Raw genomic sequence first — 57,402 nt, 5'->3', positions numbered from 1 at the left:
CCTTAACTAGGGAATCGCGTGAACAGCCGCACCATCTCTGTCTGCTTCGTGCATGCCATGCTGGAACATTTTGATTCGCCTGACTGCAGCCGTGAAGCCTTGCTGCAGTTGGCAGGCATAAGTCCGGCTATTCTCGATCAGGACAAAGCGCGAATCTCACCCGCCCAGTTCGCGCAACTCAGCCGCCAGGCAATGAAGCTGTCCGCCGACGAAGCGGTGGGTCATTTTTCTCGCCCTCTGCCGCTGGGCACCTACCGGGTGATGGCGGAGTACGCCAGCGAAGGCGTCGACCTGCGCGGCGCGGTAAAACGCCAGATACGCTTTAACAGCCTGTTTGAAACCGGGTATTCGCTCCAACTGATCTGCGACGGCCAGCTCGCGCGCTATCAGATGCACGCCAGCGCCCCCCTGGCGCCGTGGGTGGTTGAGCAACACCTGATGCTCACACACCGTTTTATGAGCTGGCTGGTGGGCACGCCGCTGCCACTGCAGGCCGTACATTGCCAACACCCAGCACCGCGCTATCGCGACGAATACCACTACCTCTTTTTCAGTCCGACCCGGTTTGAGCAACCATTGACGGAACTGATCTTCGAAGAACGCCTGCTCAACCTGCCATTGATAAAAAACCGCGAAGAACTGGAGGCCCTGCTGCGCCAGCTGCCCTACAACCTGTTGTTTATGCCGACCCACCAGAAAAGTTATACCGAGCGTATTCGCCGCTATATTCGCAACAGCCTGCCTCATGCCCCCAGTTACGACCAGATAGCCCACTCGCTTGGCCTGACGCCTCAGACCCTGCGCCGCCGACTGCGCGAGGAAGGCTGTGATTTCAGGCAGATTCGCAACGAATTACTGCGCGACACCGCCATTGACCTGCTCGAACAGTCGGATCGCAGCGTGCAGGAAATTTCCTATGAGCTGGGTTTTTCGGAACCAAGCGCCTTTATCCGGTCATTCAAAAGCTGGACCGGCATGCCGCCCAATAGCTACCGGCGCCAGAGGGAAACCTGAGCGCCATCAGGGTTTGCGCCTGACCAGGACCGTCAGCGGCCAGTTCACTGCTCGCTCGCCATCCTGCCAGGCGGCCCGCAGGGCGGGCTCCACCAAAGCCACAGGATCTTTGGCGTAGCGACTCTGATATTGTTTAACCCCGGACCAGGTTCGCAGGTAACCCAAGAGATGATCCACGCTCCACTGCGCCTGAAGACTGTGCCCCGCGCCAGCACCCGGAATCGGCTTATAGGGGAGCGGTATAGTACGGTAGGCCTCTTCAACGTGGCGGCGCTCGGCATCCCAGCATCCCTCCAACAGACCGTAATAAAGTTCGTGCACCAGAGCATCAATTTCCGGCGTAATGGTGAGCAGATTATAAGTCACCGCAGCAAACACGCCGCCGCGGCGCAGCACCCGCTCTACCTCGGCAAAAAATGCCTGAAAATCAAACCAGTGCAAAGCCTGGGCAACCAGAATCAGATCAACACTTTCAGCCCCCAAGGGCGGCTGCTCAGCCCGCGCCGCAGCGTAGCGAACCCTGTTGTGGGCAGGAGCCTCGACGACCTGAGCAAGGCTCAAGTCCGTCGCCAGCACCCGCTGAAAATACTGCGCCAGGGCGAGACTCGCCTGACCGCTGCCACAACCGCAATCCCAAGCCTGCTCATGCCGCTCAGCCAGCCCGGCTAGTTCATTAAATAGCGAGAAGGAGTAGCGGGGGCGATATCGCAGGTAGTCATCGGACGCATGGGAAAATCTATCTTTGCTCATGGCAGCTCCGGGTCAGGCCTTGAACCTTGAGATTACGGCAGTAATTGACGGCCTGCTATCAGATGCAGTGATAGTGAATATTTGAACAAGCGCGGGGTTGCAGCACAAAAGAACCCCGCTTGCGCGGGGTGTCCCATAATCGGGGGAGCCTGGATGGCAGCCTTTCAGCTTTGGCGTGAAAGGGAAAGAATTTCGCCAGTCTTGGTGTTCAGCTCGCAGATGGCATTGAAAGAGTCACCGTTCTGAGGAAACACCTGCAGGCGAACAGTTTTGGCAGAACGCGGGCCTGATACGCCTTTGAATTTCACGCGGGCGGGTTCAGATTTGTTGAATTGATCCAGCGCACCGGCTTTGCAGATACTCGCCATGTCATTGACGGAAGTACCGGCAAAAGTCGGGCTACTCAACAGCATTACAGTGGAAAGCGTAGCGGTCAGTTTTGTCAGTGTGTTCATGTCCCAGTCCTCATCATCTTTGTTTGGATGGCGCTTGTGTTTGCCACGGTGACCACGTTACTATCTGCACTCATACACAGGAATAGCCGTTTTGGCAGAACAGGTGTGCGTACATGCAGAACCTAGATTGGAACGATATTCAGTATTGCCTGGCCGTTGTTCGGGAGGGCTCGGTGACCGCAGCGGCCCGCGCGCTGGACGTCAATCACACAACGGTCTCGCGGCGTATTACCGCACTCGAGAAACAGCTCAACGTCCGCTTGTTCGACCGTTCAACCGCAGGCTGGTTGATAACCCCAGTCGGCGAGCAGGTGCTGAAATCAGCGGAAGCCATTGCGGATGAGGTAAATACCATTCAACGACAGGTACTGGCTGACAGTCAGGAGCTCAGCGGCACCCTGAAAGTCACCGCAGTAGATCTGACCATTCAGCGGGTGTTGCAGCCGGCGTTGAAGGCCTTTTGCGAAAAGTATCCGGACATCACCATTGAGCTGATCTCATCAGAAGACCCCTTCAACCTGTCAGTGCATGAGGCGGACATTGCGTTTCGGGTCACCAATGATCCACCGCCCAATGTGCTGGGTAAGAAGATTGCCGATTTCGCCTACGGGATTTACGGCACTCGGGAATTGGCTGAAAGTTTGAGTAAGGGTGATCGCAGCGTCGGCGCGATAATGTGGCTGTCGGATCAACGCCGCCCTTTGCCCCAGTGGAAAGAAAAAGGCTTTCCCGATCTGCCGGTACGCTATCGCGTCAATTCTCTCAACGTGACCCACGATCTGGTGCGCCACGGCCACGGTATCGCACAACTGCCAACCGGCCTGGGTGAAATGGATCCCTTGCTGAGGCGTATTCCCTGCGAACATGTGGATGAGCCCATGGGTTTCTGGGTGCTGTCGCATATCGATTTGCGCACCACCGCCCGCATCCGTATATTTCGGGACTTTATGCTGGAAGCTATTGAGCCACGCATTCCCGCTCTGGAAGGTCGGGTTTCGGCGCATGAACTGGAAGAAAATATCGACGCCTACGGAGAGTACGTTCTTAAATAAGGCGCTCTAAATAAACGACAACAGCACATAATAATAAGGGAAACCCTATGCCCTTGGGATACCAGTGCCAGGACTGCAGTTACCAGGGTCGCAAGTTCAAGCAGGGGCGCTGCCCCGCCTGCGGTTCTGCGAGGATTACGAGTCAGGGCGATAGCGAAGATGAGCAAAAGCGCGGCCCGCTCGGGCTGATCGTATGTATTGCTCTGTGGGCTTATCTGGCCTTTGAAATCAGCAAGCGCTTTCTGCTCTGACTCAAATTAAGCGGTGTTTTTCATTCGGTCGCGAAATTGTTCACGCAGATCTTTTTTCAGTATCTTGCCGGTGGGGTTGCGCGGCAGCGCCTCCACATAGGCCAGCTGACGCGGTATTTTATAACCTGCGAGTTTGTCACGACAGAATTCCACTAAGTCTTCCGCCGTCAGTTCCTGTTGCCCTGCGCTGACCAAGACGGCAAAGGGCACCTCTCCCCACTGTTCGTCAGAAACACCAATCACTGCCGCATCCTGTATCGCAGGGTGCGACATCAAGACATTTTCCAATTCGGCAGGATAAATATTTTCTCCGCCGGAAATGATCATGTCTTTCACTCGATCCTGGATGTAGACATATCCCTCGTCGTCCATCCGGCCAGCGTCGCCAGTATGCAGCCAGCCATCGACGATTGTTTTGGCCGTGGCGTCATCGCGCTTCCAATACCCCTTCATCAACTGCGGGCCGCTAGCCACAATTTCACCAATCTCGCCCGTGGGCAGGGTGTGGCCATGCTCGTCCACAATACGAATCTCAGTGCCGAAGACCGCGCGTCCGCAGGAGCGCAGCAGCTGCGGTTTATCATTGAGCGCCGCGCGATGATCGTCAGCGGTCAGGAATGTAAGCGCCAGCGTTGCCTCAGTCTGGCCGTAACCCTGTATAAAATCGCACTTGAAGATGTCCATACACTGCCGGAGCAAGTCTTCAGCGATAGGCGAGGCACCATAGTTGATGGTGTGCAGGTTTGAGAAATCCCGCTCGGCGATATCCGGCACGCAGATAATAGAAAACTGCAACATGACAGGAATCACCGCCGTGGTATTGATCTGCTCCTTCTCGAGCGTATCGATCATACCCACCGGATCGTAGTCGCGTTGGATAATCATGGTGCCGCCGTAAATCACCCCCATCAGCGCACCCACCAGCCCCACCGCGTGAAACAAGGGCGCGACCACCAACCCCTTCTCGCCAACACGGTGGCCCTTGCCCGTCGTCATCGGGCCCTGATAAGTGACCAACAATACATTGCGATGGGTAATCAACACCCCTTTCGGCAGACCGGTGGTGCCGCTGGTATACATCTGGAAAAGAACATCGTCGCCACCAGCACGTGAGTCGATGACTGGCTCACCCTGCTCTATCCATTTATCGAAATTCGGAGTGCGGTCGGCACCGTCATAGCACACACCCGGTTGTGCGCGAAGGTAGTCGCCGCGTAAACCGTCAAACTCTGCGTCGAAAAACAGATGTTTGATTTCCGCATCGCTGGCAATGAATTCCACTTCCGGCTGAGTCAGGCGATAGTTCAACCCTACCGCAACGACCCCCAGTCGGGCGCAAGCAAGAAAGGTACACAGGTTATCGACTGAATTTTTAGCCAGAATGCCCACCCGATCGCCGGCACCAAGACCTGAGGCTTCCATCGCGCCGGCAATGCGATCAACCCGACGCTTGGCTTCAGCGAAGTTCAGCGATTTCTTATCGTCGCTTGCCAGCAGAGTATCGCCACGAACCTGGGCGTGAAAATCCAGATGATCGGTCAAACTGTAAAATAACGACATATTCCCGTCCTCTTATTGTTGTGGGGTGCTCGCCGCCATGTGGATCTAAGCGGCGTAATTAAGCTCGCAATAGCGACGCCTGTGCACCAGCGCATCGCCAAAGGACGCATCAATCATCATAAGCCGCTTGAGATAATGTCCTATATTCATTTCATGAGTCACGCCCATACCGCCGTGCAGCTGAACAGCCTCCTCGGCGACCTGACGCCCATATTTGCCAACCATCGTTTTCAGGGCAGCAATTGATTGCGTTTTGTCCGGGCTGTTATCCGACACCGCACACAGCGCCGCAATCAGCATTGAACGGCACTGCTCTGTGTGCATAAACATATCTACCAGCCGATGTTGCAGAGCCTGAAACTTGCCGATGGGCTGGCCAAACTGCTTGCGCGTCTTGCTGTATTCAACCGTCGCTTTATATAAATAATCCATGGCGCCCACCGCTTCCGCACACAGTGCCACCGTGGCCTCATCCACCACCTGCTCAAGCAGCGACAAACCATTTTCACTCAAGCAATGATCCTGCGCCACAGGGCATTCACTCAACGACACATGCAGCGCCTCGCGACCGTCCATCAAGCGCAGACGCTGCAATTCCACACCTGGTGACGTGGAAGGGACAGCAAACAGGCCGATTTGATCACCTAGCCGGGCGGAAACAATAAGCAGATCTGCAGCCGCATTGCTCACCAGCGCCTTCTTGCCATTGAGCACAAAGCCTCCATCCCGCGCAGTAGCGGCGGTCTCGCAATGGGCCAGACTGCAGCCACTTTGTCGCTCCTGCCAGGCGAGCGCACCCTGCAGTTCGCCACTCATCAGCGGTGTTAGGTAACGCTCGACCAGATCAGACTGACCACTGCGCGCCAGCAGTTGGCCGCAGAGCAGGACTGTATCGACATAGGGCTCCAACACCAAACCATTGCCGAAGGCTTCCATGACAACAGCCGACTCGACAATGCCCCCGCCAAACCCGCCGACTTCCTCGCTGAAGGGAATGGTCAACCAGCCGAGTTCGGCGAAGGTTTGCCAGTGCTCGGCGCTGAAAGCTCCATCGCCGTGAAGCAGGTGTTCGCGCTGGCTCGGGCTGTATTCGCTGGCGACAAATTTTTCGACGCTGTCTTTCAGCATCTGCTGTTCGTTAGTCAATGAAAAATCCATGTTGCCTCCTACAGACCCAGACCGAATTTAGCGATGATATTGCGCTGCACTTCGTTGCTGCCGCCATAAATGGTAGTTGCGCGGCCAAACATGTACTCGCGGCGTGCCCGGTCACCAAACTCGTGGCCACTGATATCTTTGTGATCTTCTCCCGGTAACACGCCACCATAGGCTGACGCCAGATTCCAGAACAGGGTCTGCACCGCCTGCTGACAATCCGACCCCATCAGTTTTAACAGAGAGGATTCCATGCCCGGCGCACCGCCCTTGTCGACGTCGTTGAGAACCCGAAGCTCCAGATACTCAAGCGATGTAACCTGCATTTCCACATCCGCCAGTCGGGCCTGAAAATCCGGATCATCGATCAAACGCCGGTCACCGCAATACTCTTTGGCGGCAAACTCACGGATGCGCTGCAAAGTGCGTTTGCAGTAGCCCACTCCCGATAGCGCAGTGCGCTCGTAGGTCAACAGCGCCTTGGCATAAGTCCAGCCTTCGTTTTCCTCGCCGATACGATTGGCAACGGGCACTCGTACATCGCTGAAGCTCACCTCGTTGAGATGGTGTTCATCATCAATCGAGATAATCGGTGACACGGTAATACCCGGCGAATTCATCTCAATCAAAAGAAAACTGATACCCGCCTGCGGCTTGTCTTCAGTACTGGTGCGCACCAGACAGAACATCCAGTCTGCATACTGAGCGTAGGTGGTCCAGATCTTAGTACCGTTGATTATGTAGTCGTTGCCATCGCGAACCGCTCGCGTCTGCAGGGCCGCAAGATCCGACCCCGCCCCCGGCTCCGAATAGCCCTGACACCACCAGATGTCGCTGGATTTGGTCGGTGGCAGAAAGCGCGCCTTCTGCTCTTCAGTGCCAAAGGTATACAACACCGGCCCCACCATTTTGATACCCATCGGCACCACATCTGGCGCGCCCGCCAGGGCCATTTCATTGCTGTAAATACTGCGTTGGGTTGCGCTCCAGCCGCAGCCGCCATGCTCCACCGGCCAACCATTGGCAGCCCAACCTCGGGCGTCGAGCTTTTTCTGCCATTCGATAGTGGCTTCGCGCAGCGTGTCGGGATGGCGGATTCGGGCGGCCAGCTCCGGCGTAAACTCCGCCTGCATGAACTCGCGAACTTCCGCCTGAAAGGAAAGTTCTTCGGGGGTAAATTTGGCGTGCATCGCCTGTCCTCCGCTGGGTAAGCAAAACACCAGCTTCGCGCGACGCAGAGAGGCGGACAATGACCCCGTGTGACATCCAGTTGACAGTTTGTTACAGGATTTTGATAAGTCGCGCCACGGCGAGACAGAATTAATTCGATTGATTTAATACTGGCGATTACCTAATCTAAGGGCCTCGGCCAAACCCGATAAGACGACTGCTATAGTGGGTATAGCACCGAGTAAAAACGCCAAAACACATCGACAGGTGTCCCATGCCTTTAAAAACTCCGGCGCTAACCGCACTGCTCACTCTGTTTGCCATGCCTCTGGCGGCAGCCCCCTGCGCTGACTACACGCCAGACAAACGGCCCCTGTTCGGTGATCTGCATGTTCACACCAGCTACTCCTTTGATTCCTATATTTCCAGTCAGCGCAACGACCCCTGGGTCGCCTATCGCTACGGTAAAGGCGAGGCGATTACGCTACCCGACGCCGATGGTGAACAGACCGTCAGCGCCCGTTTGCAGCGACCACTGGATTTCATGGCGGTCACCGATCACGCGGAATTTCTCGGCCCTATCAATATCTGCACACAGGACTCGAGTAAGCTCGGCTATTGGTTTCCGGCCTGCATTGCCACCCGCAGCTCCAATTTTATCCTGCAACTGCTGGCCGCCGATTATTGGGTCAAGCTGGGGGTAGCGGGTCGTGAAGCCGAAAAAAAACGCAGTTTTGCCTGCACCCTGTCGGATTGCGAAGCTGCCGAGAAAAGCGCCTGGCAGAACATCCAGCAGGCTACGGCTGAGCACTATGAGGACTGCGAATTCACCACCTTTGTCGGCTACGAATACACCGATGCGCCCGAGTTTAAAAACCTGCATCGCAATGTCATATTTCGCAATGAACAGGTTACTGACCTGCCGATTTCAGCTTACGACACTGGCTCCTATAACTTTCCGAAACTCTGGACTCTCTTGCGAGAGCAGTGCCTCGAAGGCAAACCCGGTTGCGATGTGATGTCGATTCCGCACAACCCGAATCTGTCGGGCGGCCTGATGTTTCCCGATCCGAAAACACCCCAGGAGGCAGCTGACCGCCTTCACTTTGAGCCTGTCATCGAATTGATACAGCACAAAGGCGCGTCCGAATGCCGCTTTGACCGGCTCGCGGGCCGGGGCGTAGCCACCGCCGACGAGGCCTGTGATTTCGAACAGATCAAAACTGACAGTCTGGCCATGCTGGGGAGTGTGGCCGGCGAAGTGCGCACCCTCGACGCCGCGCCGGTAGCGGTTGACGACTTCGGGCGGCGCAATATGATCCGCAATGTGCTGAAAGACGGCACTCGGCTCCAACAGGAGAGCGGCGTTAACCCCTTTAAAATGGGTTTTATCGGCTCAACTGATACCCATAGCGCGACACCAGGGGCAGCCGAAGAAGACAACTACCCCGGCCACCTGGGACGGCGCGACGCGGGCTATCGCAATATTCAGGATCACTTTGCATCCAACGCCGGCGGCCTCGCCGTGGTATGGGCTGAGCAGAATACCCGCGACGCAGTTTTCGACGGCATTCGCCGCAAGGAAACCTACGCCACCAGCGGCACCCGCCCCACCCTTCGTTTCTTTGGCGGCTGGGACCTGCCGGAAAGCCTTTGCGATAATCCGCAAATGATCAGCGAAGCCTACCAACGCGGCGTGCCGATGGGCGGTGATTTGCCGACAAGCACAAACAGCGCACCGCGCTTTCTGGTGGCGGCCAGTAAAGACCCCGGCGTGCCCGGCAAGCCCGGCACCGATCTGCAGCGCGCACAGATCATCAAAGGCTGGACTGATCAAAACGGGCAGACACACGAACAAGTCTACGATGTAGCAGGCTCCGACACCCAGGCACGGGTTAATCCGCAAAACTGTGCTCCGGAAGGGCCGGGGCACACCGCCCTGTGCACCGTCTGGCAGGATCCGGCTTTCAACCCCGAGCAGAATGCCTTTTACTATGTGCGAGTGCTGGAGAACCCCACCTGTCGCTGGTCGACACTGCAATGCAAAGCAGCCGGCGTCGACCCCTTCAGCAAAGACTGCAAGCAGCAAGCGGAAGTCGCCACCCAGGCGGCTTTCGACGACGGCGCCTGGGGCGATGATGTGTACGGAAAGTGCTGCTTGGACCCGGAACAGGAACCGTTCTACTCTCCCACCATTCAGGAGCGGGCCTGGAGTTCACCGATCTGGTACTCCGCCTCACAGGCTAAACCACAAACCCCGCTCCCGTAATCAAGGGAAGGTCGGCGTAAGTGCGGATTCCGGCAGGGGCCGCACACAGTGCCGGAATCGCGTTGATGGCGGGCAAGGCCGTGGTCATCAGATTGGACTGCATGGCCTCTATGGCATTGCGCGGCTTTTCGTCTTCGGGCAAAGAGTGCTTGAGCGTGAAGTTCACATTGGGTCGCCCGGTCACATTGACCACATAGCCCTCGTGCAGGGGGTAATCCGGCTCCACCTGTTTACCCATCTTCCAGCGGTATTTCAGTTCAACGACTGGACGGCCCCGGTAGATACCTTGCCAGGCTGCGTTTACGCCCGCCACACAGCCCTTATCGATCTTCATAAAACCAAAGTCGCAGTCTTCCACCGCGGCGGAGAAATCCGCGTGAAATTGGATATCATCGAAGGGAATCTGCAGCGCTATACCGGCAACGCGAACGCCTTCTGAAAATACTTTTGAGCCTTCGCGAAGCGTATCGCTCAAGCCCGGCGTAGTAACGGGAAGGCCAAATCCGCAGCTTTCCCAGGTTTCCTTGGAGGCGTAGCCGGTGGCATCGACCGACTCCAAGACAGACACCGACTCGATGCGGTCACACAGGCCCGCAGCTACCAGCCCGATCAGGCTGCTGAAGCCCGGATGAATACCGCTGCCAAAGATGGAACTGTTGCCCTTCTCACAAGCATCCAGAATCCGCTGACGCTGCTCTTCGCCCAGAGCGTGGCCGGTAATAAAGGCTGAGGTCGTCACGACATTGATGCCGCGCTCGAGTATGCGACAGAAATCATCCACATTGGCCCACAGGCCGTTGTAACTCACGCAATCCGGCGCAAGGTCTAGAAGTGCTTCAGCGTCCTGTGTAGCCACAATACCAATCGGCTCAATACCAGCCAGCGCCCCCGCGTCCTGTCCGGCTTTTTCTTCTGCGCGAACGAAGCAGCCTACCAGCTCCAGATTCGGATTACGGTGAATGGCAATAATGGCACGACGCCCAACATTACCAATATTCCATTGAACCACTCGATAAGCCATGTAAGCTCTCCTTATTATTGTTTCTCTACTGTAGAAGCAGAAAGCGGTCTATACCAACCCGAATAATAATCGAGGAGTAGCAGCCAGGGCTCGTACTAACACCTCTTTGGTGGCAATGGATGAATACCTGGCAGCCCCTTAACCGATAACACTGTGCCAACCCCACTCGGAGCTCGACATGAATACCAACAGTTCAGTATCAAGCTATACTGAAGCGCCCAATAACAAAAAACTCGGCCACATACCCGGTGAAAAAGGCTGGCCCGTTGTCGGTTGCCTGCCGCGTTTGCGCACCGACCCTTTCGGCCTGGCCAAGCATCACTGGGACAAATACGGTCCGGTGTCGCGCATCAATATGGGCCCACAACCCGGCGTTATGGCACTGGGCCCGGACATGGCGCAAACCCTCTTGCTCGACAGCGAACGCAATTTCTCAACCCGCATGGGTTATGACTACGCACTGCGTACCTTCTATGGTGACAACCTGCTGTGCCTGGATTTTGACGAACACAAGTTCCAGCGCCGCATCATGCAAACCAGCTTCAAAACCCCTGCCATGCGCAGTTATGTCGACACCATGAACCCCATTCTTGACAAGGGCATGGAGCAGTGGGTATTCGACAAAAAGTTTCGTTTTTACGACAACATCAAGGAATTGCTACTGCGCATGACCTGCAAGGTGTTCTATGGCGTCGAAGCTGAAGACGAAGGCTCGGCAGAACTCGCACAGGCCTTTATCGATATATTGGACGCGCAGATGGGCATCGTCCGGCTCGATATGCCGGGCACAAAATTCCATGTCGGCAAAAACGGGCAGCGTTTTTTACGCAAATACATCACGCGCCTTATCCCGCTGCGGCGCGCGGGGGATGGCACTGATATGCTCAGTCATATGTGCAAGGAAACCAAACCCGATGGCAGCTATTTCACGGATGAGGAAATCGTTGATCACGCCAGCTTCCTGCTGTTTGCCGCCCACGACACCACTACCAGCACCTTGACCCACATGATGTACTATCTGGCGATAGAGCCTAAATGGCAGGAGCGCCTGAGGGCCGAGGGCGAGCGCATTGGTAACGACTATCTGGAATATGAAGATCTGGCTGCCGTTACAGAACTGGATGCCTGTTTTCAGGAAGCCCAGCGTCTGCACCCTTCGGTCAGCGTAATGGCCCGTCGCAGTATCCGGGATTGCGAGCTGGGCGGTCATCATATCCCGGCCCACACCCTGATTTTTCAGTACCCCATCTTTACCAACCGGATGGAGCAGTACTGGAGCAAGCCCCACAGTTTCGACCCCGAGCGATTTTTCCCCGAGCGCAATGAACACAAGGGCCACGCATTCTGTCATATGCCCTTCGGCGGCGGCGCCCACAAGTGCATTGGCATGCACTTCGGCGCGATGCAGGCCAAACTGTTTACCCACCAGTTTCTGCGTAAATTTGAATTCAGCCTGCCAAGCGGGTACCAGGCCGGCTTTACCTATCTGCCCATGCCAAAGGAAAAAAACGGCCTGCCTCTGGTGGTAAAACCTCGTTAAGCTTTCCTCCATCTGATTTCAGCGGACCAAAAAAAGGGCGCCAAAGGCGCCCTGAAGGATGCGATCTCATAAGAGATCAGTCGAGGTTCAAACTTCTTCTTCCTCTTCTGCCTTGGCGGCCTCACCGTTTTCTACGGGCTTGGCAGAGGGGAGTAACTGTTCGCGGATAGCCGTTTCAATTTCGTTGGCAATTTCCGGGTTTTCGGTCAGGTAGTTGGCGGCATTGGCCTTGCCCTGCCCGATTTTATCGCCCTTATAGGCGTACCAGGCACCGGATTTGTCTATCAGGCCCTGCTGCACACCCAGGTCGATGACTTCACCCATACGGTAGATACCCTTGCCGTACATGATCTGGAACTCGGCCTGTTTGAAAGGCGGTGCAACTTTGTTCTTCACCACTTTTACGCGGGTTTCGTTGCCCACCACTTCGTCACCCTGCTTCACCGCGCCGATGCGGCGAATGTCGAGACGAACCGAGGAGTAGAACTTCAGCGCGTTACCACCGGTAGTGGTTTCGGGATTGCCGAACATGACACCGATTTTCATGCGGATCTGGTTGATAAAGATCACAGTACAGTTTGACTTGTTGATGGTGCCCGTCAGTTTTCGCAGGGCCTGACTCATCAGACGGGCTTGCAGACCGACGTGGCTATCGCCCATTTCACCTTCAATTTCCGCTTTCGGCGTCAGGGCAGCCACCGAGTCGATAACCACCAGATCCACCGCGCTGGAACGCACCAGGGTTTCGGCAATTTCCAGCGCCTGCTCACCGGTATCCGGCTGGGACATCAGCAGATTGTCCAGATCGACGCCCAATTTTTCGGCATAGCCCGGATCAAAGGCATGTTCGGCATCGATAAAGGCACAGACACCGCCTTTTTTCTGGCTCTCGGCAATGGCGTGCAGAGTCATGGTGGTTTTACCACTGGATTCCGGGCCATAAATTTCGATAATCTTGCGGCGAGGCAGGCCGCCCACACCCAGTGCGATATCCAGTGCCAGCGATCCGGTACTGATAACCGGCACCACAACACGCTCCTGCTCGCCCATGCGCATGATCGAGCCTTTGCCGAACTGACGTTCGATTTGCGACAGCGCTGCACTCAGCGCCTTCTGCTTGTTATCATCCATAGCTGACCCCGTTGATTTCGCATACAGTAAATTAACTGTATATATAATCAGTATAACAAGGGGCAGTGTCAACCGTTGACAGCAACTTTTTTCACCCAGGTGATCAAACCGACAGAATGCCGGGGCGAGCCTTTGCCGGAACCGGTGCACCGCCGTACAATCGCCAGCTTCACAACGCAGGGCCTGTAAGAGTCAATGAGCGCCACAGCCAAGCAAGAACAGCACACCCCGATGATGCAGCAGTACCTGAAAATCAAGGCGGATCACCCCCGCGAGCTGGTTTTCTACCGCATGGGCGACTTTTACGAGCTGTTCTACGACGACGCCAAAAAGGCCGCCGAACTGCTCGACATTACCCTCACCGCACGCGGCAAATCCGGCGGCGAGCCGATTCCCATGTGCGGGGTGCCCTACCACGCGGCAGAATCCTACCTCGGCCGACTGGTGCGCAAGGGGCAATCCATCGCCATAGCAGAGCAGATTGGCGACCCGGCGACCAGCAAGGGGCCGGTGGATCGAAAGGTAGTGCGGATCGTCACCCCAGGCACCGTCAGCGACGAGGCTCTGCTGGAGGAACGTCGCGACAACCTGCTGGTGGCCCTGCATCAACAGGACGATACCTATGGCATTGCCTGCCTCGACATCAGCAGCGGTCGCTTTGTAGTGCTCGAAGCCGAGGGCGAAGACGCCTTGCGGGCAGAAATACAACGTCTGAACCCGGTCGAGTTGCTAGTCAATGAAAGCCTGTCCATCAGCCAATCGCTGGAAAGCCGACCTGGCTTTCGTCGCTGCCCGCCCTGGGAGTTTGAACTGGAAACCGCCCAGCGGCTGCTGAACCAGCAGTTTGGCACCAAGGATCTGCAGGGCTTTGGCTGCAGTGAGCTGACCACAGCCCTCGGCGCGGCGGGGTGCCTGTTGCAATACGCCAAAGAAACTCAGCGCACCGACCTGCCCCATATTCGCAGCATCCAGCACGAAAACCGCAGCGACAGCGTGGCCATCGATGCCGCAACCCGCCGCAATCTGGAGCTGGATATCAATCTCAACGGCGGTGAAAACAACACCCTTTACTCCGTACTAGGGACTGCGCGTACCAGCATGGGGGGGCGTCTGCTGCGACGCTGGCTGCATCGCCCCCTTCGCGACCTGCATGAACTGCAAGGGCGTCAGCAGAGCATTGCCGACTTGCTGAACGATTTCCGATTTGACCAGATTCGCGACGAGCTGAAGCAGATTGGCGATATGGAGCGCATTCTGGCAAGGGTCGCCCTGCGCTCGGCCCGGCCCCGCGATCTCACACGGCTTTGCCGCTCTCTCACTGCGGTGCCCTCGCTCGTGGCCCAGTTACGCCCCATCGAAAACCCTCACCTGCAACAACTGGCGGACCGGCTTGGCGACTTTCCAGAACTGACCGAGCTGCTCGACCGGGCGCTGGTGGAAAACCCGCCGATGGTAATTCGGGATGGCGGCGTGATTGCCGAAGGTTTCGACGCCGAACTGGACGAGCTGCGCAACATCAGCACCAACGCCGGTGATTTTCTGGTACAGCTGGAAACCCGCGAACGCGAGCGCACCGGCCTCAGCACACTCAAAGTTGGCTATAACCGGGTGCACGGCTACTACATCGAAATCAGCCGCGCCCAGGCCAGCGAAGCGCCGGTGGAATACACCCGTCGTCAGACCCTGAAAAACGCGGAACGTTTTATCACCCCCGAGCTGAAAGAATTTGAAGATAAAGCGTTAAGCAGCAAGAGCCGGGCGCTGGCCCGGGAAAAGGGGCTCTATGACGAACTGCTGGAAACCCTGAACACGTCTCTGCTGCCGCTGCAGAGCTGCGCTGAAGCTGTTGCCGAACTGGATGTGCTCGCCACCCTGGCCGAGCGCGCCACCGCGCTGGATTTCTGTCAGCCGCAGCTGTCACCAGAAGGAGAGCTGCATATCGAAGGCGGCCGTCACCCGGTTGTGGAGTCGGTCCTCGATACCCCTTTTATCGCCAACGATACCCGCTTTGATGAACAGCGGCGGATGCTGGTGATTACCGGTCCGAACATGGGCGGTAAATCAACCTATATGCGCCAGACCGCACTGATTGTGCTGCTGGCCCATATTGGCAGTTTCGTGCCCGCCAGATGCGCCCGTATTCCATTGGTCGACCAGATTTTTACCCGGATCGGGTCTTCCGATGATCTCGCCGGCGGGCGCTCGACCTTCATGGTCGAAATGACCGAGACCGCAAACATTCTTAACAATGCCACTGCCAACAGCCTGGTGCTGATGGATGAAATCGGTCGTGGCACCAGTACTTTTGACGGCCTGTCACTGGCCTGGGCGTGTGCCGTGCGTTTGGTGGAAGAGATTCGCGCCTGCACCCTCTTCGCCACCCATTATTTTGAACTGACTGCTCTGCCCGAGCAGTATCCCGAGGCTGTGAACGTGCATCTGGATGCCACCGAGCACGAAGACCACATTGTGTTTCTGCACGCGGTTCAGGAAGGCCCAGCCAATCAAAGCTACGGCTTGCAGGTTGCTAAACTGGCTGGGATTCCGCCCGCTGTAATCCACAACGCCCGCCGCAAGCTGGCCAGCCTTGAACAGCAGGTAGCGCCGACCCAGGTGAACGGCCACGTTCCAGCCCAGCCGGACCTGTTTGCCGCGGCCCCGGAGCCCAGCCCTGCGCTGGAAGCCCTAGAGGCCGTTGAACCCGATGAGCTCTCCCCCCGCCAGGCCCTCGAGCTTCTCTACAAGCTTAAATCTCTGGAAAAAAAGTGACCCGAATTGTTACCGATTGTTAGCCATTGAGTGGTACCCATTTCTTTTTGAGGTGGTAGAATAGCCGCCTTCAAAGACCTGCGGTCACTTACCAGGCAAGTATTCGGACAGGATAACGAGGCAGAATATGACATTTGTGGTTGGGGAAAGCTGCATCAAATGCAAACACACAGACTGCGTGGAAGTGTGTCCCGTCGACTGTTTTTACGAAGGGCCAAACTTTCTGGTCATCCACCCCGACGAGTGCATTGACTGCGCCCTGTGTGAGCCAGAGTGCCCGGTAGACGCTATCTTCTCGGAAGACGAGTTGCCGGAAGACCAGCAGGTATTTCTGGAACTGAATGCCGAGCTGGCCGAAATCTGGCCGAATATTACCGAGATGAAAGAGCCACCGGCTGACGCCGAAGAATGGGCTGGCGTGGAAGGAAAACTCAAGTACCTGGAGCGCTGAACTTTTCCGGACGATAAAAAAGCGGCCTAGGCCGCTTTTTTTGTGTCTGCTCAAAGCGTTGGACTATCAGTTAAAGACCGCCTCCTGATCGACACCCTTGCGTTCAAAGATACCGCGCAAAGCCTTAAGCGCTTCAACCTGAATCTGGCGAACCCGCTCGCGGGTCAGGCCAATCTCTGCGCCTACCTCTTCGAGGGTGGCAGGTTCATGGCCTCGCAAGCCAAAACGCCGGGCCAGCACTTCCCGCTGTTTCTCGTTCAACTCATCCAGCCACTCACCAATCGCTTGCTTGAGATGGTTGTCCTGCAGCAGATCAGCCGGATCCTGCGCCGCTTCGTCGGGCAGCGATTCCAGCAGCGGCTTATCGGATTCGCGCCCCATGGGCACATCCACCGAGCCGACCCGCTCATTGAGGCCCATCATCTTCTCTACTGCCGCCACCGGCTTGTCGACGTGTTTGGCAACCTCTTCGTAAGTAGGCTCGTGATCTAGCGTCTGGGTTAACTCTCGCGTAGCTCGCAGGTAAACGTTGAGCTCCTTGACCACGTGAATCGGCAATCGAATGGTTCGCGTCTGATTCATCAAACCACGCTCAATGGTCTGACGTATCCACCATGTTGCGTAGGTTGAAAAGCGAAAACCGCGCTCAGGGTCAAACTTTTCAACCGCATGAATCAGGCCGAGGTTCCCTTCCTCAATCAAATCCAGCAGGCTGAGTCCTCGATTGGTGTAACGCCTTGCAATTTTAACGACCAGACGCAGGTTGCTGACGATCATGCGTTTACGTCCTGCCTCATCACCACGTTGAGCAAGTCGCGAAAAATGCACTTCTTCTTCTGCGGTAAGGAGCGGAGAGTAGCCGATTTCGTTTAGATATAGCTGAGTCGCGTCCAGCTCACCGCGTGTTTCGCGGCGAGGTTTCTTAGGCGTTTTCGCGTTAACGTCCGCGATATCTATGCAGGCGAGCGTTTCTAGGGAAGTTTCTTCTGCTGAAAACTCTTGGGCATCTGTACTCATGGCAACATCCTTTGTCTTGTTTCTGTCTGCCTGATGATCCACCCGCTTGCAGTGTTTCAAAAAAACGATTGCATAGCGTGCTGTGTTTCCCCTTATTCCCTTGTGCTACTACGCTCAATTCCTTTTAGGCAACAGCTTTACCGGATTGATCGGTTTACCGTCTTCTCGTATTTCAAAATGCAGTTTGACGCTATCTGTTCCCGTGTCGCCCATTTTGGCAATCGTCTGTCCCTGTCGAACGGTTTCCCCTTCTTTTACCAACAGCCGATTGTTATGGGCATAGGCGCTCAGGTAGCGGTCATTGTGTTTAACAATGAGCAATTTGCCGTATCCGACCAAACCACTGCCTGCATACACAACTACACCGGCCGCAGCCGCATTTACAGGCTGCTCCAACTTTCCGGCAATATCAATACCTTTGTGGGCATACTGAGAACTGTCGAAACCTCGAACGATCGATCCTTCGCTGGGCCACTGCCAGGTCGAAACCGGCGTATTAACCCGCGGTGGCGGCGCAGTTGTGCGAGGTTTATCCACAATCGGAGCCGCCGGTTTTTTCGGCTTACCAGATATGTGAGATGAGCTGGGCTCAGGCGAGGAAGAAGCTATCGGGGCAGTGGCGCGGGCGCTGGACGGAGAGTCATCGAGGCGCAATTTCTGACCGGGATAGATAGCGTAGTCCCGCCCAATTCCGTTAGCAGACGCTAACCCGCGAAAGTCCAGCCCGTATCTAAATGCAATAGAGAAAAGGGTATCACCTGAGCGGACGACATAGTGTTCCGGCACGCGCTCGGGCGGCGAATGGAGGTCTTCTACGGGAGCAAAATTCGGCCCAGAGCCACAGGCCAAGAGCATGATGGCGGCCCCAGCGAAGAGTAGGCTACGGTTCAGAAAACGGAGCCAGGACGGTGAATTTTCAGGTTTGCCGGCATGAGAAATGACGTTGACCCCCTCACTATATACGCTCTCAGAAAGTCTCACTACTTTACACAGCGGGCGGCAAAGACAAGGACTTCCTTCTCAATTTTAATAACCAGGGAAGGTTTTAGCGTACGCCTTTATGCAAAAATAATCTTAACCCCGCTAGTCGCAGCGTCGCTGATTTGCCCCAAAGCGCGCCAAAGCCAGCACTAAGCCCAAGCCAACGACAAATACAGCCGCCGCCATTCCGCTCTCCTGCCAGACCGGTAATACCAGCGCCTGTTCCGACTGCCAAGGCCACAACACTTTTAATGAACCTAACAACACTCCGACCAAAAAGGCCATCAGGATGAGTCGACAGTGAAGTAAAAGCCAGGACAAAAAACGCACAAAGGACAACAGACCGACAGCACAACCCACGGCAAACACGGCCAGTGTTGCGAAATCCAGCGTCTCAATTGCGGCCAGCACTACCGGATAAACGCCCATGATGAGCAGCAGAAAGCTCCCGGAAATACCCGGCAGGATCATCGCGCAGATGGCAATGGCACCTGCGCCAAACAAAATCAGGGGCCCGACTTCCGGTGTTGCGGGGCGCAGCTCAGATACCAGCAGCATCAACAGAACACCCACGATCAAGGCCATCCAGCTGCCGGCTCGCCAGGGACGAATATCCCGAGCTAACAGAATAGACGATGCGAGAATCAAGCCCATAAAGAAGGAATACACCTCATGCGGGTGGTGCTCCAGCGCTGAGTTTATGATTTTCGCCAGCGAGAACAGGCTGGTGGCAATACCGGCAAACAGCGCCAGCAGAAAGTTGCCGTCAATATGGCGCCAGGCGTCACTCACCTGCCCTTTCAGCAGATAGCGGCAGGCATCCAGATTAAAGGCGCTGAGGCTTTTAATCAGCCGCTCGTAAATACCGGTAATCAGGGCGACGGTGCCACCGGAAACACCCGGCACCACATCCGCCGCCCCCATCGCCAGCCCGCGAAAAAAAACGCCCGCCGGCTTCATCGACCAACAACGCCTTCCAGAAGCGGAACAAACATAACCGGCGTGATGGAAACCTCTTCCAGCTCGCCATCCCGCTTTTTCAGCAGCTGCAAACGCTGGCCGCGATTGTCTCCTACAGGAATCACCAACACACCGCCTTCGGCGAGTTGTTCCGTAAGGGCCGGTGGAACCCGCTCGGGGGCTGCGGTGACAATAATGCCATCGTAGGGGCCGCGCTCTTCCCAGCCCATACCGCCATCCGCATGCTTCAGGTGAACGTTGCTCAAGCCCAGTGCACGCAGACGCTCACGGGCTTTCTCCTGCAGCGGCAGGATGCGTTCCACGCTGTATACCCGAGTAACCACTTGCGCCAGTATCGCGGTCTGGTAGCCCGAACCGGTGCCGATCTCTAGCACCCGCGTGCGCTCGCCCATACTCAGCAGCAACTGAGTCATGAGTGCCACAATATAAGGTTGGGACAGGGTTTGCTGATAGCCTATCGGCAGCGCACTGTCTTCGTAAGCGCGGTGCGACAGGGCTTCGTCGAGAAAGATGTGCCGAGGGGTTCGCCCCATGACTTCAAGCACGCGCTGATCATCAATGCCCTGCTCTTTCAGGCGGCTGATCAGGCGGTCGCGGGTTCGCTGGGAGGTCATCCCGATCCCGCCGAGGTTTAACTGCGTCATACCGGTGGCTGTCACTTTTTAATAATCTATCAATTCTCGCACAAGCGCGGTGGCGAAGCAGCCTTTGGGCAAGCTGAATTCCAGCCGGCAGCCCTCTGCTACTCCCGTTAGGGTCAATGCTTTCGGTATCACCCGCAGTGGGCGCCGGGCAGCATCAACACGCCGAGCTGCCAGCGCCGCAATCGTGTCCTGTGCCGTCGCCAGCACTTCGCGCTCCAACTCCAGCGCAGCAGACTCTACCCAGATGCGTCCGACACTGCCGGGCAATGGCCCGGAGGGGTGGATTTCACCCGCGTTTACCCGCGCCGCAGCGAGTTCTGCATCCGGTTCCTGAAAAACGCTATTGCCATCACCCAGACAAAACAAATCGCCCGGCAGTGGCTGGTTCCAGTTAGCCTGTCGCACACGTTCGGCCAATACAGCGTTAAACAAATAGGATCGCAATACCGACAGCCACAAGCCTCGTTTGAAACGGGACACCTTGCGGCCACCGCTCAACCAGCGGCGCGCCTGATCAAGGTTACTGCCGCCGTGACCAAAGCGCTGCTCCCCGAAGTAATTGGGAAAACCCTGTTTAGCGACACACTGCACTCGCTCGCTAAGCTGCTCCGCAGACACGCCACTTAATATCAATGTGAACTGGTTGTAGCGGTGGGTGCCGCGCCGCAATTTGCGCTGGTGACGCTGAGAGTCCAGCACTCGTAGGCCCGAATGATTAAAGCTCTGCCAGTCCGCGCTGGCTTGTCCGAGCATATGCAGGCTGAACCACTGCCGTGTTACCGCATCTTTATCTTTCAGCCCGGAGTAGCTGATGTCTTTGGCTCCCGAAAACTGCTGCAGAAGCTCCGCCGCCTCCGGTGTGCTTAGGCCACTCTTTTCGACATACACCCAATCAAACTCACCGGTACCACTGAAATCGACCTCAAGTAATTCCGTGACCTGAAAATGCTCCGGTTTTACGCGCAGCTGCCCTTTCGCAAGCGGTCCGCCCCAGGCATAAGGCAGCAAGTCAGACCGCCTCGACCAGGACAGTGGCAAAAGCGGCAATGCCTTCGCCACGACCGGTAAAGCCGAGTTTTTCGCTGGTGGTCGCTTTCACGCTGACCTGGGAGGTGGCAACCTGCAGATCCGAAGCAATGGTTTTGCACATATTGTCGATATGTGGCGCGAGCCGAGGTTTTTGCGCTACCACAGTGATGTCAGCGTTACCCAGTTTAAAACCCTGCTCAGTAATCAAAGCGTATACATGTCGCAACAACTGGCGACTGTCGATGCCCGCGTAGCGCGAATCGGTATCGGGAAAATGCTTGCCAATATCGCCCAGCGCCAAGGCCCCCAGAAGCGCATCGCATAGGGCGTGCAGTACAACATCACCGTCAGAGTGGGCTATCAGCCCTTGATCGCACTCTATACTTACGCCGCCAAGCACCACCGCATCGCCTTCACCAAACTTGTGAACATCAATGCCCTGCCCGATACGAAGCTGCGCCATGCTTTATTCCTCTTCCGCTGCCAGTATCAATTCCGCCAGGCGTATATCTTCCGGCACGGTAATTTTCAGGTTGGTCTTACTGCCCGCAAACAGCCGCGGTGTGTGGCCTGCCCATTCCAGCGCCGAGGCTTCATCGGTAACCGCGACGCCGGCCGCCAAGGCCTTCTCCAGCGCAGACTTAAGCAAACCATAACGAAACAGCTGCGGTGTTTGCGCGGCCCACAAGCGCGAACGGTCCAGCGTCGCCTCAACACAGAGACTTTCACCGGCCTGCTTGACCGTATCCGCGATAGCCGTCGCCATAATACCGCCCACCGGGTGATCGGCTAACGCGGCCACCATGGCGGCAATGCTTTTCGACTGCACACAGGGTCGGGCCGCATCGTGCACCAGCACCCAATCATCCGCAGCGGCCTTGCCGGCCAGCGCCGAAAGCCCTGCCAACACCGAATCTGCTCGCTCGCGCCCGCCCTCCACCGCTAGCACCCGTGGCTCGGAAGCTTCCGGCAAGGAGGGCCAACAGGCATCTTCGGCAGCGACCGCTACGACCACCTGCTGCAGCGCAGACAGCGCCAACAGGCGACTGAGGCTGTGCGATAACACCGGCTTGCCAGCGAGAAGCAAATATTGTTTTGGAGTCGTCGATTGCATGCGACTGCCGACACCGGCAGCCGGTACAACGGCCCAGAGCTTACTGACGGATGCCGTCAAGGCTTCTTGTCCTCTTCGACAATCAGATAAAAAGTCTCACCTTCCTTGATCAGGCCTAGCTCGCGACGGGCGCGTTCTTCTACCGTACCAAGGTCAGACTTCAGGCTGTGGACTTCACGAGAAAGTTTTTCGTTGCGAGCGCGCAGTTCGGCATTGGTTTCCTCCTGCTGCGCAATCTCACGGCGCAGCCGGGTAATTTCCTCCCAGCTGCCGGGGCCAAACCAGAGGCGGTATTGCAGCCAGAGCAATACCGCCAAAAGGGCGAACAGTAACCAGTTGCGTCTGATCACCGGTGCGCTCCCCGATTCGGCAATCAGGATTTGAATTCATCCCGACCGCGGTATGCCGCACCCAGCTCTGCTTCGATTCGCAGCAGGCGGTTGTACTTGGCAACCCGATCGGAACGGCACAGCGAACCGGTTTTGATCTGGCCGGCCGCCGTAGCAACCGCGAGATCGGCGATAGTGGTATCTTCAGTCTCGCCGCTGCGGTGGGAAATAACCGCGCTGAAGCCGGCGTCTTTGGCCATCTTGATGGCGTCCAGTGTTTCACTCAGTGAACCGATCTGGTTGAACTTGATCAGAATCGAGTTGCCGACTTTTTCGTCGATACCGCGCTTGAGAATCTTGGTGTTGGTCACAAACAGATCGTCACCCACCAGCTGCACACGGTCGCCAATACGCTTGGTCAGAATCGCCCAGCCGTCCCAGTCACTCTCGTCCATACCATCTTCGATGGAAATAATGGGGTACTTCTGCGAGAGATCATCCAGATACTCGGCAAAACCGGCGGCATCGAATACCTTGCCTTCACCCGCCAGATCGTACTTCCCGTCTTTATAAAACTCGGAGGACGCGCAATCCAGCGCCAGCGTAATGTCTTCACCGAGTTTGTAGCCTGCATTGGCGACCGCTTCGGCAATCACTTCCAGTGCCGCTTCATTGGACGGCAGGTTGGGCGCAAAGCCGCCTTCGTCGCCCACCGCGGTGCTCAGCCCCCGGCTCGACAGCACCTTCTTCAGCGCGTGAAAAATTTCGGCGCCCTGACGCAGCGCCTCGGTGAAACTGTCGGCGCCGACCGGCTGAATCATAAACTCCTGAATATCGACATTGTTGTCGGCGTGCTCGCCGCCATTAATGATATTCATCATTGGAACAGGCATGCTGTACTGGCCCGATGTGCCGTTGATATCAGCGATGTGCTGGTACAACGGGATGCCCTTTTCGGCGGCAACCGCTTTGGCGGCAGCCAGCGACACGGCCAAAATGGCATTGGCGCCCAGATTGGCTTTGTTTTCAGTACCGTCGGCATCAATCATCGCCTGGTCGATAGCGCGCTGATCTTCGGCATCGCGGCCCATCAGCAGGTCGCGGATGGTGGTATTGATATTGGCGACCGCTTTCTGCACACCCTTGCCCAGGTAGCGGTTTTTGTCACCATCGCGCAGTTCCAGTGCTTCGCGCGAGCCGGTTGAGGCGCCTGATGGGGCGCAGGCGCTGCCAATGGCGCCGGAGGCCAGAACCACATCGGCCTCGACAGTGGGGTTGCCCCGGCTGTCCAGTACCTCAAAGGCTTTAATATCAACGATTTCTGCCATGAATGTTCTCCAGATAGATCAAAAGGTATTCGGTTCGCGTTACTGAATATCGAGGGCGGGCAGCTGTTTCACGGTGTCATCCACCGCCTTCATCTGCGCCAGGAAGGGCTCTAACTTATCCAGCGGCAAGGCGCTGGGACCATCACATTTGGCCTTGGCAGGATCCGGGTGCGCTTCAAGGAAAAGCCCGGCCAGACCAAGTGCCATGCCTGCCCTACCCAATTCCGCCACCTGATGTCGACGACCACCAGAAGCCGCGCCCATGGGATCGCGACATTGCAGGGCATGAGTCACATCAAAGATCAGCGGTGCCCCGCCACTCACCTCTCGCATGGTGCGAAAACCCAGCATGTCGACCACCAGATTATCGTACCCGAAGTTGCTGCCGCGTTCGCACAGCATGATCTGTTCATTGCCGCATTCAGCGAATTTTTCACAGATATTTTTCATCTGCGCCGGGCTGAGAAACTGCGGTTTCTTGATGTTAATAACCGCACCGGTTTCCGCCATGGCTTTAACCAGGTCGGTCTGGCGCGCCAGAAAGGCCGGCAACTGCAACACATCGCAAACGTCAGCAACCGGCTTAGCCTGATATATTTCGTGGATATCGGTAATCACAGGCACGTTAAATGTCGCCTTGATCTCCTGAAAGATTTTCAAGCCTTCATCCATACCCGGGCCGCGGTAGGAATGCACCGACGAGCGGTTGGCCTTGTCAAAGGAGGCTTTGAAAACGTAAGGGATGCCGAGTTTTTCACACACCCGGACATAGGACTCGGCAACCTGCATCGCCAGATCGCGGGATTCGAGCACATTCATCCCGCCAAACAGGGTAAACGGGCGGTCATTGGCGACCGGCAAGCCCGCTACGCTGATGGTTCTATCGGCAACGCTCATGAGCTCTTACCCAGTTGCTCCAGCGCGGCCCCGACAAAGCCGTTAAACAGCGGATGACCCTCACGCGGGCGCGAGGTGAATTCCGGGTGGAACTGACAGGCGATAAACCAGGGGTGGTCCGCCAACTCAACCACTTCCACCAGCGAGCCATCGGACGACCAACCGGAAATGGTCAGTCCCGCACCCTGCAGTTGCTCGAGGTAGTTATTGTTGACCTCGTAGCGATGGCGATGACGCTCAACGATACGCTCCGAGCCGTAGGCATCGCAGGCACGTGTGCCCGCCACCAGACCACATTCCTGACCGCCCAGCCGCATGGTCCCTCCCAGATCAACATTTTCATCACGGGTTTCAACCTTGCCGCTGGCATCCTGCCATTCCGTAATCAGCGCGATGACCGGATGCTTGGCATCTTCGACAAACTCGGTGCTGTTGGCACCCTCAAGGCCTGCCACATGGCGGGCGTAATCAATCACCGCCACCTGCATCCCCAAGCAGATTCCCAGATAGGGAATCCTGTTCTCTCGGGCGTGTTTTACGGTCAGCACCTTGCCTTCCACACCCCGATTACCGAAACCGCCGGGCACCAGTATGCCCTGCACACCATCGAGCACTGACGGCCCTTTGGTTTCCACTTCCTCGGAATCGATGTAGCGGATTTTGACCTTGGTTTTGGAGTGGATGCCCGCGTGGGACAGTGCTTCGTTCAGGGATTTGTAGGCGTCGATCAGCTCCATATACTTGCCGACCATGGCGATGGTGACTTCCTGCTCGGGGTGCAGATCGCCGTCAATTACCGCATCCCATTCAGACAGGTCGGCTTCAGGGCATTCAATGCCGAAGCGCTCGACAATAATGTTATCCAGGCCGTGGGATTTGAGCATGGACGGAATGCGATAGAGTGAATCGGCATCTGGCAGCGGGATGACCGAGCGCGGCTCGACGTTGGTGAACAAGGCAATCTTGCGGCGCGAACCTTCATCTATTTCATGATCAGAGCGACACAGCAGGATATCCGGCTGCAAACCGATAGAGCGCAGCTCTTTAACCGAGTGCTGGGTGGGTTTGGTTTTGGTTTCACCGGCGGTTGCGATGTAAGGCACCAGCGTCAGGTGCATCAACATGGCATTTTTGGCACCCAGCTCTACCTGCATCTGGCGGGCAGCTTCAAAAAACGGCAGACCTTCAATGTCACCCACCGTACCGCCGATCTCGACGATGGCAATATCCGCATCGCCAGCACCGAGCATCACCCGGCGCTTGATCTCGTCAGTGATATGGGGAATAACCTGCACAGTGCCGCCCAGGTAGTCGCCGCGACGCTCCTTGCGCAGCACGGTCTCGTAGACCCGACCGGTCGTGAAATTATTGCGCTTGCCCATTTTCGAGCGCAGGAAACGCTCATAGTGACCCAGGTCCAGATCCGTTTCGGCGCCGTCTTCGGTCACAAAGACCTCGCCGTGCTGGAACGGGCTCATGGTACCCGGATCGACATTGATATAAGGGTCAAGCTTGAGGACGGTGACATTGAGGCCACGGGCCTCGAGAATAGCCCCAAGCGATGCCGAGGCAATTCCTTTGCCCAATGAAGAAACAACACCACCGGTCACGAAGATAAAACGCGCCATGTACTACCTATAAAGAGTATGCAGGTTTAGAGGGTAAGAGGCGCGAGAATAAGCGTTTCCCAGCCCCCGTGAGATGGGGGGCCAGTCTAGCAGGAAGCCCCGGGTGAAACAATTCAGAGCACACATTGTCGCGACGAATTTAGCACTCTCTTCCCCGCGCCCTCTCTGGTATAATCGCGCGCCTTACGACGCTTCAAGACCAAGGCTCTAACCACATGCAACCAATGGTAAACATTGCGCTTCGCGCCGCGCGCAAGGCGGGGGAAATTATTGCCCGCGCCGCTGAACAGACCGAGCGCCTCAAAATCGAGACCAAAGGTACCAACGATTTTGTCACCGACATTGATCGCGCTGCCGAGCGCGAGATTGTTTACCACATCCAGAAGGCCTACCCCGATCACGCCATTCTGGGCGAAGAATCCGGCCTGAGCGATGAAGGCAACTCGGACTACCAATGGGTTATCGACCCGCTGGACGGCACCACCAACTTCGTGCGCGGCATTCCCCATTACTGTGTTTCCATTGCCTGCCTGCACAAAGGGGTTATCGAGCATGCGGTGATTCTCGACCCTATTCGACGCGAAGAATTTACCGCCAGCCGCGGGCGCGGCGCCCAGCTCAACGGTCGGCGGATTCGGGTGAGCAACCTCACCTCGCTGGAAGGCGCACTGCTCGGCACCGGTATTCCCTACAAGAATCGCAACGACCACCTGATTCCCGCCTACACCGCAAGCATTGCCGCCGTGGCCTCCCAAAGTGCGGGTATTCGCCGCGCTGGAGCCGCCGCTCTGGACCTGGCCTATCTGGCCGCAGGCCGCCTCGACGGCTTCTGGGAAGTTGGCCTGAACAAGTGGGATATCGCCGCGGGCATTCTGCTGATCAAAGAAGCGGGCGGACTGGTCAGCGACTTTCAGGGTGGTAACCAGTTTTACGAAGACGGCAATATTGTCGCCGCCAACCCGAAAGTACTGAAACCCCTACTGCAGACCCTGAAACCCCATCTCGGTCAAGTTGGCAAGTAAGGCCGGATAGCCCCTAAGGCCCTGCAGCCCACCGGTGTGCAGGGCCAGAACCGATTTTCCTCTGTAAGCGCCCGCCTCTGCATCCTGAAACAGGCCCCACATCAGCTTGCCGCTATAGACCGGGTCCAATGCGATTCTGTGTCGGCGGTAAAAGTCTTCAATAAAGTCAGCCAGGGCCTGCGGACAACGCGCATAGCCACCGCCGTGATGGCTCGTCACCACTGACCAATTTTCACTTACCCCACAAGCCGTCTGAAATTTCCCGACCGCCTCGCGCAAAAACGCTCCCGGTTTGAGCACGGCATAGCCCACGGCTTGCGCCGCGCTGCCCGCCGCCTCAAGCCCCCGGGCTACACCGGCCAGCGTACCGCCGGTACCGCAGGGCAAGGCGACACAGTCAAAAGCGTGTTCAGCCGCAATCTTAGCCAGCTCGCGTCCCAGCTCGACACACCCAGACACCCCAGTGGTATTGCTGCCGCCCTCGGGAACCCAGTGCACATCGGGATACTGCTCCGTCAGCGAATTTAAGAACTGCTCGTCTCCACGCTTGCGGTAGTCCGCCCGCGACAGAAAAACCAGCTCCATCCCACATTCTTGCGCATCGCGTAGCATGGGCGTCAGCGGCTGGCCGTCGCCCCCGCGCACAAAACCCAGCGTACCCATGCCGAGCGCCGCCCCTCCCCTTGCCAGGGCGTCGAGGTGATTTGACCAGGCTCCGCCAAAGCTGGCGACTTTTCGATAGCCCAGAGCCTGCGCCTGCTTCAGATTTGGCAACAACTTGAACCTTTTATTGCCCGCCACCGGGCCCGCAATCAGATCCAGCCGGCAAAGCGACAACGTCACATTGCCGAGCCGCTCGTCAGAAATACGGTGCAGTGTCAGGGGCAGGAAATTCAAGGGGGCGTCGGGAGAGGGGCAGGCTCAGCGATATCGGCGCCGGCGAGTCTTCGATGTTCTCTGCAGCAATCGCTTTCGCCGGGGCGGTAGTAAAAGGGTTTTAGGACTTTATCAATGGGCTGGCCACAGATTTGGCTGCCTTCGTGGTCCTTGTGGCGGCACACCGGCAGGCGATAGTGCATCAGCCACTCGCGGTAGCGATCTTCACTGACACCACAACGCTCCGCAACGAAAGCAATGGGATTGTTGAGATAGGCAGTTACTTCAGCAGGCGCCAACACCAGGTGCTCAATACCGGGATGGAAGGCTACAAAGGTAATGCCGCTGTCGGTCATGCGCTGCAACACCTGACCGCTGTCGTTCTTCATCAGTGAACTGATTTCATACTTCGCTTTTGTTAACTCATCCCGCAACTTGGCTATTTGCTGATCCCGTAAGTGTAGCTCGGATTCACGCATGGCAATGCGCTCCCCCAGCTCCTCAGACTGGGCTTCCAGCTTGTTCTGCATCTCTGCCGCGAACTGCTCTCGGAGTATGGCCACTTCTGCGGCGTACTCGGAGCTGCCTCGCTTCAAAGACTCTTCATAGCGGTCGCGGATCTTGTTGAACTGCGACTCGTATTTGTCGATCGCTTCCTTCAACTGCAGCTCACGTCGTCGTGATTTGGACAGGCGCTGCTTCAGCTCCTGAATGACCTTGTCACACTGCTCGAGACGATCGACGTATTCAGTTTCCAGTTTCTCCCGCTGCCGCTGATATCGCTCTGCCAGGGTTCGCTGCTCAAGCGCGTGCTGCTTGCGCAAACCTTCTATCCGGTGCCGGTATTTACGATTAAAAGGGGGCTGTTGCAATCCCTGACTCTGCAGCTGCGGCGCCGATGACTGGGTCGCAACAGCCGGCGAGCTCGGCGAGGGCGGAGCGGATCGCTGCACCATCAAACCGAGCTTGTTGCGTTTTACCGCGCTGACCAATAAATCCAGGGTAGTCATACTGCCCTGCATATCCGGATCCCACAGCTTGTCCTTATACCAGGACACTGGGCAGACACTGCGACAGGCCAGACGAATTTTGCCCTCGCCCAGATCCGGCCCAGCCTGACCATGGTCAGCCAAGTGCTGAAGGGGGATATTCCAGTTTGGATCGACCTGACCATCGTCAAGAAAGGGAACAGTAAAAAACACAGCGGCCTGAATGGTCAGCCGGGGACTGATTTGCAGATAAACTGCTTTGACAATGCGGTTGGCGTAGTCAGACAGGCCGATAAAGCCGTCCAATACCGCCTCAAATTCGGGGTACAGGATTTCCTTATCCACCAGGTCGGACTTGAAAAAAATGACTGCTTCGTTGGTTCCCGGCTGTATATCGAGCATGCTCGCTCCGCACGTGATGCCACACAGGACAAGGCGCCTGCGACAGTATATCCGGTCAATAGTAACCCTGAATCAATAACTTAACAGGGAACACTATCACACTACTGCAGTGACGCCCGCAACGGACTTCAGCAGACAAGCCCTTGTCTTGACTCGATTAAAACATGCGACCCGAGGGCAAATCGAGTGTTTATTCCCCGCCCGGATAGGCATAGCATGTATACACCTATTACACGACATAACAAAAGCAGCCCGTTCAGCCAGTGAGGATTTGAAATGAGCAACTTAGCGACCGCCACAACCGCATCAGGCGCCACCCCGGACACCGTAGAGCTATCCCGCATTGACGAGGTATTTAATCGCCAAAAGCAGGCGTCTCGCAAAAAGGCCTACCCGAGCATTGCCGAACGCATTGCTCATCTGGATCGTCTTGCCAAACTGCTGGAAGACCATCAGGACGCCATTGCTGAGGCAATCAGCACCGACTTTGGCAACCGCGCAGCCCAGGAATCCAAGGTGCTGGAGATCTTTGGTCTGATCAGCGGTTGTCACTACACCAGGAAACGCCTGAAGAAATGGGCCAAGCCCCAGAAGCGCCACGTTGGTCTGGCTTTTTTCGGGGCCAGCAACAGCGTCGTGCCCCAGCCCAAGGGTGTCATCGGCATAGTCACACCCTGGAATTACCCACTATTTCTGGCCCTCAGCCCTGCTATCAGCGCACTGGCAGCAGGGAATCGCTGCATCATAAAAATGGCGTCGAACTCCCAAACACTGGCGCGACTGATGGACAAGCTGATCAGCGAAGCCTTTGACGATACCGTGCTCTGTGTCGTGCCCGGCGTTTCAGCTCAGGACTTTACTGACCGCCCCTGGGATCACCTCATCTTTACCGGCTCGCCGGCAACTGGCAAAACCGTAATGGCAACCGCCGCCAAGTACCTGACCCCGGTCACGCTGGAACTGGGCGGCAAATCGCCAACCATCGTTGCCGAAGACTACCCGCTTGAAACCGCCGCGGAACGCCTGCTATTTGGCAAGTACCTCAACGCCGGTCAGACCTGCGTCGCGCCGGACTATGTGTTCGTGCCGCGCGCCAAGGTTGAAGCGTTTGTTGCCGCAGCCAAAACCGTATTGCAGAAACGCTACCCGCGACTGGACACCCCTGACTACACTTCAATCATTGACGAAAAATCCTATCAGCGCCTGAAAGAAACACTGGCCGATGCCACTGGAAAAGGCGCCAAGGCCATCAACCTGCTGGATCAGGCCGCCAACGATGACAGTCTGCGCAAGATTGCGCCGCACATCGTCTGCGATGTCGACAACGACATGACCATCATGCAGGAAGAAATTTTCGGGCCCCTGCTCCCGATCAAACCCTACGATTCCATCGAAGAGGTCATCGAATATATCAACGCCAACGAACGGCCGCTGGCCCTCTACCTTTATAGCAACGATAAAAAGCTGCAGGAGCAGGTCATCTACAACACCCTGTCGGGAGGTATGTGCCTCAACGACAGCGTAGTGCACGTTGCCCAACACGACATGCCCTTCGGTGGCGTGGGCAACAGCGGCATGGGCCACTATCACGGCTACGAGGGTTTTGTGGAATTTTCCAAGATGCGCCCCATCTTCAAGCAGGGCCCTATCAGTGGCCTACTGATGATGGCACCGCCCTACGGCGACTTTTTCGACAAGATGTACAAAATGATGCTGAAGCTGAAGCTATAAGCCGAACGCAGCAACAGGCATAAAAAAACCCGCTCATATGGCGGGTTCTTTTTTTTGTTCTGGACTTTTCCGATACAGATAAAAAACCCTGCTCGATGGCAGGGCTCTTTATTTGTTTGGCGGACCGGACGGGATTAATCAAAACAGCCTAAGGGCTGTTTTGCCCCTTCGGGCTTCGCGGCTGAGGCCGCTCGTAGCAAATTGCTGGCGCAATTTGTCGAACCCGGGTTCTCGTGCTCTGACCTTTTTCCTACACAAATAAAAAAACCCTGCTCGATGGCAGGGCTTTTTTATTTGTTTGGCGGACCGGACGGGACTCGAACCCGCGACCTCCGGCGTGACAGGCCGGCATTCTAACCAACTGAACTACCGGTCCGCTTAACAAATTACCTCGTTTAAATTGGTGGGTGGTGACGGGATCGAACCGCCGACCCTCTGCTTGTAAGGCAGATGCTCTCCCAGCTGAGCTAACCACCCCCCGAACGAGTGGTGCGCATTCTACCGGAAACCCGGATCGTGTCAAACGCTAATACAAAGTTTTTGAAAGTTTTTTGAAAGCTGATTACTTGCTGTTCGATTCGTCTGTTATTTGAGCATTTTCAGGGCATTAGCGAATTCTGTACAAGCTGTCAGCTGAGCATTACCATAGCCGCGAATTTTACAGGATCCTGCCGTGGACGTTTTCAAGGAATTCACATTCGAAGCTGCTCACCGTCTGCCCAATGTGCCGCCCGGCCATAAGTGCAGCCGTTTGCATGGACACAGCTTTCACGTTCGCCTGACACTCAGCGGCGACCTTGACCCGACCTACGGCTGGCTTATGGATTTCTCGGACATCAAGCAATCCTTCAAACCGGTATACGAGCGACTTGACCACCACTACCTGAATGACATTCCCGGCCTGGAAAACCCCACCAGCGAAAATCTGGCGATCTGGATCTGGAATGAAATGAAGCCACACTTGCCCCAACTCAGCGCAGTCGAAATCCGGGAAACCTGCACCAGTGGCTGCATCTATCGCGGCTGAAACTGCTAAGTCACAAGCCCTCGCCGCAAGTGTTACCTGATGACATCGCTAATGCACGATATTGTCGTTTAGTGCGGTAACAGGTTACAAAATTGTGCACGCTTGGGTAACAATTATTCACAAGCCAATAGGTTGTCGAAAAATTGCGCACCAAAATAAGGCGCCCTCCAGATTCACCTCCAGAAAAACCGATAAGATACTGTTTTTTAACGACTTATTAATTATGTCGAATTTTTATCCAATTTGCTGAAAGGCGCATAACACCGCCGCTCGGCAAGGTATTCGACATTTTACCCACTGACTTATCCACAGATTCTGTGGAAAACATATTTCCTCTGTCACACGGGATTTGTCTTGACAGGCTCTGAAAATGACGTTTTAAAAACACATCTGTGACGGCGATATGTCATTTAAATGATGCTTCTTACTTATTTTAATAATTCTGAAACATTTTAGTCACAGAATAGCACCCTGATCGGGAAGCCTGTCGACCCGCGCAACACCCTGCTGCGTAGAATACGCTCAGGTCACAACTAAAATAGACTCTGGAGACTGTGCAATGAAACGTAAACTGCTGGCCCTGTCCATCGCAGCCCTCTCCGGCACTGCTGTTGCCGGTACTGTAACCACTGCGGGCGATGATCTGATCATTGGCTCCAAAGGTGATCTGAGCATCTCGACCGCCGACGGCGATTTCAGCTTTGATATCGACGGTCGCCTGATGTGGGACAACGACTACTTCGACAACATTCATCACGCAACTGGCAAGGACGCACACAAGAGCGAACTGCGCCGTTCACGCCTGGCAGTCAAGGGCACTGTGTATGGCGACTGGCACTACAAACTACAGTACACCTTTAATGTCGATAACGGCGGCAAGAATCAGCTTGAAGACGCCTATATCAAATACAGCGGCTGGGACGTGGCTGATGTCACTGTGGGTAAATACAAAGTCCCCTTTGGCCTGGAAGAACTGACCAGCTCCAAGTACATCTCCACCATCGAACGCTCGGCGATGTTTGAGTTTGTTATGGCTGGTCGCAACCACCAGAACATTCAACTGAGCAGTGGCGGCGACAACTACAGCTGGGCGGTTGGCCTCTACGAAGGCAGTGCCGATGAAGACGGCAGCGAGCTGCACAACTTTGGCGGCCGCGCCACGTTTGCCCCCATCGCCCAGAAAGACAATGTGGTCCATCTTGGGGCAGCTTTCATCCGCTCAGAAATCGATCGCGACGTGCCGGTAACGGTTGAGTTTGATCAACGCCTGGCCGTGCACACTGCAAATAAGGTACTCCTGACTTCGGCGGGTGATTTCACCACCGCTAACGAGCAGAGCCAGTACGGTCTGGAAGCGGCATGGATGAGCGGCCCCTTCTCAGTACAGGGTGAATATGTCAGTGCCAGCTGGGAAGACGATACCAACGAAGTCGAGTACAGCGGCTACTATATCCAAGGTGCCTGGACACTTACCGGTGAATCCCGTGGCTATAAAGCCAAGAAAGGTGTCTTTGACAAGATCAAACCACAAGGTGTCAACGGCGCGGTTGAGCTGGTTGCCAAATTTGAGCAAGGCGAAGTGGATGACGATCGCACTGGCGCTGTTGAAAACGGCTTCGACAACATCACGGTCGGTGTGAACTGGTACGTGAACAAAAATGTTCGCCTGTCGGCCAACTACATCACTACCAGCCTTGATGAAGACGATGCCAACGGCGAAGACAAGGGGAATGCCTTCTCTACCCGTCTGCAACTGATCTGGTAAAGCCTGCCTGCCCGGTTGCCGCCTCAGGCAACCGGGCTTCCCCCTTGACCACTCTCCCCCGCTCATCTAGTCTCGCCTGCTTCACATGACGAGACACCATCATGAGCAACTACAACACCCTGACCCTTGAAGAGCAAAACGGCGTAGCCACGCTGGCCCTGAACCGTCCGGATGCAGCCAACGCACTCAATGTAGAACTGGCCCGTGAACTGATGCAGGCGGCCATTGCCGTCAGCGAATCGAACAGCATTCGAGCCTTGATCGTGACCGGCAACGGCAAATTATTCTGCGCGGGCGGCGATATTCAGGCCTTTGCGGAGGCTGGTGATCAGGTGGGTAGCGTGATCAAGGAAATTACCGCCTATCTCCACGCGGCCATTTCCCGGCTGACCCGCATGAATGCTCCGGTAATTGTCGCCGTGAACGGCGCCGCGGCCGGTGCAGGTTTCAGCCTGGCCCTGATTGGCGATATTGTACTTGCGGCAGAATCCGCCAAATTCACGATGGCCTACACAGGCATCGGTGCCAGCCCCGATGGCAGTTCAAGCTACTTTCTGCCTCGTCTGATCGGTTTGCGCCGCACCCAGGAATTGATGCTGACCAACCGCCGCCTGACCGCCGCTGAAGCCGCCGACTGGGGTATGGTTACGCGTGCGGTTGCCGACGACGAGTTAATGGCTGAAGCCAACAAGCTCGCCGCCCAGCTAGCTGCCGGCCCCCGCCTGTCTCATGGCGTTGTGAAAAAGCTGCTGGCCTCAACCTTCAATGAAAGTCTGGAAACCCAGATGGAGTTGGAATCGCAGGGTATCGCGGCGGTAATGAATACCGCTGACGGGCGCGAGGGTATTGAAGCCTTCAAAGCCAAGCGCAAACCCGAATTCAAGCTCTAAGGCGCGCAGTCCCGCAGGAGTCCGCGGCCGCGGACTCCACTCATACTTCCGGCAATGTTTCGCAGGCCATAAAATACTCAGCCACTTTAGCAAGACCGTGAGCATCACTGCTTCCGGCCAGCTCGCGGCACGAGTGCATGGCAAAGGTCGGCACCCCAATATCCACCGTACGCACACCCAATGCTGAAGATGTAATCGGGCCAATCGTGCTGCCACAGCCCATATCACTGCGGATCACAAACTGCTGCACCGGCACATCGCAGGCACCGCAGAAGGCCGTAAACAGCGTATTGGTCTCGCTGGTACTGGCATAGCGCTGGTTGGCATTGATTTTAATCACCGGCCCAGCATTCAACAGCGGGCCATGGTTGTTGTCATGTCGGTCAACGTAGTTCGGGTGAACCCCATGGGCATTATCTGCAGACACCATCAGTGACCGATGTATCGCACGCTCAAAATTTTCGTGCGTACCGGCAATACGCTGGAGAATGGATTTGAGCATTGGCCCCTGAGCACCAATGGCCGACTGACTACCCACCTCTTCGTGGTCATTACATACCAGCACGCTGTGGGTGGTGTCGCCCGCGTCCAGCAGCCCGGCTAGGCCAACATAGCACGACAGCAGGTTGTCCAAGCGAGCGCTGGCGAGAAACTCGTTGCGCCATCCCACCTGAGCCGGCGGTTGGGTATCAAACAGACTCAGATCGAAATCCAGTATTTCACCGGCCTCACTGTGGCCAGTCTGCCGTAAATGCTCCAGTAACAGGCTATTGAGATCAGTGTCTTCGGTGCTCTGACAGACGATCGGCGGCATATCGGTCTGGGGGTTCACGGTGCGCGCATTATTGGCTTCGCGGTCCAGGTGAATGGCTAGACTCGGGATAATCGCAATTGGCCTTTCCAGATTAATCAGGCAGCGGCGATGTTCGCCACCCGTCGTTTTAAAATGCACGCGTCCGGCCAAAGACAGATCGCGGTCAAACCAAGGGTTCAGTAAGGCGCCGCCGTAAACCTGAACGCCCCATTGCCGATAGCCTTTATTCTCCAGGTCGGCCTGGGGTTTGAGTTTCAGACAGGGGCTGTCGGTGTGCGCCCCCCAGAGCCGCCAGCCGGTGTCCAGCAGCGGCGACCGTCCATAGACAAAGGCCACCAGACTCGACTGATTGCGCTGCACGTAATATTTACCACCGGGCTCTAAATGCCAGGCCTCGGCTTCATTCAGTTCGACAAAGCCTGCCTCAACCAAGCGCTGGCTCATTTCGGCCACCGCGTGAAAGGGTGTCGGGCTGGCCTGAAGAAAGTCCAGCATAGCCTGATTAAAGTGATCTTTTTCCGTCATGCTTTGTTTCCGTCAGAAGGTTTCCGTGAGGCGTTTTCTAAACGCGCTAGCAGGCTGGAGGTATCCCAGCGAGCGCCACCCAAGGCCTCCACCTCACTGTAAAACTGATCCACCAAAGCTGTCACCGGCAAGTGGCTGTGATTGCGGCGGGCCTCGGCCAGTGCGTAGTTTAAATCTTTGCGCATCCACTCCACCGCAAAGCCAAAATCGTACTTACCTTCGATCATGGTTTTATAGCGGTTTTCCATCTGCCAGGACTGGGCCGCGCCCTGAGAGATCACATCAACCACTTCGGCCGCATCGAGGCCCGCATTTTTGGCAAACTGAATACCTTCGGCCAACCCCTGCACCAGACCGGCAATGCAGATCTGATTTACCATTTTGGTGAGCTGGCCGGAACCAACCTCTCCCAGTCGCCGAGCGCGTTTGGCGTAGCATTCCAGTACCGGATACAAGCTCTCGCAATCGGCCTCCGCGCCGCCCATCATCACGGTCAATACCCCGTCTTCGGCGCCTTTCTGACCACCGGATACCGGCGCGTCAACAAATCGCACACCAGATTTCCCAGCGGCCTGCCCCATGCGCCTTGCCAGCTCGGCGGAGGTTGTTGTGTGGTCGCATAACAGCGCGCCCTGCTTCATAGCAGACAGTATGCCGCCTTCTCCAACCAGCATCGCCTCGACATCTTCATCCGCACCGAGGCAACAAAAAACAATATCCGCGTCAGCTACTGCTGCCGCTGCACTTTCCGCGCGGCGACCGCGATAGCTCGCCTGCCAGCGCTCGGTTTTATCCGTGCTGCGATTGTATACAGAAAGCTCAAAGCGCTGACTCAAATGCCCCGCCATCGGAAAGCCCATAACACCCAAACCGATAAAGGCGAGGCGGGGTTTGCTCTGCTGCATAGTCGTGTCCTACATCTGCCAATAAGCGGTGGCAAAAATGGCCGCAGCCAATACCACCCGATAAACCGCAAAAGGTACCAGACCGATGCGTTCAACCCAACGCATAAACCAGCCGATACAGAGAAATGCCGTAAGGCCTGACACCGCCATGGCGCCGAATAATACCGCCCAGTCGACCGCGTCACCGGCGCTGATCAAATCCAGCGATTTAAGCAGGGCCGCACCAGAAATTACCGGAATCGACAACAAGAAGGAAAAGCGGGAAGCTTCGATCAAGCTCATCCCAAGAAAAACAGCAGCCGTTATGGTGATCCCAGAGCGCGATGTTCCCGGCACCAGCGCCAGAGCCTGCGCAAAGCCAATCACCAGCACCATCATAAGCGTCAGATCCCGACAGCGCTTGTCCGCGGCGAAACCCTGCGCAACAGCCAGCAAAAGGCCAAATACCAGGGTGGTCGTTCCAAGCACCCAGGCCGTGCGCAGATGCGCTTCAATAACATCATCGAACACCAGCCCCAGTACTACCGCAGGCAAGGTGCCGACAATCACCCACCAAGCCAAACGACTGTCATCCGTACCCTGGCGGCTGAGCAGGCTTTTAAGCCAGGCCTGCAGAAGACTTGCAATATCGTTTCGAAAAAATACAACGACAGCCAGCAGGGACCCAAAATGCACGGCAACATCAAACGCCAGCCCCTGATCATCCCAACCCAATAGCGCCGCCGGCAAAACCAGATGCCCGGAACTGGACACCGGCAAAAATTCCGTCAATCCCTGAATGACGGCCAGAATAAGTGCCTGAACTACATCCACCTGAGGTTATTCCTTTTTCTGATTGTTGTAGGCGACAGGCAATAACAACTAACGCCAGGCCACATTGTCGCGCAGATACAGAGGGAGCGCCTGCTCTGCGCTGACAACGCGCCCGGCTGACAATTCAAGGGCACCGATCTCGGCAACGGCCGAGGCTCGCGCCAGCAGGGCTGCGTCCTGGCTGCCCTGAAGCCCCCCCAGTCGGTCTGCGTAGTTCAGCCCTGAGCCTACAATGAAACGTACATTCTCACCGACCACCACCGCTTCCGGTGCGCTCAGGTGCTCGTCGTCCAGCGGCTCAACCCCGCTGGTTGCCACACGATAGCGCGACCAATAGACCTCATCCATCCGTGCGTCAATACAACAAGCGATTTCATCGCCCTCCTGCATCTCCCACTTCCGAAGCGCCGTCTGAGCGAGCGCCTGCAGACTGGACACCGGTACGCAGGGTAAATCCGCCGCCAGCGCCAAGCCCTGTACGACCGATGCACAGACCCGCAGGCCGGTAAACGAGCCCGGACCCCGACCAAAGGCAATTCCGTCAAGCTGCCTGAGCTGAAGACCTGCATCTGCCAGCAAAGCATCTGCCATAGGCAAAATATGCTGGGTATGAGACTTCGGCAGAATCTCGTGCCGTTCCAGCATTTCACCCTCTCGCAACAGGGCGAGCGAGCAGGCGTCGGCAGACGTTTCAATTGCCAACATCGTGGCCATCAGGGAAGTCCCCACTTACAATATCAATGAATAATTTTGCGGGCGAATCATATCACAGGCCCCCGACACCGGCAGGCGCGAATCCCATGGCGACACAGCAAAATATCGACGCAATCATACTGGCTGGCGGACAGGGTCTTCGCATGGGTGGGCAGGACAAGGGGCTCGTTACCTGGCAGAACAGGCCGTTAATCGAACATGTGGTTGAGCGGATAGCACCCCAGGTCGATAACCTGCACATTAGCGCAAATCGCAACATCCCCACATACCAAAAATTGGGCTACCCAGTGCACACCGATAGCGAACGGGATTTTCGCGGCCCATTGGCCGGAATAGCTGCGTGTGCTCCTTATTGTGAGAGCGACTGGATACTGGTCGCCCCCTGCGACTACCCATTGCTACCGTCTCTGCTGGCCAGCGCTTTACTTGAGACCACCATGAATAGCGGACTCGAAGCAAGCTATGCGGCTGACGAGCATCGCGCCCACTATCTCTGCGTATTGGTGTTGCGAACGGTATTAACAGACCTGGACGAACGACTGGCCGGGGAGGATTTGAGTGTCAAAGGCTGGCTGCAAACGCTGCGTTGTAAACCAACAGCATTTTCCGGGATGACAGAGGCCTTCCAGAATATTAACCATCTGGAACGCAAAGGGCAGTAACTGCACTGCAGTTACTGCCCTTTTAGTTACATCACAACACTTTCAGCTGTGATTATTTTTTTGCCTTGGCTTTAGCTGCTGCCCTTTTCTTGGGAGCGGCTTTTCGCTTGGCCGGTGCCTTTCTAGCAGCCGTTTTTCTCGCGACTTTTTTCTTCGCTACCTTCTTCTTGGCAGCTTTCTTTTTCGCCGGAGCTTTCGCTGCAGCTGCCTTTTTAGGCGCGGCCTTGCGCTTAGCACTGGCCTTGCGTTTTTTTGGCGCCGCTTTTTTGGCAGCTTTCTTCTCAGCAGCCTTAGCCTTGGCTTCTAGCTTACGTGCTGCCTGCTTGTGCTTGCTCGCAAGTTTACGCGCAATAGACGCCAACTTTTTCTTGTTGGCGGCAGTGCGCTTCTTGCGCCAGCGAGCCTGAAAGGCAGAAAGCGCCTTCTTCATATCAGCTTCGGTCTTGTCGTCCAGCGCTTTGGCGCGCTCGGCAACTTTGTCCTTCACTGCCTGCTCAGAAGCTTTGATTTTCGCTTCAATCTGGGCCTTGGACAGGCTCAGCTTCGCTTTTGCTTCAGCTTCACGCGATTTACGCAGCTTGTCGTTCGCACGCTTCACAGCGTTGCTGGCGCGTTTCGCCGCGTTCTTGTCAGTTTTGTTACCTGACTTGGCAGCTTTCGCTTTCGCTGAAGTTGCAGCGTTCCTCGCAGTGGTTACGGCTTTGCGATCCGCTTCAACGGCTTTGCTTGCTTTGCTAAGAGCGGCTTCTGCTTTCTTGACTGCCGGCGTGGTAGTTACAACTTTCCGCGCTCGTTTTTTGGCAGGAGCTTTTCTTGTTTTTGCTTTCGCTTTTGCTTTTTTAACGGCCATTTTTTTCTCCTCGACACGCATCAACAGAAACTGTCAAAATCAAAATAGCACATAATTTAAACAACAGCCAAGAAATCAACAGAAAAATCAGTAGATTCCAACTATTTTATGATTACCTTGTTCACGTTTTGCTTCTAAATCACAAAACTTCACAAGCCAATAGGCGCCAGCGACTCACAATGACAGCTTTCTTTTTATAAGATCCGCGAAAAACGCCACGTGCATTTCGGAGTCGTTCATACAGGGAATATAAGAAAAGCTTTCACCGCCGTTTTCATAGAATATTTCCGCCGCTTCCGTATCCAATTCCTCCAACGTTTCCAGACAGTCCGTGGCAAAAGAAGGCGCGATCACGTCCAGCTTTTTTATTCCTTTAGCCGGGAGCTCCGCCACCGTTTTATCGGTGTAAGGCTGCAGCCACTCCGCCTTGCCCAGGCGAGACTGGTAGCTGAGCTGCCACTCCTTGTCAGCTAGTCCCAGCGCCTTTGCCAGCTGCTCGGCGGTTTCTTCGCAGTGGCGTTGGTAAGGGTCTCCCAGTTCAATATTGCGCTTGGGAATGCCGTGAAATGACATCAACAGGCATTGTCCCCTTCCGTTGGCCTGCCAGTGGCTACGCACACTTTCAGCCAGCGCTGAGATGTAGGTGTTTTCATTCTGATAACTTCTTATCCAGGACCACTGGGGGATATTGCGTCGCGACATGAAGTAGCGAACCACAGTGTCCATGGCGGCAGCCGTTGTGGTGGCCGAATACTGGGGGAAAAGCGGAACGAAACAGAATTCATTTACACCATCGGCTTCCAAACGGGTAACCACCGAGGCAATGGAAGGCTGGCCGTAGGTCATTGCCAACTCAACGGGAATATCTCGCCCTAGCTTCTGTTGAATCCCGTCAGCGAGCCGCAGGCTGAAAAGACGCAAAGGGGAGTCACCCATTGCCCACAAAGGCTGATATTTTTTGGCTACTTTGGGGGATCGGAACGGCAGGATCACGAGATTGAGAATAAGCCACCACAGCAGTCTGGGGACCTCAACCACCCGCCGGTCAGACAAAAACGCCTTGAGAAAAGCCCTGACCCCGGCACTGTCGGGTGTATCCGGCGTTCCAAGATTAATCAGTACCACGGCTTTCTTGTTCATTCCCCTCTCCCCGGCCTTTATTCAATTTGCTGTGCGAAGCCACAGCCCGCGTATTATACCGACATAAAAAAAGCGCCGTTTCGGCGCTTTTCTGCATTGCGAGCGAGCCATTATCAACCCAGTACGTTCAAAACCCGCTGCTTGATTTCATCGACACTGCCAACACCCTCTACGCGGGCATAGGTCGGAGCATCTGCACCACTCAGCTGCTGATAAAAGTCGACCAAGGGCTTTGTTTGTTCGTGATAGACCGACAGGCGCTTGCGAACAGTATCTTCCTGATCATCCTCGCGTTGCACCAATGGCTCACCGGTTACATCGTCAACACCTTCCTGCTTGGGCGGGTTATTGACCACGTGATAGGTACGGCCTGAGGCTTCATGCACCCGACGGCCACTCATGCGAGACACAATTTCCTCGTCAGCTACAGCAATTTCCAGCACCTTGTCTATTGTCACGCCAGCTTCCTGCAGTGCTTCTGCCTGAGGTATCGTGCGCGGGAAGCCGTCGAACAGAAAGCCGTTGGCGCAATCAGCTTCCTTTATACGCTCCTTGACCAGAGCAATAATGATTTCGTCGGACACCAGACCGCCCGAGGTCATGACTTCCTTAACCTGCAGACCCAGTTCGGACTCCGCCTTGACGGCTGCCCGAAGCATATCGCCAGTTGATATCTGCGGAATAGCATAATGTTCGCAGATGAACTGTGCCTGGGTGCCTTTGCCAGCTCCTGGCGGCCCCAACAAGATAACACGCATGGTTCGCTCCCAAGGTTTTGTTACCGGATTGCAGGCCGGAGGGCGCCCGCAAAAAGAGCGACAAGATACACAGCTCCCTGCCTGAGCACAACCCCGTAACCGGCCACAAGCGCCGTGGTACGGGCTCCTGACTCAGGGTCAACATCAGGAAAAGCGCTTATTTTGACTACATTTTTCTTGCGGAGATCGCGATTTGCGCACTATGATGAGAGTGAGCATTTTGCTTATCTCAACTCGGAAGGTTCTATGGAAATCAAAGAGCTGCTCGATCTTTGGGAAGATACAGCAAGGGCTGAATTGACCAAAGATGTATTCGAAGTTCGCCTGCCTCTTGAAGAGGCCTCCAAACTGCAAGCCTTGGCGGAACTCTATCCGCTGCGTTCTATCGAGGAAATCATCACTGACCTGCTGCGGGCTTCGCTAAGCGAAGTCGAACGTACATTACCCTATGTGCGCGGCAAAGCTGTGGTGTCTCACGATGAACTGGGCGACCCGCTGTATGAGGATGTCGGGCCAACCCCCCGCTATCGCTCGCTGTTACAGAAGCACCTGGCGAACTACAAGTCAGCAGACCATTAATTAACGGGTCTGCTTAAGGGCCTTTTTGGCCCCTTCCCACAGCGACTCAAGGGTTGCGGGGGACAACTCCCCCAGCGGTTTGTCCGAGCGCTGTTCCATTTGCTGAAAACGCGCTTCAAATTTGCGATTGGCTGCGCGCAGCGCGGTTTCAGCATCGACCCCTAGGTGGCGCGCCAGGTTGACCACCACGAAAATCAGATCGCCCATTTCTTCGGCCTGCGCTTCGCTGTCACCGCTGGCGATGGCCTCGGCCAGCTCTGCACGCTCTTCGTCCAGTTTTTCGAAAACGCCGTCCAGCGATGACCAGTCAAAACCGACTGTTGCGGCGCGCTTTTGCAGTTTCTGTGCACGCTTCAAGGCCGGCAGGGCTGCAGGAATATCATCAAGCACACCCGTTTGCGCCTTGGCGGCGCGCTCCTCAGACTTGATGGCCTCCCAGCGCTGTTTGATCTCGGCTTCGTCGACCTTCCTGCCATTGGCAGGTTTATCCAGCTCCCCCTCTGGAAATACGTGGGGGTGCCGGCGCAGCAATTTGCGAACAATCTCATCAGTAACCTGAGCGAAGCTGAAATCACCGGATTCCTCCGCCAGCTGACTGTAAAAAACCACCTGAAACAGCACATCCCCGAGTTCCTGCCGGATCTGATCCGTGTCGCCCGACTCAATCGCATCGATCAGTTCATAGCACTCTTCGAGTGTGTGCGGCGCAATCGTCTGGTAGCTCTGCTTGAGATCCCAGGGGCAGCCGTACTCCGGGTGCCGGAGACAACGCATCAGGGTTCGCAAATCATCCAGGTTATACATTCACAGCTCGCTGATTCGTCGGACATTGGCCACATTTGGCAGCCCGTTCAGTTTCGCAAACAGGTTAGCCAGTTCCGCCAGACCCGGCACCTCAACCCTCAGCCGCATGGAGGCCATGTGGCTTTTTACATCCGTATCGGTCGACATGGAAATCACGTTGATATGCTCGTTGCTCAACATAAAGGTGATATCCCGCAGCAAGCCCTGACGGTCATAGGCCTCGATTTCGATGTCCACCGGATAGGTCTCGGTTTTGCGGCCAGCCCAGCTGACTTCAACAATGCGTTCGGGCTCTACCGCCTGCAGATGCAGCAGCTTTTTGCAATCCTGACGGTGAATGCTGACGCCGCGCCCTACCGTTATGTAGCCCACTATGGCCTCACCGGGCAGCGGTTTACAGCAACCGGCGATATGCGTCAGCAGGTTGCCCACGCCACTGATACTGATGTCGCCGGCGCCATCGTGTTGTGACGGCGCGACAGTCTGCAGAACCGGCTGTTTGGGTGTCTCCCGCCCGAGCAGCGCATGGGCCGTTTTGATGACCTGCATCGAGCTCAGATCGCCGGACCCGACGGCAGCGTACATGTCATCTACAGTGCTACAGTTCAGCCCGCTGGCGATGGTTTTATAGTCGATACTGGTCAGCCCCAGCCGTTTGAACTCTTTCTCAAGCAGATAGCGCCCGGCGAGAATATTGTCTTCTTTGGCCTGCTGGCGAAACCAGTGTTGAACTTTACTGCGCGCCCGGGTGGTTTTCAGGTAACCGAGGTTGGACTGCAGCCAGTCCCTGCGCGGTGCATTTTCCTTGCCGGTGAGAATCTCCACCCGCTCGCCGGTCTGGAGGGTATAAGTCAAAGGAACGATACGGCCGTTGACCTTGGCGCCGCGACAGCGATGTCCGACTTCTGTGTGAATATGGTAGGCAAAATCCAGAGGCGTCGACCCGAACTGGAGGTTGACCACATGGCCGTCCGGGGTAAAGACGTAAACCCGGTCCTGCGCATGCTGCAGATGGTCAGAAATGTCGAGACTGTCGCCACTTTCTTCGTGCCAATCCAGCACCTGTCTCAACCAGGCAATTTTCTCCTCATAGCCGATAGTGTTTTTGCTGGCACCGTCGGCCCCCTTGTAGCGCCAGTGGGAACAGACCCCGAATTCCGCTTCTTCATGCATACTTCCGGTGCGAATCTGAACCTCAAGCACCTTGCCCATCGGGCCAATCACGGCGGTGTGCAGCGAGCGGTAGCCGTTCTCTTTGGGGTTCGCTATATAGTCGTCAAATTCATTGGGGATATTGCGCCAGAGTCCGTGAATCACCCCGAGCACGGTGTAACAGGATTTGATATCCGGCACCAGAATCCGCACTGCGCGTATGTCGTAGACCTGGGAAAAACCAATGCCCTTGCGCTGCATTTTCCGCCAGATGCTGTAGATGTGCTTGGCCCGGCCGACGATCTCCGCCTGCACGTCCTCTTTTTCGAGTGAGCTGGAAATCTGGGCGATGGCCTCGTCGATATAGCGCTGCCGATCCAGACGCTTTTCATCCAGCAGCTTGGCGATTTTCTTGTAGGCCAGTGGCTGCAGGTAGCGGAAGGACAGGTCTTCCAGCTCCCATTTGATATGCCCGATACCCAAACGGTGGGCCAGTGGCGCATAAATATCGAAGACTTCACGGGCAACCCGGTAGCGTTTTTCGGGTTTGTTTTTGACCGCCCGGATCGCTGAGGTCCGCTCGGCCAGCTTGATCAGTGCCACCCGCACGTCGTCCACCAGTGCGACCAGCATTTTGCGAATGGTCTCGCTTTGGGCCTCTGACTGCCCCAATATCTGGGAGTCGTGCTGGGAAGCGTTCATCACGGTAATTGCCGCCATGCGCTGCACACCGTCAATCAGCTTATGCACCACCGAGCCGTAACGCTGCTGTACCAGATCAAGCTCCAGCCGTCCTTCGCGTACCGAACGGTAAAGCGCCGCTGCAACCAAGGCGTCCTGATCCAGATGCAGATTCGACAGGATCTCCACCATCTCAAGTGCGGTAAAGAAACTCGCCATGGGCTGGGTATTGTTGTGGGTGGCGCCGCTGCGTCGGGCGCATTCAGCGCTGAGTTCGCAAGCACTGATCAGTACACCGGTATCAATTTCATCCCGAACGCCGAGGCGATTAACCCATGCCTGTAGATCAACTTCACCGTCAGGCGTCAGCGGATAGTCTTCACGCACCTTTACCATGATTCACGCTGCCAATGCCGAGTGCGGCTCAGGCACTGCCTCCGGTCAGAGCATCGTTGAACACGCCCGTAGAAAGATAACGGTCTCCACGGTCACAGATAATGGCAACGATGATCGCATTTTCAACCGTCTCGGACAGACGCAGGGCGCCGGCTACCGCACCACCGGATGAGACACCACACAGAATGCCCTCCTCGGCCGCCAGACGGCGCATGGTGACTTCGGCGGTCTTCTGATCCATGTCGATAATGCGATCTACCCGGGCGGCATCATAGATTTTCGGCAAATAAGCCTCGGGCCAGCGGCGAATGCCCGGTATGGAAGAACAATCGTCGGGTTGCAGCCCGACAATCTCGATCGATGGGTTCTTTTCTTTCAGGTAGCGTGACACGCCCATAATAGTGCCCGTGGTGCCCATTGAGCTGACAAAATGAGTAATACGCCCCTCGGTCTGTTGCCAGATCTCTGGCCCGGTGCCGCTGTAGTGGGCTTCCGGGTTATCGGCGTTACCAAACTGGTCTAACACCGTGCCTTTGCCTTCATCCTGCATTTTCAGCGCCAGATCGCGAGCGCCTTCCATGCCCTCGTCCTTGGTCACCTCAACCAACTCGGCCCCATAGGCGGCCATAGCCAGCTTGCGCTCCAGGCTCATATGGCTGGGCATAATCAACACCATGCGATAACCCTTGATCGCCGCGGCCATGGCCAGGGCGATCCCCGTATTGCCGCTGGTCGCCTCGATCAGGGTATCCCCGGGCTTGATATCACCGCGCTGTTCAGCCCGGTTGATCATGCTCAGTGCGGGGCGATCCTTGACCGAACCCGCCGGATTATTGCCTTCCAGCTTGACCAGAATCGTGTTGGAGGTATTGCCGGGCAGGCGCTGCAAACGCACCAGCGGGGTGCCGCCAACAAAATGCTCAATTGTAGGAAATTCAATCATGTACTGCGCCAGCTACCTTGGTTGAGGCGGGTATTATAGGTGGATTTAGCGGAAAGAGTTGGGCATATTCACATAACACCCACTATCCTGTGCCCGCAAAGTCTAACATTAATGCAAGGCGCTCGCTTCCAATGCCCAAGCTAGCAATCCGTCAGCAGATCATGGTACTGGCGATCCTGCCCTTCCTGCTGGTTTCCGGAGGCACCGGCCTGTTCCTGCTGAACAGCTACCTTACCGAAGTGCATCACCTGGACGAAGCCGTGGCACAGCGCTCCGCGCGTCTGCTGTCCCGGCATCTGGCCGCCAGTCTGCGCCAGGACACGGGCGCCGTGGATGCCATACTGGCCAGCAGTCTCGACAGGGAGATGCTGGGGGTCGGCTTGCTGGGGCTCGACGGGGAATGGCTGGCCACGCGGGGGCAACCGCAAAAACCGGATATCAGTCGAGCAAGCGGGAATAACAGACCGGTCTGGCAGACTTCGGAACTCACCGCCACTTGGCCCATCTATCGCTACGACCATACGGCGCTGTCACCGCAAAGTGGCAACGAGCCACCGCAGCTAGGCTGGGCTGTGGTCACCACCAGTCACAACCACTTTCTACAGGCGCGCTATCTTGTCATCGCTGTCAGCCTCCTCTGGCTGTTGCTCATGCTGCTGCTTGTGGTCTATTTAGGGGGGCGCCTGACGCGCAATTTCGACACCTCGATAAAACAAATGCGCGACCTGATCAGCAATCTCGACCAGCACGACTGGAGTACGCGCCTGCCCCACTCAAAAAACCGTGACTGGCAGTTTCTGTTCCGGGCAATCAATGAGTTGGCACACCGCACCCAGCAGCACCTGCGACAACTGCAAAATGACATCGAGCACAGTCATGAGGACTTGCAGAAAACGCTCGAAAGCCTGGAGATCAGCAACATGGAGCTGGCGCTGGCGCGGGAAGAAGCATTGACCGCCAGTCAGTCCAAATCAGAATTTCTGGCCAATACCAGTCATGAGGTACGCACCCCACTGACGGGCATACTCGGCTTCTGTCATGTGCTGTTGGAGTCGGAAAGCAATCCCCGGCGTCGGGAGTATATCGAGACCATCAAGATTTCCGCCGAACACCTGCTGCGGGTACTGGATGACATCCTCGATCTCTCAAAAATCGAGGCTGGAAAATTTTCGCTGCAGTTGCAACCTTTTGCGCTGCTGCCGGTCATTGAGGAAAGCGCCGCCCTGTTCGCCCAGCAAGCGGCCGACAAAGGGATTGAACTGATCGTCGATACCGTAGAACCCTTGCCCGTCAGCGTATCCGGAGACTCCGCGCGCCTGAAACAGCTCGCCACCAACCTCATCAGCAATGCGGTGAAATTCACCGACAGCGGTCAGGTACTGATCACTCTGAGCGCCGAAAAGTACAGCGATGACTCCAGCGATATCTGCCTGAGCATCAGCGACACCGGCATTGGCATCAGACAGCAGGAGCAGGCGAAACTTTTTCAGGCCTTTCGGCAGCTTGACGGCACAGACACCCGAAAGCATGGCGGCACCGGCCTTGGTCTCGCCGTGGTCAAACGTCTGGTTGATTTGATGCGCGGAAGCATTCACGTCAGCAGCGAACCGGGGCGCGGTACACGCTTTGATGTCCGACTGCCGCTGCCCTCTGAAGCGCCTTCCACGGCGATTGAAGCCAAAAACCAGATCGTCCATTTCTGGGAAGAAAACCCGGATACCCGCCGAGCCTTGCGCCGACGGCTGCAAGCCAACGGTTTTCAAAGTCAGGCCCACGACACTCTGTCGCAGTTGCTGGCTGCAGCGTCCCCGGAGGTGCACCTGATTGCCGGTTTTTCCAGCCAGCGCAGCTTTTCCGACGTTGAGCCACAACTTACAGCTTATTCAGATCTGATCATCCTGCTGCCCAGTCTCGCCGGCGTTCTTGCCCGCGAGGATTTTATCTTTCTGCAAAAACCACTGGCCGAACACAAGCTGTTACAGGCTCTTGCCGGCGAGGATAAACGCGCCGGGACGCAGTCTCTTAAAGCCAGTTCAGTGTTGGTGGTTGACGACAATCGGAGCAACCGGCTGTTGCTGAGCGCGCTGCTGGAAGAATTGCAGGCCACGTACACCTTGTGCGCCAGCGGGCATGAGGCGCTTGCACTGTGCCAGCAGCAGGCATACCCGCTGATCATTCTCGACCTGCAAATGCCCGACATGAATGGCGAAGACACTGCCCGGGCCATTCGCGAAACGCCCTTGAACAGGCACAGTCGACTTGTGGCCCTGACTGCGCACCTGGCCGACGACGGCAGACAAGCGACACCGCTGTTTGACCAGTTCATGCTGAAGCCCATGACGCTGGTAGCCTTGAGACAATTGCTTGACGCCAGCCCACGGCCGGACGGCGCTGTAAACACCGCCCTCAGTCTGAAACGCGCCAACAACAACCCTCAACTGGCGCGGGTACTGACCGAGCGCTTTCTACTCAGCCTGGAAGAAACCCGGAAAGATTGGCAGGCTGCCCTCGTCGATCGCGATACCGAAGCCATAGGATCACTGGCCCATCAGTTGGCAGGGGCCTGCCGCTATGTTGGCACTCCGTCGCTGGAACGCGCGTTGGAAGGACTGCAGAAACAGCTTGAGGCTGCAGAGTTCGAAGAGGTACGGACGCTGGCTGAAAACTGCCTGAACTGCATGGATGATTTACTGTGCTGGCGCACCCGGAACGCAGTGGATGAAGCGCTTGTTCCAGACTAGGGTTGGCGACCAACGGACGGTCACCGTTCAAAAACCACAAAGGCCTGAGCCAGATCCGATTCATCAGTCAGCGCGATATGACTGCCAACAATGCCCTGCTCCCGGATTGTGTCCGCCGCAGCGCCGTAAAAACTGAGTTCGGGTTTGCCGAGCGGGTTGTTAAGCACTTCAATTTCGCACAAGCGAGCACGGGCACCGATGCCAACCCCCAGTGCCTTGGCGGCGGCCTCTTTCGCCGCAAAACGTTTGGCCAGATAGCGTACGTCGCGACCGCGCGATTCAAATTGCCGGTATTCATTTTCTGACAGCAACCTTTTCAGAAAGCGCTCGCCGAAACGCTGCCAGGTAGCGTCAATACGCTCGATATAGATTAGATCCGTTCCAATACCACTGATCACTGGCTTCGCCCCTTGAATAAGGCCCGGCTCTTCAAAGGCTCACTCCCGATAAGCGGGATCAAGGCCTGCCGGCAGACCACTTTGAGCACGCGCAATTGCTCTTCGCTCCATACCGGTAAGTCACTGACTTCGCAGAAGGTCGATGGTTGCAAAGCCCTCAGCTCGCCGCCGAGAAAGTGCGGCGCCGACGCGGGAACCCTTTGAAAACCACCTTCCGGGTTCAGCTGATAACAGCTGTCGCTCTCCAGCTCCGGGCCAAAGCTAAGGCCGTAGCCCAGTTGTTCCAGCAGCATCAGTTCATAAAAACGCAGTATGGTCTCAAGCCCGTTTTTGTCCCCCGCCGTCCACTGCTCCAACAGCAAGAGGCTGCGGGCGTAATGCTGCCACAACTCCGGGTGCGGGTCACAGCGGTGCAAGGCTTTGAGAGTCAACTCGTTAAGGTAAAGTGCCGCGTACAGGGCATTCCCCTGCAGCTGACGGCGCTCGCGGGTTTCCGCGCTCACCAGTGTTTTCAACTCGCCCCGCCCGTTGCAACTCACCTCGAGCAGCTGGAAGGGCTGCAACACGGAGGCGCGCTCGCGCACTCTGGCGCTGCTGCCGCGGGCGCCACGGGCCACAGCGCCCAGTCGCCCCTGATGTTGAGTGAACAGTTCGATAATCAGGCTGGTATCCCGAAAGGGACGATGGTGGAGCAGGAAAGCAGGTTCGAAGTCCTGTTCCATATTATTCGTCGTCGTAACCCAGACTGCGCAGGGCGCGCTCGTCGTCCGACCAGCCGGACTTGACCTTGACCCAGAGATTCAACATGACCTTGCCGTCTATCAGCTTTTCGATATCCAGACGGGATTCCCGGCCGATCGATTTAAGCCGCGATCCCCCTCTGCCGATCAGTATTTTTTTCTGGCCGTCGCGTTCGACATAAATAGCGGCGCTGATGTGGGTTATGCCTTTTTCCTGCTTGTACTCTTCGATTTCCACGGTCATGGCGTAAGGCAATTCGTCGCCCAATTGCCGGGTGATCTTTTCACGGACGATTTCAGCCGTCAGGAATCGCATACTGCGATCAGTAATCTGCTCTTCGTCGAAAAAATGCGGCCCTTCAGGAAGGTGGCTGTGCAGCACCGATTCCAGCTCCGCCAGGTTGTCGGTCCGCAGCGCTGAAACCGGCACGACCTCTGCGTAACTATGCTCACCGTTGCGATCGGCAATAAAGGGGAGAAGCTGGGATTTATCCTCAAGTTTGTCGACTTTATTGATAACCAGTACGACCGGACATTGATGATTTTTCAATTGTTCCAGCACCCAGGCGTCTTCATCATTCCAGCGGCCTGCTTCAATGACGAATGCAATCACGTCTACGTCTCGCAGACTGGTGGTCGCGGCCCGGTTCATGTAGCGGTTGATCGCGCGTTTCTGCCCCCGGTGCAGGCCTGGCGTATCCACATAGATCGCCTGAACGGAATCTTCTGTCTTAATACCTAATACACGGTGACGAGTGGTCTGGGGTTTACGCGAGGTAATGCTGATTTTCTGACCCAGAATATGGTTCAACAGCGTCGATTTTCCCACATTGGGGCGGCCAACAATCGCTATATATCCGCAACGGCTTTCTGTCATTATCTGCTCTGTAGTATATCCAACATGGCCTGCGCCGCTGCCTGTTCGGCTTTTTTCCGGCTGCCGGCACGGGCGACCACCGGATCCGCGTGCAGGCGGGTTACGCAGCTCACTTCAAACTGCTGTTCATGGGCCAGCCCGGTTTGCTCGACCAGCTCGTATTCGGGTAAGGGTTCCGCGCGCGCCTGCAGAAATTCCTGCAACCGTGTTTTTGCGTCCTTCAGTGATTCGCCGGAGGAGAGTGACTCGATACGCACACGAAACCAGTTCAACACACAATGTCGCGCAGTTTCGAAGCCGGATTCGCTGTAGATCGCGCCGATCAGGGCTTCCACCATGTCGGCAAGAATGGAATCCCGTCGATGGCCGCCACTTTTCAGCTCGCCGCTGCCGAGCAGAACATAGTCGCCGAGCTCGAACTCTCTCGCCACTCTGGCCAACGTAGTCCCCTTCACCAGACTGGCGCGCATGCGACTCAGCTCACCTTCTCTGGCATCAGGGAATTGTCCGCTCAAGGCCTCGGCAATGACCAGACTCAGCACTGCGTCACCGAGAAACTCAAGACGCTCGTTGTTGTCCTTGCCAGCGGAACGGTGCCGCAGGGCGCGCTCCAGCAGGGCTTCATCCCAAAAGGTGTAACCCAGGCAATCTGACAGCTTCCGGTAGTCGGGCATCAGCGGCGGGTAATCTCGTAGATCAGGTCGTCGAATTTAACCACCGCATCAATATTGTAGATCAGCGGTACACGCACCTCGTAGCGGGCATCCATGATGATGACGTTGCGCTCTGTCTTGAACTTGATATCCCTAAGGTCGATGGTTTCAATGCGGTTGGTGAGAAAGGCGCCCTGCATTGACTTGCGGATTTCCGAGGCTGTCATTTCCTGAGACGCCGGATCGAGGGCCGCATTCTTGACCACCTGACGGATGGTTATGTGATCAAGATAGATGGGAACCAGGCGAAAGGCGCACAGGCCGAGCAGACCCGCCACAGAGATAATCGCCGCCCACTGAATAATACCGAGTCCGTTCTGCCTGGACGGTAACTGCGTCGAAGGTAACTGCATGCTTATCTCCTTTTTATTCTATAATCAGCGAATTGTGCCAACACGGTCGAAGCTGGGCAGCTCGCCTATTGAACGCCAGTGCATCCAGATCGCAAAGGCCTTGCCCACGATATTGGCTTCGGGCACCTGTCCCCAGACCCGGCTGTCGCTGCTGTTATCGCGGTTGTCGCCCATCATGAAATAGTGGCCGGGTTTGACTACCACTCTAAAATCACCCCGGTTTTCCCGCAACTCATGCCGCACCAGATGTTCACGCTCACCCAGCGACTCTCGCAGAATGTGCTCACTGGGGTTAAGCGGCGGCACTTCGGCCAACAGCTGTTGCGTCATTTCAAGGCCGTTGATGTAGAGCACCTTGTCTCGGTAGACAATCTCATCGCCCGGCAAGCCAACCACTCGCTTGATAAAATAGCGGCTGTCGTGCGGCGGAAAAAACACCATGACGTCGCCCCGCTCCGGCTCTCCGACCTCCAAAATCTTTGTGCCGGCAACCGGCAGACGCACGCCGTAGCTGAATTTGTTTACCAGAATATAGTCACCGACTTCCAAGCTCGGCACCATTGACGCCGACGGTATCTGAAAGGGCTCGGCCACAAAGGAGCGCAATACCAACACCACAAGCAGCACCGGGAAAAAAGACTTGGCATTTTCAGCAATCGGCAACTGACTCGCCAGATGCTGCTTCAGTGTTTCAAAATCAGCTTTGACACTGAACTTCAGGTAAACCGCAATATTGCCTTCGGTCACCATAAACTGACGGCGACGCGTGAACAGCAGCCGGTCCAGCAGGCCAATCAGGCCGGCTAGGGCGGTAACCACAACCAGCACCAAGGCAAAATCGCCATCCTTGAGCAACACAACACTGGCAAACCAGGCCATCCACAAGAGATTGATAAAAACGGTGGTGCTATTCCACCAACCCGGCACAACCTGGGTCAGCAGCGACTGCTCGGTATTCTCTTTTTTATGATCGGCGCACCAGGACAGTGCGTCAGCCAACTGGCGGCGGCCCCGCACTTCCTGCACCAACCAGACGATCAGTGTCAGCGCTCCCACCACCAGTAACAAATTATTAACCATCAGTTGTCAACCTTGAGTACTGCGAGAAACGCCGACTGAGGAATTTCCACCTTGCCCACCATCTTCATGCGTTTCTTGCCCGCTTTTTGTTTTTCGAGGAGCTTGCGCTTGCGCGATACGTCGCCACCATAGCACTTCGCGGTGACGTTTTTACGCAGCGCTTTCACAGTTTGCCGTGCAATAACGTGGCCGCCAATGGCCGCCTGAATGGCAACATCAAACATCTGCCGGGGAATCAGTTCTTTCATTTTTTCCACCAGCGAACGGCCGCGCGAAGCGGCGAAGTCCCGGTGCACAATCATGGCAAGGGCATCGACCCGCTCGCCATTGATCAACACATCCAGTTTAACCAGATTAGCCGCCTGGAAGCGCTCAAAGCTATAGTCCAGCGAGGCAAACCCCTTGCTTACCGACTTGAGGCGGTCAAACAGATCCAGCACCACTTCACTCATTGGGATTTCATAGGTCAGCGAAACCTGCTGCCCCAGAAATTGCATGTCTTTTTGCACGCCGCGCTTTTCCACACAAAGCGTGATGACGTTGCCAACATATTCCTGGGGCACCAGAATACTGGCTCGCGCTATAGGCTCACGCATTTCTTCCAGTTCGCCGGGGTCAGGCAATGCCGAGGGGTTATCAACCTGCAGGACTTCGCCGCGCTTGGTTTTCACTTCGTAAATAACGGTTGGCGCGGTGGTAATCAGGTCAATATCGTATTCACGTTCCAGACGCTCCTGAATGATCTCCATGTGCAGGGTGCCGAGAAAGCCACAGCGAAAACCGAAACCCAGCGCATCGGAGGTTTCCGGCTCGTAAAACAGCGAAGCGTCATTGAGCGTCAGTTTTGCCAGCGCCTCACGAAAATCTTCGTAATCGTCGGTCGACACGGTGAACATACCGGCGTAAACCTGAGGTTTGACCTTTTTGAAGCCCGGCAGGGCCGGTACGTCAGCCGTCGCGGCATGGGTAAAGGTGTCGCCTACCGGCGCGCCGTGAATATCCTTGATACCGGCGACCACAAAACCCACTTCGCCCGCGCGCAGTTGTTTGGTTGAGGTCAGCTTGGGGGTGAAGATGCCCACATTGTCCACGCCGTGGGCCTTACCGATACTTTTGGCAATGACCTTGTCGCCTTTTTTCACCGTTCCGTTCTTGACCCGAACCAGAGATACCACACCCAGGTAGTTGTCGAACCAGGAGTCGATGATCAAAGCCTGCAGATCACCGTCCGGATCGCCTTCCGGCGGTGGAATCTTGGCGATGATCTGCTCCAGAATATCGTCGATACCCATGCCGGACTTGGCGCTGGCCGCCACCGCGTCGCTGGCATCCAGACCGATAATCTCTTCAATCTCTTTTTTGACACGCTCCGGATCCGCCTGTGGCAGATCCATTTTGTTCAGTACCGGAATGACTTCCAGATCCTGCTCGATCGCCGTATAGCAATTCGCCACAGACTGGGCCTCAACCCCCTGAGCGGCGTCGACGACCAGCAAAGCCCCTTCACAGGCGGACAGTGAGCGGGACACTTCATAACTGAAATCGACGTGGCCGGGGGTATCAATAAAGTTCAGCTCGTAGGTTTCACCATCGCGCGCGGTGTAGTTTAGCGTCACGCTCTGAGCCTTGATGGTGATACCCCGCTCGCGCTCGATATCCATGGAGTCGAGCACCTGCGCGGCCATTTCGCGATCAGCCAGGCCACCGCACACCTGAATAAAACGGTCAGCAATGGTCGACTTGCCGTGGTCGATATGGGCAATGATGGAAAAATTTCGGATATGTTTAAGACTGCTCACACAATTCCCACGGGATTGATGCATTGATGAACGGCAAGCCAGGAGGCTGCCGAATTAAAAGCGGGGATTGTAGCGCATTCGGCGCCTGCACCGCTATGCGTGAGGTGCGAGAGACACCGACTCAGGGGGAATAACCGTTGGCTGATACTCAAGACTGTCCCGGGTCAGCCAGGCGTGGCACCGCACCAGGGCAATACCGACAATGAAGCCGCCCAAGGCGCCCAGCGCAGCCAGTTTGTCACTGGCAAAAAGCGCATGGCTGCTGGCCATACCCGCCAACATCGCCAGCAGCGGCAGCAGGTAGACCAGCATCGCACCGCGTAACAGCACGTGCTCCGGCACACTGAATTCGACCTGTTCATCGAGCTGAAACTGGCTTGCAGGGAGACCATCCAGCAGCACCCGCAAGTGGTTGCGGCGGCCGTCACCGATCCGATTTAGCAGCCCCTGACCACAACCTTTCTGTGCGGCGCAGGTTCCACACGTGGATTGCCGAATAGTTTCTACCCAAAGTGCGTCGTCTTCGATCGCTACAATGCGCCCGCATTCCCGCATCATTGGGGCACCACCAGCGATTTGGCCACCTGCTCAGCGGTGAGCAAGGGCACTTCCCCGATTACGGTTGCAACCAGATCGCGATCAGGAATGGGGTAGGTATAGGAAACGGTTGCGCCGCTGCGCATGGCGACCGCAGTGGACGGCGGGCTGACACCATTGGCAGACTCCATGAATACCGAAAACATGCTGATGCCATCGGTATAGCTCAGGGCCTCACTCTGAACATCTGCGGTGTCCGCCAGCATAAAACCCTCCGGCACCCAGCCCGGGTTCCAGGATAAGCCGGGATGTACAGGCTTGCCCTCCTGATCCGTCACCACATTGTGGTGGGCCACCTCGCGCGCGTCATCTTGATTCAGTTCACCTGCCACTCCCAGTTCAAACAGCATGAACTGAAATCGCTCAAGCACCTGATCGCGCTGGTCGACGGTTTCTGTTTTCAGGGGAATCGCGGTCTGAGCGTCCAGGGAAATCACATAGCCCAAGCGGAACACATCACGCGGCTCAATATGCAGCGTTACCACATCGCGTCCGGCGACGCGGGCTCCCTCTTCCAGACGAAGGTCATAGTAGCGGGCAAAGTCACCTTTCTGACTGACGCCCCGCAGCAGGCGCTCCGCCGGATGCACACAGTTTACGCTGTGCCCCTTGCGCACCAGCTCGCTGCCTTCCGAATCCAGTGGCGTCAGGCGTTCAAACTCACGGCCATCCATCACCTGATGAACAATACGGTAGGAAGCGAGTTGATCTTCAATCTGGTGGGTAACAATACCCTGATAGCTTAATTCTCGGTGGCCGTGGGACATGCGCTCCAGCCACTCAACCGGCTGGGCCGCATACGCTGCACCGGCCGCGAGCGAGGCGACCAGTGTGAATGCGAGGATTTGGGGTAATACTCTGAGCACTTATTCCGCTCCGTGGCTAACCAACCTGGCATAGGTCACCATGCCTTGACCACTATTGAGCGCGGCGCGCTCGGTATGCTGGCGAAGAAAACGTTCAAAACGTTCGCGAGACTGCTCGTCGCCCACCTGCTGATAACGCGGAACAGCCACGCCAGCAGCACTTGCGGTAACGGTACCCGCGGTGCTCGGCGCCGGAGACGCCAGATAAACGCGGCCGTTCTGCACGACCGGAGCGTCAGCCACCTCTGGGGTGACCTGCGCCGG

The 57,402-nt window shown here is 56.2% G+C and carries 55 protein-coding genes, 2 tRNA genes and 1 pseudogene (1 of these 58 only partly in view); 15 read left to right on the top strand and 43 right to left on the bottom strand.

Going from position 1 to position 57,402, the window contains the following annotated elements; genetic code table 11:
- Positions 1-18 precede the first annotated feature (18 nt).
- A complete protein-coding gene (locus ABY734_RS06020) occupies positions 19-1,014 on the top strand; it encodes an AraC family transcriptional regulator (RefSeq protein ID WP_372778098.1) in 996 nt (331 codons plus the stop codon).
- A 6-nt stretch (positions 1,015-1,020) separates the two neighbouring features.
- On the opposite strand, the gene ABY734_RS06015 is transcribed toward ABY734_RS06020, so the two are convergent.
- Positions 1,021-1,764, bottom strand: coding sequence for a class I SAM-dependent methyltransferase (locus ABY734_RS06015; RefSeq protein WP_372778097.1), 744 nt, complete (start codon positions 1,762-1,764; stop codon positions 1,021-1,023).
- Positions 1,765-1,928: 164 nt separating this feature from the next.
- Positions 1,929-2,219: a hypothetical protein gene (locus ABY734_RS06010; RefSeq protein ID WP_372778096.1), complete on the bottom strand. Its 291-nt coding sequence runs from the start codon at positions 2,217-2,219 to the stop codon at positions 1,929-1,931.
- A 113-nt stretch (positions 2,220-2,332) separates the two neighbouring features.
- Between ABY734_RS06010 and ABY734_RS06005 the strand changes: the two genes are divergently transcribed.
- On the top strand, positions 2,333-3,271 hold the full coding sequence (locus tag ABY734_RS06005; protein WP_372778095.1) for a LysR family transcriptional regulator: 939 nt from the start codon (positions 2,333-2,335) through the stop codon (positions 3,269-3,271).
- A gap of 47 nt (positions 3,272-3,318) precedes the next feature.
- Complete coding sequence (locus ABY734_RS06000; protein WP_372778094.1) at positions 3,319-3,522, top strand: hypothetical protein; 204 nt, start codon at positions 3,319-3,321, stop codon at positions 3,520-3,522.
- A 6-nt stretch (positions 3,523-3,528) separates the two neighbouring features.
- Here ABY734_RS06000 and ABY734_RS05995 read toward each other — a convergent pair whose 3' ends face one another.
- Genes ABY734_RS05995 through ABY734_RS05985 form a run of 3 tightly spaced genes read right to left on the bottom strand, consistent with a single transcriptional unit; the run spans position 3,529 to position 7,427 of the window.
- Entirely contained in the window at positions 3,529-5,082 is a 1,554-nt protein-coding gene (locus ABY734_RS05995; RefSeq protein WP_372778093.1) for a long-chain-fatty-acid--CoA ligase, read from the bottom strand.
- 45 nt (positions 5,083-5,127) lie between these two features.
- Positions 5,128-6,240, bottom strand: a complete 1,113-nt coding sequence (locus ABY734_RS05990; protein ID WP_372778092.1) for an acyl-CoA dehydrogenase family protein — start codon at positions 6,238-6,240, stop codon at positions 5,128-5,130.
- A gap of 8 nt (positions 6,241-6,248) precedes the next feature.
- On the bottom strand, positions 6,249-7,427 hold the full coding sequence (locus tag ABY734_RS05985; RefSeq protein ID WP_372778091.1) for an acyl-CoA dehydrogenase family protein: 1,179 nt from the start codon (positions 7,425-7,427) through the stop codon (positions 6,249-6,251).
- Between the two features lie 254 nt (positions 7,428-7,681).
- Between ABY734_RS05985 and ABY734_RS05980 the strand changes: the two genes are divergently transcribed.
- Positions 7,682-9,676, top strand: a complete 1,995-nt coding sequence (locus tag ABY734_RS05980; RefSeq protein WP_372778090.1) for a DUF3604 domain-containing protein — start codon at positions 7,682-7,684, stop codon at positions 9,674-9,676.
- Here the strand turns inward: ABY734_RS05980 and ABY734_RS05975 are convergent.
- Positions 9,651-10,697 (bottom strand): dihydrodipicolinate reductase, encoded by a 1,047-nt coding sequence (locus ABY734_RS05975; protein WP_372778089.1) that lies wholly within the window; start codon positions 10,695-10,697, stop codon positions 9,651-9,653. The two genes, ABY734_RS05980 and ABY734_RS05975, sit on opposite strands and share 26 nt — an antisense overlap.
- 178 nt (positions 10,698-10,875) lie before the next feature.
- On the opposite strand from ABY734_RS05975, the gene ABY734_RS05970 reads away from it, so the two are divergent.
- Positions 10,876-12,237 carry a cytochrome P450 gene (locus ABY734_RS05970; protein ID WP_372778088.1) on the top strand — a complete coding sequence of 454 codons (1,362 nt, stop codon included), beginning with the start codon at positions 10,876-10,878 and terminating at the stop codon, positions 12,235-12,237.
- A gap of 87 nt (positions 12,238-12,324) precedes the next feature.
- Here the strand turns inward: ABY734_RS05970 and recA are convergent, their stop codons facing one another.
- Positions 12,325-13,368 (bottom strand): recombinase RecA, encoded by a 1,044-nt coding sequence (recA, locus tag ABY734_RS05965; protein WP_372778087.1) that lies wholly within the window; start codon positions 13,366-13,368, stop codon positions 12,325-12,327.
- Positions 13,369-13,563: 195 nt separating this feature from the next.
- Between recA and mutS the strand changes: the two genes are divergently transcribed.
- Positions 13,564-16,137 carry a DNA mismatch repair protein MutS gene (mutS, locus tag ABY734_RS05960; RefSeq protein ID WP_372778086.1) on the top strand — a complete coding sequence of 858 codons (2,574 nt, stop codon included), beginning with the start codon at positions 13,564-13,566 and terminating at the stop codon, positions 16,135-16,137.
- A gap of 127 nt (positions 16,138-16,264) precedes the next feature.
- Complete coding sequence (fdxA, locus tag ABY734_RS05955) at positions 16,265-16,588, top strand: ferredoxin FdxA (RefSeq protein ID WP_372778085.1); 324 nt, start codon at positions 16,265-16,267, stop codon at positions 16,586-16,588.
- Positions 16,589-16,654: 66 nt separating this feature from the next.
- Here the strand turns inward: fdxA and rpoS are convergent, their stop codons facing one another.
- From rpoS to ABY734_RS05895, 12 genes and pseudogenes are all read right to left on the bottom strand, one after another.
- Positions 16,655-17,605 carry an RNA polymerase sigma factor RpoS gene (gene rpoS, locus ABY734_RS05950; RefSeq protein WP_372778084.1) on the bottom strand — a complete coding sequence of 317 codons (951 nt, stop codon included), beginning with the start codon at positions 17,603-17,605 and terminating at the stop codon, positions 16,655-16,657.
- A gap of 114 nt (positions 17,606-17,719) precedes the next feature.
- Positions 17,720-18,142: a peptidoglycan DD-metalloendopeptidase family protein gene (locus ABY734_RS05945; RefSeq protein WP_372778197.1), complete on the bottom strand. Its 423-nt coding sequence runs from the start codon at positions 18,140-18,142 to the stop codon at positions 17,720-17,722.
- 120 nt (positions 18,143-18,262) lie between these two features.
- Positions 18,263-18,460: pseudogene (locus ABY734_RS05940) on the bottom strand (LysM peptidoglycan-binding domain-containing protein); the annotation flags it as partial.
- 228 nt (positions 18,461-18,688) lie between these two features.
- Entirely contained in the window at positions 18,689-19,546 is an 858-nt protein-coding gene (locus ABY734_RS05935; protein ID WP_372778083.1) for a DUF368 domain-containing protein, read from the bottom strand.
- On the bottom strand, positions 19,543-20,211 hold the full coding sequence (locus ABY734_RS05930) for a protein-L-isoaspartate(D-aspartate) O-methyltransferase (RefSeq protein ID WP_372778082.1): 669 nt from the start codon (positions 20,209-20,211) through the stop codon (positions 19,543-19,545). Before ABY734_RS05930 ends, ABY734_RS05935 begins: the two co-directional genes overlap by 4 nt.
- A gap of 18 nt (positions 20,212-20,229) precedes the next feature.
- Positions 20,230-21,219, bottom strand: coding sequence for a tRNA pseudouridine(13) synthase TruD (truD, locus tag ABY734_RS05925; protein WP_372778081.1), 990 nt, complete (start codon positions 21,217-21,219; stop codon positions 20,230-20,232).
- A gap of 1 nt (position 21,220) precedes the next feature.
- Entirely contained in the window at positions 21,221-21,703 is a 483-nt protein-coding gene (gene ispF / locus ABY734_RS05920) for a 2-C-methyl-D-erythritol 2,4-cyclodiphosphate synthase (RefSeq protein WP_372778080.1), read from the bottom strand.
- A gap of 3 nt (positions 21,704-21,706) precedes the next feature.
- Positions 21,707-22,414, bottom strand: a complete 708-nt coding sequence (gene ispD / locus ABY734_RS05915) for a 2-C-methyl-D-erythritol 4-phosphate cytidylyltransferase (protein WP_372778079.1) — start codon at positions 22,412-22,414, stop codon at positions 21,707-21,709.
- The gene (gene ftsB, locus ABY734_RS05910; protein WP_372778078.1) at positions 22,411-22,704 is read right to left on the bottom strand and encodes a cell division protein FtsB; all 294 of its coding nucleotides are present in this window, start codon (positions 22,702-22,704) and stop codon (positions 22,411-22,413) included. The genes ispD and ftsB overlap by 4 nt, the downstream gene beginning before the upstream one ends.
- A 23-nt stretch (positions 22,705-22,727) precedes the next feature.
- Complete coding sequence (gene eno / locus ABY734_RS05905; protein WP_372778077.1) at positions 22,728-24,011, bottom strand: phosphopyruvate hydratase; 1,284 nt, start codon at positions 24,009-24,011, stop codon at positions 22,728-22,730.
- A gap of 39 nt (positions 24,012-24,050) precedes the next feature.
- Positions 24,051-24,908 (bottom strand): 3-deoxy-8-phosphooctulonate synthase, encoded by an 858-nt coding sequence (gene kdsA, locus ABY734_RS05900; protein WP_372778076.1) that lies wholly within the window; start codon positions 24,906-24,908, stop codon positions 24,051-24,053.
- Positions 24,905-26,536, bottom strand: a complete 1,632-nt coding sequence (locus ABY734_RS05895) for a CTP synthase (RefSeq protein WP_372778075.1) — start codon at positions 26,534-26,536, stop codon at positions 24,905-24,907. Before ABY734_RS05895 ends, kdsA begins: the two co-directional genes overlap by 4 nt.
- A gap of 215 nt (positions 26,537-26,751) precedes the next feature.
- On the opposite strand from ABY734_RS05895, the gene ABY734_RS05890 reads away from it, so the two are divergent.
- Positions 26,752-27,558: an inositol monophosphatase gene (locus ABY734_RS05890; RefSeq protein WP_372778074.1), complete on the top strand. Its 807-nt coding sequence runs from the start codon at positions 26,752-26,754 to the stop codon at positions 27,556-27,558.
- Here the strand turns inward: ABY734_RS05890 and ABY734_RS05885 are convergent.
- On the bottom strand, positions 27,514-28,455 hold the full coding sequence (locus ABY734_RS05885) for a 1-aminocyclopropane-1-carboxylate deaminase/D-cysteine desulfhydrase (protein ID WP_372778073.1): 942 nt from the start codon (positions 28,453-28,455) through the stop codon (positions 27,514-27,516). The genes ABY734_RS05890 and ABY734_RS05885 overlap by 45 nt on opposite strands.
- Complete coding sequence (locus tag ABY734_RS05880) at positions 28,452-29,825, bottom strand: hypothetical protein (protein ID WP_372778072.1); 1,374 nt, start codon at positions 29,823-29,825, stop codon at positions 28,452-28,454. Before ABY734_RS05880 ends, ABY734_RS05885 begins: the two co-directional genes overlap by 4 nt.
- Positions 29,826-30,101: 276 nt before the next feature.
- Between ABY734_RS05880 and ABY734_RS05875 the strand changes: the two genes are divergently transcribed.
- Entirely contained in the window at positions 30,102-31,556 is a 1,455-nt protein-coding gene (locus tag ABY734_RS05875; protein WP_372778071.1) for a coniferyl aldehyde dehydrogenase, read from the top strand.
- 299 nt (positions 31,557-31,855) lie between these two features.
- Here ABY734_RS05875 and ABY734_RS05870 read toward each other — a convergent pair.
- A tRNA-Asp gene (locus tag ABY734_RS05870) sits at positions 31,856-31,932 on the bottom strand.
- Between the two features lie 25 nt (positions 31,933-31,957).
- Positions 31,958-32,033, bottom strand: a tRNA-Val gene (locus ABY734_RS05865).
- A gap of 196 nt (positions 32,034-32,229) precedes the next feature.
- Here ABY734_RS05865 and queD point away from each other — a divergent pair.
- The 3 genes from queD to ABY734_RS05850 all read left to right on the top strand — a co-directional run bounded on the left by queD (position 32,230) and on the right by ABY734_RS05850 (position 35,238).
- Positions 32,230-32,583 (top strand): 6-carboxytetrahydropterin synthase QueD, encoded by a 354-nt coding sequence (gene queD / locus ABY734_RS05860; RefSeq protein ID WP_372778070.1) that lies wholly within the window; start codon positions 32,230-32,232, stop codon positions 32,581-32,583.
- Positions 32,584-33,142: 559 nt separating this feature from the next.
- Entirely contained in the window at positions 33,143-34,348 is a 1,206-nt protein-coding gene (locus tag ABY734_RS05855) for an OprO/OprP family phosphate-selective porin (protein ID WP_372778069.1), read from the top strand.
- A 101-nt stretch (positions 34,349-34,449) separates the two neighbouring features.
- Positions 34,450-35,238, top strand: a complete 789-nt coding sequence (locus tag ABY734_RS05850; protein WP_372778068.1) for an enoyl-CoA hydratase/isomerase family protein — start codon at positions 34,450-34,452, stop codon at positions 35,236-35,238.
- Positions 35,239-35,278: 40 nt separating this feature from the next.
- On the opposite strand, the gene ABY734_RS05845 is transcribed toward ABY734_RS05850, so the two are convergent.
- The 4 genes from ABY734_RS05845 to tsaB are packed head-to-tail and all read right to left on the bottom strand — an operon-like array spanning position 35,279 to position 39,009.
- Positions 35,279-36,577, bottom strand: coding sequence for a M18 family aminopeptidase (locus tag ABY734_RS05845; protein ID WP_372778067.1), 1,299 nt, complete (start codon positions 36,575-36,577; stop codon positions 35,279-35,281).
- Entirely contained in the window at positions 36,574-37,482 is a 909-nt protein-coding gene (locus tag ABY734_RS05840) for an NAD(P)-dependent oxidoreductase (protein ID WP_372778066.1), read from the bottom strand. The genes ABY734_RS05845 and ABY734_RS05840 overlap by 4 nt, the downstream gene beginning before the upstream one ends.
- 9 nt (positions 37,483-37,491) lie before the next feature.
- Positions 37,492-38,295, bottom strand: coding sequence for an undecaprenyl-diphosphate phosphatase (locus tag ABY734_RS05835; protein WP_372778065.1), 804 nt, complete (start codon positions 38,293-38,295; stop codon positions 37,492-37,494).
- 48 nt (positions 38,296-38,343) lie between these two features.
- Positions 38,344-39,009, bottom strand: coding sequence for a tRNA (adenosine(37)-N6)-threonylcarbamoyltransferase complex dimerization subunit type 1 TsaB (gene tsaB / locus ABY734_RS05830; RefSeq protein WP_372778064.1), 666 nt, complete (start codon positions 39,007-39,009; stop codon positions 38,344-38,346).
- Between the two features lie 86 nt (positions 39,010-39,095).
- Here tsaB and mobA point away from each other — a divergent pair, with 86 nt between their 5' ends.
- Entirely contained in the window at positions 39,096-39,671 is a 576-nt protein-coding gene (gene mobA, locus ABY734_RS05825; RefSeq protein WP_372778063.1) for a molybdenum cofactor guanylyltransferase MobA, read from the top strand.
- Between the two features lie 52 nt (positions 39,672-39,723).
- Here the strand turns inward: mobA and ABY734_RS05820 are convergent, their stop codons facing one another.
- The 3 genes from ABY734_RS05820 to adk form a co-directional block, all read right to left on the bottom strand.
- Complete coding sequence (locus ABY734_RS05820) at positions 39,724-40,521, bottom strand: hypothetical protein (protein WP_372778062.1); 798 nt, start codon at positions 40,519-40,521, stop codon at positions 39,724-39,726.
- Positions 40,522-40,695: 174 nt separating this feature from the next.
- A complete protein-coding gene (gene hemH / locus ABY734_RS05815; RefSeq protein WP_372778061.1) occupies positions 40,696-41,661 on the bottom strand; it encodes a ferrochelatase in 966 nt (321 codons plus the stop codon).
- Between the two features lie 113 nt (positions 41,662-41,774).
- Complete coding sequence (gene adk, locus ABY734_RS05810) at positions 41,775-42,419, bottom strand: adenylate kinase (protein ID WP_372778060.1); 645 nt, start codon at positions 42,417-42,419, stop codon at positions 41,775-41,777.
- 246 nt (positions 42,420-42,665) lie between these two features.
- Here adk and ABY734_RS05805 point away from each other — a divergent pair, with 246 nt between their 5' ends.
- Positions 42,666-42,998 carry a type 1 pili tip component gene (locus ABY734_RS05805; RefSeq protein WP_372778059.1) on the top strand — a complete coding sequence of 111 codons (333 nt, stop codon included), beginning with the start codon at positions 42,666-42,668 and terminating at the stop codon, positions 42,996-42,998.
- Here the strand turns inward: ABY734_RS05805 and mazG are convergent, their stop codons facing one another.
- From mazG to cysM, 3 genes are read right to left on the bottom strand one after another with little or no spacing between them, the layout of a single operon-like run.
- Positions 42,999-43,802 (bottom strand): nucleoside triphosphate pyrophosphohydrolase, encoded by an 804-nt coding sequence (gene mazG / locus ABY734_RS05800; RefSeq protein ID WP_372778058.1) that lies wholly within the window; start codon positions 43,800-43,802, stop codon positions 42,999-43,001.
- Positions 43,803-46,031, bottom strand: coding sequence for a GTP diphosphokinase (gene relA / locus ABY734_RS05795; protein WP_372778057.1), 2,229 nt, complete (start codon positions 46,029-46,031; stop codon positions 43,803-43,805). It lies immediately after the preceding gene.
- Between the two features lie 28 nt (positions 46,032-46,059).
- Positions 46,060-46,974, bottom strand: a complete 915-nt coding sequence (cysM, locus tag ABY734_RS05790; protein WP_372778056.1) for a cysteine synthase CysM — start codon at positions 46,972-46,974, stop codon at positions 46,060-46,062.
- 131 nt (positions 46,975-47,105) lie between these two features.
- Between cysM and ABY734_RS05785 the strand changes: the two genes are divergently transcribed.
- The gene (locus ABY734_RS05785) at positions 47,106-49,715 is read left to right on the top strand and encodes an ATP-binding protein (RefSeq protein WP_372778055.1); all 2,610 of its coding nucleotides are present in this window, start codon (positions 47,106-47,108) and stop codon (positions 49,713-49,715) included.
- 20 nt (positions 49,716-49,735) lie between these two features.
- On the opposite strand, the gene acpS is transcribed toward ABY734_RS05785, so the two are convergent.
- From acpS to ABY734_RS05735, 10 genes are all read right to left on the bottom strand, one after another.
- Positions 49,736-50,113: a holo-ACP synthase gene (acpS, locus tag ABY734_RS05780; protein WP_372778054.1), complete on the bottom strand. Its 378-nt coding sequence runs from the start codon at positions 50,111-50,113 to the stop codon at positions 49,736-49,738.
- The gene (gene recO, locus ABY734_RS05775) at positions 50,110-50,835 is read right to left on the bottom strand and encodes a DNA repair protein RecO (protein ID WP_372778053.1); all 726 of its coding nucleotides are present in this window, start codon (positions 50,833-50,835) and stop codon (positions 50,110-50,112) included. The genes acpS and recO overlap by 4 nt, the downstream gene beginning before the upstream one ends.
- A gap of 1 nt (position 50,836) precedes the next feature.
- Complete coding sequence (gene era, locus ABY734_RS05770; protein ID WP_372778052.1) at positions 50,837-51,730, bottom strand: GTPase Era; 894 nt, start codon at positions 51,728-51,730, stop codon at positions 50,837-50,839.
- Entirely contained in the window at positions 51,730-52,407 is a 678-nt protein-coding gene (rnc, locus tag ABY734_RS05765) for a ribonuclease III (RefSeq protein WP_372778196.1), read from the bottom strand. Before rnc ends, era begins: the two co-directional genes overlap by 1 nt.
- Entirely contained in the window at positions 52,404-52,796 is a 393-nt protein-coding gene (locus ABY734_RS05760; RefSeq protein WP_372778051.1) for a DUF4845 domain-containing protein, read from the bottom strand. Before ABY734_RS05760 ends, rnc begins: the two co-directional genes overlap by 4 nt.
- A gap of 24 nt (positions 52,797-52,820) precedes the next feature.
- A complete protein-coding gene (lepB, locus tag ABY734_RS05755) occupies positions 52,821-53,876 on the bottom strand; it encodes a signal peptidase I (RefSeq protein ID WP_372778050.1) in 1,056 nt (351 codons plus the stop codon).
- Positions 53,876-55,675, bottom strand: coding sequence for a translation elongation factor 4 (gene lepA / locus ABY734_RS05750; RefSeq protein ID WP_372778049.1), 1,800 nt, complete (start codon positions 55,673-55,675; stop codon positions 53,876-53,878). The genes lepB and lepA overlap by 1 nt, the downstream gene beginning before the upstream one ends.
- A gap of 93 nt (positions 55,676-55,768) precedes the next feature.
- On the bottom strand, positions 55,769-56,233 hold the full coding sequence (locus ABY734_RS05745) for a SoxR reducing system RseC family protein (protein WP_372778048.1): 465 nt from the start codon (positions 56,231-56,233) through the stop codon (positions 55,769-55,771).
- Positions 56,230-57,138 (bottom strand): MucB/RseB C-terminal domain-containing protein, encoded by a 909-nt coding sequence (locus tag ABY734_RS05740; RefSeq protein ID WP_372778047.1) that lies wholly within the window; start codon positions 57,136-57,138, stop codon positions 56,230-56,232. Before ABY734_RS05740 ends, ABY734_RS05745 begins: the two co-directional genes overlap by 4 nt.
- Positions 57,139-57,402: the final stretch of a sigma-E factor negative regulatory protein gene (locus tag ABY734_RS05735; RefSeq protein WP_372778046.1), read on the bottom strand. 315 nt of this gene lie beyond the right edge of the window; only the last 264 of its 579 coding nucleotides appear in the window; the start codon falls outside the window, past its right edge; the stop codon is at positions 57,139-57,141.

The sequence above is a fragment of the Litorivivens sp. genome (assembly GCF_041624475.1).
Taxonomy (GTDB): domain Bacteria; phylum Pseudomonadota; class Gammaproteobacteria; order Pseudomonadales; family Spongiibacteraceae; genus Litorivivens.
Note: the sequence above shows the minus strand (reverse complement) of the source record. Positions and strands in the feature narration are given on the sequence as shown.

What these genes read in the sequence shown, in the direction of transcription:
- ABY734_RS06015 (WP_372778097.1), bottom strand. Translation starts at nt 1,764, where the DNA reads ATGAGCAAAGATAGATTTTCCCATGCGTCCGATGACTACCTGCGATAT.
- ABY734_RS06010 (WP_372778096.1), bottom strand. Translation starts at nt 2,219, where the DNA reads ATGAACACACTGACAAAACTGACCGCTACGCTTTCCACTGTAATGCTG.
- ABY734_RS06005 (WP_372778095.1), top strand. Translation starts at nt 2,333, where the DNA reads ATGCAGAACCTAGATTGGAACGATATTCAGTATTGCCTGGCCGTTGTT.
- ABY734_RS06000 (WP_372778094.1), top strand. Translation starts at nt 3,319, where the DNA reads ATGCCCTTGGGATACCAGTGCCAGGACTGCAGTTACCAGGGTCGCAAG.
- ABY734_RS05995 (WP_372778093.1), bottom strand. Translation starts at nt 5,082, where the DNA reads ATGTCGTTATTTTACAGTTTGACCGATCATCTGGATTTTCACGCCCAG.
- ABY734_RS05990 (WP_372778092.1), bottom strand. Translation starts at nt 6,240, where the DNA reads ATGGATTTTTCATTGACTAACGAACAGCAGATGCTGAAAGACAGCGTC.
- ABY734_RS05985 (WP_372778091.1), bottom strand. Translation starts at nt 7,427, where the DNA reads ATGCACGCCAAATTTACCCCCGAAGAACTTTCCTTTCAGGCGGAAGTT.
- ABY734_RS05980 (WP_372778090.1), top strand. Translation starts at nt 7,682, where the DNA reads ATGCCTTTAAAAACTCCGGCGCTAACCGCACTGCTCACTCTGTTTGCC.
- ABY734_RS05975 (WP_372778089.1), bottom strand. Translation starts at nt 10,697, where the DNA reads ATGGCTTATCGAGTGGTTCAATGGAATATTGGTAATGTTGGGCGTCGT.
- ABY734_RS05970 (WP_372778088.1), top strand. Translation starts at nt 10,876, where the DNA reads ATGAATACCAACAGTTCAGTATCAAGCTATACTGAAGCGCCCAATAAC.
- recA (WP_372778087.1), bottom strand. Translation starts at nt 13,368, where the DNA reads ATGGATGATAACAAGCAGAAGGCGCTGAGTGCAGCGCTGTCGCAAATC.
- mutS (WP_372778086.1), top strand. Translation starts at nt 13,564, where the DNA reads ATGAGCGCCACAGCCAAGCAAGAACAGCACACCCCGATGATGCAGCAG.
- fdxA (WP_372778085.1), top strand. Translation starts at nt 16,265, where the DNA reads ATGACATTTGTGGTTGGGGAAAGCTGCATCAAATGCAAACACACAGAC.
- rpoS (WP_372778084.1), bottom strand. Translation starts at nt 17,605, where the DNA reads ATGAGTACAGATGCCCAAGAGTTTTCAGCAGAAGAAACTTCCCTAGAA.
- ABY734_RS05935 (WP_372778083.1), bottom strand. Translation starts at nt 19,546, where the DNA reads ATGAAGCCGGCGGGCGTTTTTTTTCGCGGGCTGGCGATGGGGGCGGCG.
- ABY734_RS05930 (WP_372778082.1), bottom strand. Translation starts at nt 20,211, where the DNA reads ATGACGCAGTTAAACCTCGGCGGGATCGGGATGACCTCCCAGCGAACC.
- ispF (WP_372778080.1), bottom strand. Translation starts at nt 21,703, where the DNA reads ATGGCGCAGCTTCGTATCGGGCAGGGCATTGATGTTCACAAGTTTGGT.
- eno (WP_372778077.1), bottom strand. Translation starts at nt 24,011, where the DNA reads ATGGCAGAAATCGTTGATATTAAAGCCTTTGAGGTACTGGACAGCCGG.
- kdsA (WP_372778076.1), bottom strand. Translation starts at nt 24,908, where the DNA reads ATGAGCGTTGCCGATAGAACCATCAGCGTAGCGGGCTTGCCGGTCGCC.
- ABY734_RS05895 (WP_372778075.1), bottom strand. Translation starts at nt 26,536, where the DNA reads ATGGCGCGTTTTATCTTCGTGACCGGTGGTGTTGTTTCTTCATTGGGC.
- ABY734_RS05890 (WP_372778074.1), top strand. Translation starts at nt 26,752, where the DNA reads ATGCAACCAATGGTAAACATTGCGCTTCGCGCCGCGCGCAAGGCGGGG.
- ABY734_RS05880 (WP_372778072.1), bottom strand. Translation starts at nt 29,825, where the DNA reads ATGCTCGATATACAGCCGGGAACCAACGAAGCAGTCATTTTTTTCAAG.
- ABY734_RS05875 (WP_372778071.1), top strand. Translation starts at nt 30,102, where the DNA reads ATGAGCAACTTAGCGACCGCCACAACCGCATCAGGCGCCACCCCGGAC.
- ABY734_RS05855 (WP_372778069.1), top strand. Translation starts at nt 33,143, where the DNA reads ATGAAACGTAAACTGCTGGCCCTGTCCATCGCAGCCCTCTCCGGCACT.
- ABY734_RS05850 (WP_372778068.1), top strand. Translation starts at nt 34,450, where the DNA reads ATGAGCAACTACAACACCCTGACCCTTGAAGAGCAAAACGGCGTAGCC.
- ABY734_RS05845 (WP_372778067.1), bottom strand. Translation starts at nt 36,577, where the DNA reads ATGACGGAAAAAGATCACTTTAATCAGGCTATGCTGGACTTTCTTCAG.
- ABY734_RS05840 (WP_372778066.1), bottom strand. Translation starts at nt 37,482, where the DNA reads ATGCAGCAGAGCAAACCCCGCCTCGCCTTTATCGGTTTGGGTGTTATG.
- tsaB (WP_372778064.1), bottom strand. Translation starts at nt 39,009, where the DNA reads ATGGCCACGATGTTGGCAATTGAAACGTCTGCCGACGCCTGCTCGCTC.
- mobA (WP_372778063.1), top strand. Translation starts at nt 39,096, where the DNA reads ATGGCGACACAGCAAAATATCGACGCAATCATACTGGCTGGCGGACAG.
- ABY734_RS05820 (WP_372778062.1), bottom strand. Translation starts at nt 40,521, where the DNA reads ATGGCCGTTAAAAAAGCAAAAGCGAAAGCAAAAACAAGAAAAGCTCCT.
- hemH (WP_372778061.1), bottom strand. Translation starts at nt 41,661, where the DNA reads ATGAACAAGAAAGCCGTGGTACTGATTAATCTTGGAACGCCGGATACA.
- adk (WP_372778060.1), bottom strand. Translation starts at nt 42,419, where the DNA reads ATGCGTGTTATCTTGTTGGGGCCGCCAGGAGCTGGCAAAGGCACCCAG.
- ABY734_RS05805 (WP_372778059.1), top strand. Translation starts at nt 42,666, where the DNA reads ATGGAAATCAAAGAGCTGCTCGATCTTTGGGAAGATACAGCAAGGGCT.
- mazG (WP_372778058.1), bottom strand. Translation starts at nt 43,802, where the DNA reads ATGTATAACCTGGATGATTTGCGAACCCTGATGCGTTGTCTCCGGCAC.
- relA (WP_372778057.1), bottom strand. Translation starts at nt 46,031, where the DNA reads ATGGTAAAGGTGCGTGAAGACTATCCGCTGACGCCTGACGGTGAAGTT.
- cysM (WP_372778056.1), bottom strand. Translation starts at nt 46,974, where the DNA reads ATGATTGAATTTCCTACAATTGAGCATTTTGTTGGCGGCACCCCGCTG.
- ABY734_RS05785 (WP_372778055.1), top strand. Translation starts at nt 47,106, where the DNA reads ATGCCCAAGCTAGCAATCCGTCAGCAGATCATGGTACTGGCGATCCTG.
- recO (WP_372778053.1), bottom strand. Translation starts at nt 50,835, where the DNA reads ATGGAACAGGACTTCGAACCTGCTTTCCTGCTCCACCATCGTCCCTTT.
- era (WP_372778052.1), bottom strand. Translation starts at nt 51,730, where the DNA reads ATGACAGAAAGCCGTTGCGGATATATAGCGATTGTTGGCCGCCCCAAT.
- ABY734_RS05760 (WP_372778051.1), bottom strand. Translation starts at nt 52,796, where the DNA reads ATGCAGTTACCTTCGACGCAGTTACCGTCCAGGCAGAACGGACTCGGT.
- lepB (WP_372778050.1), bottom strand. Translation starts at nt 53,876, where the DNA reads ATGGTTAATAATTTGTTACTGGTGGTGGGAGCGCTGACACTGATCGTC.
- ABY734_RS05745 (WP_372778048.1), bottom strand. Translation starts at nt 56,233, where the DNA reads ATGATGCGGGAATGCGGGCGCATTGTAGCGATCGAAGACGACGCACTT.